Here is a 55362-nt window from a genome sequence, read left to right on the forward strand (position 1 = left end):
CACCGGACCCGCGCCCGGTCGCTGTGTGCTCAACAACCCGGCCGATATTACCCGGCGCCGGCGGGTGCCCTGGTCAGACGGCGGCCGCCATCGCGAGCGCGGTCAGTTCTACCGAGCGCACCCGGTCGGCGACGTCCTGGGCGTGGTGGGCGAGGATCAGTTCGTCGGCCTGGGCTTCGGCGGCGAAGTCCGCCAGGTAGGCGCGCACCTCGTCCGGGGTGCCGACCGCGGTGTAGCGGGTCATCGCCGCGAGGCCCCGGCCGCCGGGCGAGGCCAGGAACGCGTCGATCTCCGCGTCGGTGAAGTTGGCGCCCGCGCGGCCCTGCGCCAGCATGGCGCGGGCACGGGCGCGGTAGGCCACGGTCCGCTGGGCCTCGGCCTCGTCGTGGTCTTCGGCCGCGAACGCGTTCGCCCCGGCGATCACGTACGGCTCGGCCAGCTGCGCGGAGGGCTGGAACCGCTCCCGGTACAGCGCGACGGCCTGGTGCAGGGCGTCCGGGGCGAAGTGCGACGCGAACGCGTACGGCAGCCCGAGCTGCGCGGCCAGCTGCGCCCCGAACAGCGACGACCCGAGGATGTAGAGCGGCACCACGCCCTCGGCCCGCGGCACCGAGCGCACACCGTGCACGGCCTTGCCGCTGAGGTACGCCTGCAGCTCCAGCACGTCCTGCGGGAAGGAGTCGGCGGAGGACGGGTCGCGCCGCAGCGCCACGGTGGTCTGCTGGTCGCTGCCCGGCGCGCGCCCGAGCCCGAGGTCGATCCGCCCGGGGAACAGCGTCTCCAGGGTGCCGAACTGCTCGGCGATCACCAGCGGCGAGTGGTTGGGCAGCATGATCCCGCCCGCACCGAGGCGGATCGACGAGGTGTGCTCGGCGACGTGCCCGATCAGCACGCTGGTCGCGCTGGAGGCGATGGAGGCCATGTTGTGGTGCTCGGCGTACCAGACCCGCCGGTAGCCGCTGCGCTCGGCGGCCTGCGCGAGCGTCACGCTGGCCGCGAAGCTCTCCCGCGCCGTCTGGCCGGGCGCGATCGGTGCGAGGTCCAGGACGGACAGGACTGGGGACATGACGGCTCACCTTTTCTGCGTCACGGGTGGCGCGGCGCCGGAATCCTTCGACATATCGCTATTTTCCGAAATTACGCTCGCCGCCGGAACGTCCGCACCATGACACCGCTCACGGGCCCGCGGCCCGTGAGCAGTGCGCACCTCAGGCCAGCGCGCGCAGCCGGGGCAGCACGTCCTCGGCGAACTGGGTGAGGAAACGTTCCTGGTCGTGGCCGGGACCGTGGAAGACGAGGTGGTTCAGGCCCGCGTCCAGGTACGGCTTGATCTGCGCGACCGCCTCGTCCGGGTCGGACGCCACGATCCAGCGCTTGGCGACCTGCTCGATCGGCAGCTCGTCGGCCAGCCGTTCCATCTCCTCGGCCGAGGAGACCGAGTGCTTCTGCTCCGGGGTCAGCGACAACGGCGCCCAGAACCGGGTGTTCTCCAGCGCGGTGGCGTGGTCGCGGTCGTAGGACATCTTGATCTCGATCATCTTGTCGATGCCCGCCACGTCCCGCTCCGCCGCGGCCGCCCCCTCCGCCACCGCCGGCATCAGCTTGTCGGTGTAGAGCTCCATGCCCTTGCCGGAGGTGCAGATAAACCCGTCCCCCGCGCGGCCGGCGTACTTCGCGACGACCGGGCCGCCCGCGGCCACGTACACCGGGACCGGCTGCTCGGGCCGGTCGTAGATCTTGGCGTTGACCAGCTGGTAGTACTCGCCGTCGAAGGAGACGTCGTCGGTGGTCCACAGCTCGCGCATGAGCGAGATCGCCTCCCGCAGCCGGGCGAACCGCTCCTTGAACTCCGGCCACTCCCGCCCGGACACCGCGATCTCGTTGAGCGCCTCACCGGTGCCCACCCCGAGGATGACCCGGCCACCGGACAACAGCGACATCGTCGCGAACGCCTGCGCGATCACCGCCGGGTTGTACCGGAACGTCGGGGTCAGCACGCTCGTGCCGATCTGCACCCGGCTGGTCCGCTCCGCGACCGCCGACATCCACGACAGGGCGAACGGCGCATGCCCGCCCTCGTGCCGCCACGGCAGGAAGTGATCCGACACCATCACCGAGTCCAGGCCCAGCTCCTCGGCCCGCACGGCGTACTCGACCAGATCACGCGGACCGAACTGCTCCGCCGACGCCTTGTAGCCGACCTTCAGACCCACGTCTCGTCCTCCCTCACTGGTTGCTCCCCCACTCAACCTACTGCGCCCGGGAGGAATTCCTCAGCCGCGCGGGTCCGGGAACTGGTCGTGGCACCGCTCGGAGGTGATCTTGGGCGCGCGGCGAACTCGCGGTGGACCGCGACGGCCTAGCGCGGCTCGCTCACGGCAGGACCATCAGGCGGCGTGCCTGGACCACGGCCTCGTGGCGGGTGTGGGCGTCCAGTTTGCGCATGGCGGAGCCGAGATACGCCTTGACCGTCTCCCTGGACAGCGACAGGCGTTCCGCCACCTCGGCGTTCGTCCGGCCGAGGGCCACCTGGGCGAGCACGTCCATTTCCCGTGTGGACAGTCGCACGCGCGGCTCCGGCACCGGCCTGCCCTCGCCGAGGTCGGCGAGCCGTTGCGCGGCGGCGTAGAGGCGGCGGCGCGCTTCCGGGTCCGGCAGGGCACCGGCGATGGCCCGCAGCTCGGAGTGCACCGCCCGCAGCTCCTCGCGGCTGGCGCCCGGGGACAGCGAAGCCGCCCGGTTGGTCAGCTCGTCGCGGGCGGCCAGCTCGCGGGCCAGCCGCTTGCCGGACTCCATCAGCGCGTCGCGGACCCGGTCACCGAAGGTCACCGGCCGCCGGACGGCCCCGTAGAGCACGCCGCGGCACCGGCCTGCCGTCTGCACCGGCACGGCGATGACCGACGCCAGCCCTTCGGCCAGCACCGGGCGGTCGTAGTCGTGGGTGATCGTGCGCGCGGAACCGTAGTCGTTGACCGTGATCGGCCTGTTCTGCATCAGCACCCGGCCGCCCATACCGACGCCGGGCAGGACGTCCAGGTTGTGCAGTGCCGTGGTGCGGGTACCGACGAACCCGGACAACCGCAGGCGGCCACCGGACACCTCACCGCCGAACACGACCGGCAGGCCCGCGGCGCGGGCGGCCCCGGCCAGCTCGACCTGCAGGACCGAGCGGGCGTCAGACATCGGCGTCCGTCCTCCTCGAACCACACCATCGTCGGTTGCCCCACGGTACCGGCGTACCCAGGGCACGTCGATACCGGCGCGGCGGAGCTACCCCCGGACGGGGGTAGCCGCCCGGCCCGGCCGTCACCCTCCCGCCGGGGCCGTCACCCGCTCCGCACGCCCGCGCAGGTGCTCGGGTTCGGCGATGAACCGGGCGCCCACCACGGACAGCAGGCACAGCACCCCGCACACCACGGCGATCGGCCAGGTCTGCCCGCCCGAGGCGGTGGTCAGCGCGGCCGCGACGAACGGGATGCACCCGCCGACGATCGCGCCCGCGATCTCCCGGGTGAAGGTGACCCCGGTGTAGCGGTAGCCGACGGGGAACAGTTCGGACATCATCGTCGCCTGCGACGCCAGCGTCAGGTCGTTGCAGAGCGTGTAGAGCAGCACCAGCGCCGCCCAGATCACCACCGGCGTGCCGGTGTCGAGCAGGAAGAAGAACGGGTAGAACAGCAGCGCCGCCGCCGTCGCGCCGGTGATCATCACCGGACGGCGGCCGAACCGGTCGCACAGCCAGCCCGCGGTCGGCACGGTGATCACCTTGAGGGCGTTGGCGATGACGATGCCGAGCAGGCCGACCCAGGCCGCCGTGCCCACCCGCTTGGACAAGTAGCTCAGCGCGTAGACCGAGGGCAGGTAGCTGATCACGTTCGGTGCGACGGAGATCAGCATGCCGGGAAGGATTTTGCGCCCGGAAGTGGCGAACAACGCCCGCAACGGCGCCCTGGTGTCGTGCCCGGCCGCCTTCGCGCGGGTGAACTCGGGACTGTCCGGCACCCGCAGCCGCACGATGATCCCGGCGACGCCGACCAGGCAGCTCAGCAGGAACGGGATCCGCCAGCCGTAGCGGGCGAAGTCAGCATCGGACATCAGCGCCGAGGTCAGGAAGAACACCCCGGTCGCCACCAGCGAGCCAACCGCGTTGCCCAGCGTCGGCGCGGCGGCGTTGATGCCGCGCGCCCGGGTCGCGGCGTGCTCGGCGGACAGCAACATCGCGCCCGCGTACTCGCCGCCCGCGCCCAGCCCCTGCACGACCCGCAGCAGCACCAGCGCCACCGGCGCGAACACCCCGGCGGTGGCGTAGCTGGGCAGCACCCCGATCAGCGTCGAGGCGACGGCCATCACCATCAGCGTCACGAACAGCATCGTCCGGCGCCCGACCCGGTCACCGAGGATGCCGATGATCACGCCGCCGACCGGCCGCGCGAAGAACCCCACGGCGAACGTGGCCAGCGACGACAGGGTCGCGACGGCCGGATCGCCGGAGGGGAAGAACACCTGCGGCAGCACGAGAGCGGCGGCCGTGCCGTAGAGGGAGAAGTCGTACCACTCCAGCGCCGTGCCCACGGTCGAGCCGACCGTGGCCCGGCTGATTCCCAGTCTCATCGCAGACCCTTCGTTGCGTCTGGGGAACGTCTACATTAACGTTCATGTTGGCGACAGGCTACGAGTTCGCTTTCGCCTAGGTCAAGGGATGGAGACCCAGTTTTGACCCCCATGAACGTTAATGAGACGGCGTTGTCGAAGTACAACCCGCTGCCGCGGGTGCTGTGCTTCGACACCTTCGACACCACCACCCACGGCTGGACCGAGCTGCTCGGCAACTACGACGGCCGCGGCGACCTGGACACCGTTGACGACCACATGCGCGACTTCCGCCCGCCGCAGCTGTCCTCGTGCTCGTTCTTCGACGTCGGCACGCACGGGACGCTCAGCGGAAACTACGCCCTCAAGCTCGCGACCCGCCCCTACCCCGGTCACACCGCCACCGGCATCCGGCGACTGACCATGGCCGGCCGCGGCCGGGTCCGGATCGAGACGCACTTCGCGTTCAAGGCCGAGGCGACGGTCGGGCACGAGGCGCCCGCGTCGGTGGCCTGGGACGGCAACCGGCACCCGTCGGAGGCGCAGTTCGGTGCGTTCACGGTGGCCACCGACATCTGCTCGGACGGCGGCGTGCGCTACCACAACGTCATCCGCTACCAGAACACCAACCTCGACGGCGAGATGACGAACCGGTGGATGTACCCGGTGGTGCCCGAGCCCACGCCGCGCGACCACCAGGAAGGCAAGTTCGCGCTGCCCTACGCCGCCGACTTCACCGCACCGGACCCCGACGACTGGCGGACCTTCGGCGAGCCGCTCGAGATGTGCGTCAACGAGGTGCCCACCAAGATCAACTGGCACTACCTGCGGTGGGACATCGACACCAGCACGAGGTCCAATGTGGAGTTGCAGCTCAACGACCGGGTGATGGACATGCGTGACGTGCCGGTGCCGCTCTACCCCGACCGCTACGGCACGCTGGACAACCTGCTCAACTTCTACTTCTCCGTCCGCACGCACTGCGGCATCCGCAATTTCCTGTTCCTGGACTCGATCCTGATCTCGGTGGACTGGTGAGGCACGACATGCGCTCGACGATGACGGCGGTCCTGGAACGCAACACGGTGGTCCGCGAGGACTTCGCGACCGAGCCCTACGAGCTGCCCTGGGCGCAGGAGGCCCGGTTCTTCGTGCAGGCGCTCGAGGTGGACGGTCCGCTGACCTTCCGCACCGAGATCTCCCCCGACGGGCTGCACTGGTGCCCGCTGGACGACGCCGAGCACGGCATCGACTCCCCCGGCCTGATCAGCTGGCCGGTCCACGCGTTCGGGCAGTGGCTGCGGGTGCGCTGCACGGTGGGTCCGGGCGCGGCTGGCAAGCTGCGCATCTATCTTGTTGGCAAGGGTTGAGCCGGAGGTCGGTCGGTGGTGCGCGCTCGGCGGGTCACGTTGCGTGACGTGGCGGACAGGGTCGGGCTGTCCGCGAACACGGTGTCACGCGCGCTGTCGGGCAAGGACCAGGTCAGCGAGGCCACCCGGGAGATGATCGTGGCCGAGGCGCGGCGGCTGGGCTACGTGCCCAACAGCCACGCCCGGTCACTGGTCTCCGGCACCACGATGGTGCTCGCGCTGGTCATCACCAACCCGTCGAACCCGTTCTACGCCGCGCTGATCTCGGCCGTGGAACGGCAGTGCCGGCTCGCCGGGTACTCGGTACTGCTGCTGGTCACCGAGGAGAACGAGGACAACGAGGAACGCGCCGTGCAGCAGCTGCTGCGCTTCGGCGTGGACGGCGTCCTGGCCGTGCCGATCCAGCAGCGGCCGGGCGCGTGGGCGGAGCTGACCGCCGCCGGGCTGCCGGTCGTGCTGCTCAGCCGGGATATCCCCGAGCTGGGGTTCGACTTCGTCGGCACGGACGTCGAACAGGCGGTGTCCGACGCGGTGGCGCGGGTGGCCGGGCCGGACCCGGGTCCGGCGTGGCTGTTCGAGGAGGACCTGGAGATCAGCACGGTGGCCGCGCGGATCGCCGGGTTCCGGCGCGCCCTCGGCGGCGATTCGCTGGTGCTGAAGGTGCCGGGCCACCGCACCCGGGACGCGGCGCTGCCGTGGCGCCCGGACGACGCCTACCGGCTGGCGGCCGGGCTGATCACCCGGGAGCACCACCCGGAGCTGGTCGTGACCGGCAACGACTACTTCGCGCTCGGCGTGTACAAGGCGATCCGGGAGTGCGGCCTGACGGTGGGCGGCGACGTGCGGGTGGTGGGCTACGGCGACCACCCGTTCGCCGCCTACCTGGAGCCGGGTCTGACCACGATCCGGCTGCCCGCGGACGACGTCGGCACCGCCGGGGTGGACCTGCTGCTGCGGCGCATCGCCGAGCCGGACCGCCCCCGGGAGACGGTGCTGCTGAGCGCGACGCTGGTGGCACGGGATTCGGCGCGGGTGCCGGCCTGATCTTGCCCGGGCCGGAGCTGCCGGCGAAGGCTGCTCCGGACCAGATCTTGGGCGGGTGCGGTCCGGGGCGTGGCCGGTTGGCGTGCGTGCCCGGGTCGGCAGGTCCGGTCCGTCGCGCCGAACGGCACGGGAGGCACGGCCGGGCGGTGCCGGGCCGGGGGTTGCGGGCAGGGCGGTTCGGGATGCCCGGTGCTCGGCGCCGCCTAGGCTGTGGCCATGGATCCACAGTCCGCCGGGTTGACCGCACTGAGCCGGGGGCTCGCCGGGTATCTCCGGGCCGTCGCCGCGGCCGTGGGTGTTCCGGCGGAGGCCACCTCGTTCGAGGTCAGCGACACCGTCACCGCCTACCTGGGGCTCAGCCGGCGGTGGCCGTCCCGGCCCGGCGAGGACCTCATGCTCGTGTGGAGCGAACGCAGCGGCTGGGCGGTCGCCGTGGAGACGGCGCCGGACGAGACGCCGGTGGTGCTCGCCTGGTTCGCGGGCGCCGAAGTGGTACCGGAGCCCGCCGCCGTCGCCCGGTTCGTCACCGGCGTGATCGAGGCCGAGCGCTCCACCGCACCGCAACCGGTGTTCGCCGTGGACGTGGGGCGCACCGAGCTCGCCGCGCGGCTGGCGCGCTACGCCTGAGCGGGCGGCACCACGACGAGGGTGAAGCTGTCCCCCGCCGAGGTGGTCACGTCCACCGTGTCCTGATCCGGCAGGAGATAACCGGCCTGCGGCGCCAGGGAACCGTGTCCGCCGAGGCGGCGGGCGGACGGATCCCACGGCGTCCTCCGGTAGGCGATCCGGTCGATCGGCCCGAGACGGGCTGCCAGCACCGCGCGCAGTGCCGGCAGCTCCGCGGACAGGTCACGCGACCGGGGCCACCAAGCCCCGTCGACGTACCCCGGGGTGGGCACCGTCGGGTTCTGGCTCGCTCGGAGCTTCAGCCGCGGCGGCCCGGCGGCCGTGACGGCCTTCGGGGTGGTGGTGCGAACGTGCGGGCCCGACGACATGCCGGTACTCCTGCCCCCGGCCCGGAACGGGCCGGCGTCGATGCCGAGAACGACCCCGGCTGGCCGCCGGGTCCGGTTTCCTCTCGACACCGGGAACGCTACACCCTCCCCGGCTCGGCAGCGCCGCCCTGACCAGCATTTTTTCCGCGAGAAGCGGCGGGGTGCCGTCAGGCTTCGGCTGCTGCGGCCTGCTCCCGCTGCGCCCGGCGCCGCGCCTTCGCCGCGAGCACGGCCGGGCTGATCTTGCCCGTCTCGGCCGGTTTGCGCGGCTCGGCGACCACCGGCGCCTCCGGGTCGCCGTCCTGCTCCGCCACGGCCGCGGCGTCCGCGTCCTCGGCAGTTTCGGACTCGGCAGTTTCGGACTCGGCGGCTTCGGGTTCGGACTCGGCGGCTTCGGGTTCGGGCGCCGTCGCCGCGGCGGCGGGGGCGTCGTCGTCCGCTGTGGACTCCTCGGAATCCTGGGACTCCGCCGCCTCGTCGTCCACTTCGGACCCGATCGCGTCCTCGTCCACATCGGACTCCGCTGACACGCCGAGGATCTCCTCGATCCGCACCTCGACCGCCGGGATGGCGGTGGCCTCGTCCGTCGCGTTGCCGATGATCTCCCCGATGCGCCGCAACTGGTCGAGGACCTCCTGCCGGGTGCCGCGCAGCCGCTCGACCTCCTCCTCGGCCGCCCGGATCATCGCGCGGACCTGCTCCTCCGCGCGCCGGGCCACCTCCTCGCGCCGGCGCCGGGCCTGCTCGGCCTGGTCCTCGTAGGCCTTGCGGGTCTCCGCGGCGTCCCGTTCGGCCTGATCGCGGATCTCCCGCGCCTCCAGCTCGGCCTGTGCGATGATGCGCTCGACGCGTGCGCCGATGTTGCCGGAGCCGATGACCTGCAGGGGCACCGACAGGTCACCGCCCATTTCGGACAGCCGCCGCTCCTTCTCCTCCAGCTCGCTCGCCAGGTGACCGGCCCGGGCACGCAGCCGGCGGATGTAGGCGTCGACCTCCCGGCGGTCGTAACCCCGCAGAGCCCCGGAGAACCGGACCTCACGCTCGGCCAGGATGTCATTGCCACCGCTGTTGACCATGCCCCGAGTCTCAGCCGCGCTGCCGGCGCCCGCAAACGGCAATTCCCCGTTCGGCTGAAGATCGGCGGTGGACGAGCACCTGCGAGGCCCCGCGGCGGGCCGGCGCACGGTAGCCCTCCGGCACCTCGTCCCGTCCGATCACCCGGCCGGGCACCATCGCCGCACGGACGGCTGACGCACGGCGACTCCGGCAGGTGAGCGCAGGCCCACGGCACGTCACTGGTATGGGTGATATCGCGGACGATCGCCGATCGCCCGGACGAGCCGGTGGTCACCGAGGTCGTCCGCCCCTGTCGCGCGGGGGCGGATCGGAGGACAGTGGACACCAGGTCTCGTCATTGCCCGGGCAGCGACGCCGGCCAGGCCCCCGGTGGTTCAATCCGCGTGCCCCGGGGGCCGCCCCGGGCCGGGCGTAGCGGGCAGGCGGACGCATAGCTGTCACCCAGGTTGTTTGAAGCCGGGTCTCAGCCTCCGCGGTCACCATCGTGGTGCCCGGACAGGAGGCTCCCGTGCCAGACAACGAAGATCGACACAGCGGCTCGCGGTGGGAACCGGCCACGCCGCCGCTCCCGGCCGAACCGGTCAGCAGCGCCACCGCACCGCCGCCGGCCGCACCCCGGCGGACCATCGGGCTCGTCCGGGGCGGGACCCGAGCGGCGTGGTGAAGGGCTGGGCGGCCGAGCGCGCCGCGGAGCACCTGCGTGCGCTGCCGGCGACCGACTTCTGCCTGTCCGCCGGGGGTGACATCGTGTGCCGCACCCTCGACCCGGGCGGCCCGTCGTGGCGGATCGGCATCCAGAACCCGGCCGATCCGAACCGCGTGCTCGCGGTGGTGCCGGTGTTCACCGGCGGGGTCGCCACCTCCGGCACCGTCCACCGCGGCGCGCACCTGGTGGACGGCCGCACCGGGCGGCCGCCGGTGGGCGTGGCCTCGGTGGCCGTGGTGGCCGAATCGCTGACCTGGGCCGACATCGACGCCACCGCGGCGTTCGCGCTCGGCTCCGCGGCGGCCGGCTGGCTCGCCACCCGCCCCGGGCGGCGGGGCCTGGTGGTGTGGGCGACGGGAGCGACCACCGTCATCGACGGACGACCCACCCCGCTGCCCCGCTGACCGGCGGGCCGGGCGGCCCGGCCTGCCGCACACCTCGTCCCTGGATCGGGGTCCCTGGATCGGGTGAATCAGCGCCGAAACCGCTCCCTGGCGGTTGAACCCTGTTCAGACTGTCGCGGGAGGTGGGCCGCATGACGGAGCGGGCGGAGGTCGACATCCGGACGGCGGTACTCGAGGACGAGGTGGTGCAGCTGCAGGTGGCCGGCGACGTGGATCTGCTCACCGTGCCGTGCCTGGCGCGGGCGCTCGCGGCAGCCGCGCGGCTGTCTCCGCGCCGGGTGGAGGTGGACCTGTCCGCAGTGGACTTCCTGTCCGTGTCCGGCGCGGCCGAGCTGGCCCTGGCGGCGGTGCGGATGCCGGTCCAGGTGCGGCCGGCCAGCCGCGCCTCCCGCGCCACCCTCACCGCGACGGGATTGGACCACCTGCTCGGCTGACCGGTGCGCACACGGAAGTGCCGGCTCCCGCGCGGGAGCCGGCACCTCGTGTCGCGCCGGATCAGTACCAGTGCGCCCTGCCGCCGACCTTGCGGCCGGTGGAGCCGAGAATCGCCAGCACCGCACCCACGACCAGAAGCACGATTCCGATCGTCCAGATGATGTTGATACTGGTCAGCAGACCGACGATGAGCAAGATGACGCCGAGAACGATCATGGCAACTCTTTCTGTCGGCAGGACGGGCCGCGCCGCCGGTCCTGTTCCGATGGGGACCGCCCAGCGATACCCGGTTGGGTGATCGCGCAAACCCCGGACTCCGCCGGCCGGGCAGAAGTTGCTGCGTCGCGACCATCACGTTGCGCCACGTAGACCATTGGGGGTCTGAACCGGTCAGTAACCCTCCGCGGCCCCGTTGCGGCGCGGGTCCGCACAGGACCGCAGCACGTCACCGGTCAGCGTCACGCCCTCGAAGTTGCCGGTGAGCGAGTGCCACGGGCCGAGATCACGCAGCCACAGCCCGCGCTCGGCGCAGCGGCGGCGGAACTCCCGGTCGACCTCCGGCGCGAACCCGTGTTCCAGGGTCACTCCCGGCAACCACCCGGACGCCGGTTCGTGCGGCCGCACCCCGAAGCGCGGGGCGGCCACCGACTCCTCGATGGACAGACCGAAATCGACCAGGTTCACCAGGTTCTGCAGCACGCACGCGACCAGCGACACCGACGGCGACCCGGACGCGATCACCGGCACCCCGTCGCGCAGCACCAGGTTGGGTGCCAGGTAGACGGTGGCCCGCTCCCCCGGCCACGGCATCCCGCGCTGGAAGAACGATCCGCCGCCGGACAGCTGGAAGCCCTCGGCGAACAGGCCGTTCACCCACGGCGAGGCCATGTGCGAGTGGGTGACCGAGGCGATGTTGCGGTGCTCGTCCACGACGGTGACGTGGATCGTGCCGGGGACCGGCACCGCGGCCGCCGCCGGGAGCGCCCGGTGTCGTGCCAGGCGCGCCAGCCGCCGTGCCGCGTACTCCTTCGACAGCAGGGTTTCCACGTCCGTGGCGGCCGTGCGCGGCGGGGCGTAGTACACCTCCTGGTGCACAGCGGTCAGCGCCTCCAGCGTCTCCACCGAGGACCACGCCGGGCCCCAGGACGGCAGATCGGTCAGCTCCAGCACGTTCAGCGCCTCGATGAGCTGGCAGCCACCGTCGTCCGGCGGTGCCGACGTGACGATCTCCACATCCCGGTAGGTGCCGCGCAACGGCGCGCACCACTGTGCGGTGTAGGCGGCGAAGTCGGCGGGCGTGATGACCCCGCCGCCGCGCCGGCACTCCGCGCTGAACGCCCGCGCGAAGTCCCCGAGGTAGTAGTCCAGATCCTCGTCCCGCAACCGCTCCAGCGTGCGCGCGACCCGCTCCTGCCGCAGCGTCTGCCCGGGCGCGACGAGGCTGCCGCCGGGCAGGAACGCCTCGCGGGCCTGCTCGTGGCTCCCGAGTTCGGCCCGGTGCGCGTACATTTCGCCGAACAGGTACGGGTTCACCGCGAACCCGTCGCGCGCCACGGCGATCCCGTCGCGCAGCAGCCGGGACCGGGACAGCCGCCCGAACCGCTCGTGCGCGGCCCGGAAGGCCGGCCACCACCCGGGGACCGGCACGCCCCGCCCGGTGGTCAGGTCGGCCCCGGTGAACCCGGGCAGCGGCGCGAGCGGCGCGGCGACGTTGCCGTTGAGGTAACTCGCCGCGCCGGTCCCGGCGTCCCAGTACAGCATCTCCAGCCCGCCGGTCAGCGCCGTCATGTGCGGCTCGACCACCAGCTGGGTCGCGGCCGCCGCGAGCGCGGCGTCCGCGGCGGTGCCGCCGTCGCGCAGCACGTCGAGCCCGGCCCGCACCGCCAGCGGGTGCGAGGTCACCACCATCCCGCGGCGGGACGTCACCGGCTCCTTGCGGCCGTAGGTGGCGCTGCGGGCGAGCTCGTCGGCCACGCCGGCGTCCATCACGCCTCCGCCAGCGACTGGCGCCGCTGCTCGTCGACCGCGGCCGGCATCGCGAACAGGGCCACCAGGATCGACACGGCGCAGATCGCGGTCATGTACCAGCCGAAGGCGGCGTTGGTGCCGGTGAGGTCGAACAGCCACACCGCGATCAGGCCGGCGGTCGAGCCCAGTGCCGTGGTGCCGATGTTGTAGTTCAGCGCGGACGCGCTGGCCCGCACCTCGGCCGGGAAGCTCATCACGTAGGCGGTGGTGAGCGGCGCGCCGACGAAGTTGTTGATGAAGGTGAACGCGACCACCGCGACCACCGCCAGCCACAGCGAGCCGGACCCGATCGCCAGGAACGTCGGCACCGTCAGCAGGACGAACAGGCCGTAGCCGACGACGAGCGGGATGCGGGCGCCGTAGCGGTCGGCGAGCTTGCCGCCCCAGATCGCCGGCACCGGGCCGATCGCGTAGGTCAGCAGCGACGCCAGCAGTGCGTTGTTCTCGGCGAACCCGGCCTTGACCATCGCGGTCACGAAGTACGCCTGGATCACGAACGAGCCCACCCGCTGGCCGGCGCCGAGACCGATCGCCCGCAGCATCGCGCCCCAGTGTTCGCGCACCGCGGTGCGGAACGGCTTCTGCTTGACCTTGCTCGCCTCGGCCAGCTCGGCCATCTCCTTGAACTGCGGGGTCTCCTCGACGTGCCGGCGGATGTAGATGCCGACCAGCGCCATCGGGATCGCCAGCAGGAACGGGATCCGCCAGCCCCAGTTGTTGAACGCGGCCGCCGGCATCGCGGAGATCACCAGGTAGGCCACCAGGGTGGCGAGCAGCGGACCGACCGAAGTGGACGCCACGGACAGCCCGGCGAGGTAGTTGCGCCGGTTGCCGCGCTCGTGCTCGAAGATGAAGTTCGCCGCCGTGGTGTACTCCACGCTCGCCCCGATGCCCTGCAGGACCCGGCAGAACAGCAGGATCACCGGCGCCGCGATGCCCACGGCCGCGTAGGTCGGCAGCACGCCGATGCCCGCGGTGCCCACGCTCATCACCGCGATCGTCAGCAGCAGCACGAACCGGCGGCCCTTCAGGTCGGCCAGCGGCCCGAGGAAGATCGCGGCCAGCGGCCGCAGCGCGTAGGACAGCACCACGCCGGCGTAGGTGGACAGCAGCGCGGCCGTCGCGTTGCCGGCCGGGAAGAACTGACGGGAGATGATCACGGCCAGCGTGCCGTACAGGCCGAAGTCGTAGTACTCGACGACGTTGCCGAGCATCGCGGACAGGATCACCTTGCGCCGCGAGCGCAGGTCCGCACCGGTCGCCACGCTGCGCCGGGTGTCTTGGTCGGTCACGGTTCTCCTCGGTGGGTCACGGTTCTCTCGGGGGTTCAGGGCCGGAAGCGGTCCGGCCGGAAGGGCGCCAGCATCGGGTGCGGTTCGCCGGTGCGGATCTCACCGGCCAGGAGCTCCCCGGCGATCAGGCCGAGTGTGGCGCCGGAGTGGGTGAAGGCGACGAAACAGCCCGGCACGGTGGGCAGCTCACCGAACACCGGCTCGCCGTCGCCGGGAACCGGCTTGCGCCCGAGCTTCCAGGAGGCCGCGGTCAGCGTGACCTCACCGTCGAGCAGGGCGGACGCCTCGGCCACGAGCTCCTTGACCACCGACTCGTCGATCGTGCACGTGCCGTCGGCGGCCTCGGTGATGCGGTCCTCGTACCAGTGGTGGTCCAGCGCGAACGTGCCGCCGGGATTCGGGCGCAACGCCACCCGCGGGGTGTTCAGCACCGCGCTCATCGCGGTCTCCGCCGGTTCGGTGAGCACGAGCATCGACAACGGCGAGGCGTCCGGAATGGACACTCCCAGCTCCGCGACCACCGCGGGGGTGGCAGCACCGCAGGCGACCACCACCGCCTCGGCGTCGTACCGCTGCCCGCCGGTGGTGGTCACGCCGGTGGCCACACCCGCGGCGGTGGTGACGCTCGCGCGCCCGGCGCCGGTGACGATCCGCCCGCCCAGCGCGGTGAACTCGGCCGCCAGGTGGTCGATCAGGTGCGGCAGCGAAACCCATCCCTCGCCCGGGTTGTGCACCGCCACCTCCGGCACGGCGTCCGGGTGCAGCCCCGGGACGGCCGCGGCGGCCGCGGCGGGAGCGAGCAGCCGGGAGTGGTAGGCGTGCGCGACCTCGGCTCGGTGCCGCTGCCCGGTCACCGCGCGGTCGGGGTGCCAGTAGAGGGCGCCGTCGAAACGGAGCCACTCCCGCGCGGGGTCGGCGGCGAACAGCGTGCGGTAGCGGTCGATACCCGCCACTCGCAGCGCGTGGTACGCCGCGGACCGGCTTCCGGCGGAGTTGAGCCACGACAGGGACCGGCCGGACGCGCCGTCGGCCAGTGCACCGGCGGTCACCAGGACCACCGTCGCGCCGTCGCGCTGCAGGTGCATGGCCGTGGAGACGCCGAGAACGCCCCCGCCCACCACCACGACGTGCTTGGTTGCGGTCATCGGGAAAGATCCCCCTTCCGGGCGTGTGCCCGCTCGATGATGCGCAGGACGTCGACCGCGTCCCGCGGGTCGACCGGGAGCTCGCCGCCGGCGTCGAGCGCGGCGGCGAGCAGCCGGTAGAACTGGCCGTAGTCCCCCGGCTCCGGCTCGACGCGCCGCGTGTGGCCGCGCACGCCGAGCGTGCCCCAGTTCTCGTGCGGCTCCCGGCCGAAGCCGTCGTCGCCGGGCCCGGCGCCGCCCTGGAGCGCGTCCTCCTGCGGGTCCAGGCCCCACTTCGTGTACCCGGCCGTGCTGCCGAGGACGTGGAACCGGGGCCCGGGCAGCGCGGCGACCCCGGACATGAACAGCCGGGAACGGGTCCCGCCGGTGTGGGTCAGCAGCAGGAACGAGTCGTCGTCGCTCGCACCGGCCCCGCGGCGGGCGAGGTCGGCGTGCACCGACTCGACCGGGCCGAACAGCAGGCGGGCCTGGTCGATCAGGTGCGTGCCGAGGTCGAACAGGATCCCGCCGCCGTCGGCGATCCCCGCCCGCGCCTTCCAGTCCCGCGGTCCCTGAGGTTTCCACCACTCGAACCGGGACTCGAAGGTGTGCACCGTGCCGAGCTCGCCGTCCTGGACCAGCCGCCGCAGCGTCCGGAAGTCGCCGTCCCAGCGCCGGTTCTGGAACACGGTCAGCACCCGTCCCACCCGGCGGGCGTGCTCGATCAGGGCCTCGCCCTGCGCGCTGGTGACGGTGAACGGCTTGTCCACCACCACGTGCAGGCCGTGGTCCAGCGCGGTGGCCGCCAGGCCGGCGTGTGTCGCCGGTGGCGTGCCGACGACCACCAGGTCGATTTCGGCCGCCCGGGCGAACAGCTCGTCCGGTCCGGACAGGACAGTCGCGTGTGGATACCGCGCGGTGGCCTGCGCCGCCCGGTCCGGGTTGCCCGTCACGACGAAATCGAGCGAGTAGGCGTCGGCGGCGGCGAGGAAGGGGGCGTGGAAGATCCGCCCGGACACGCCGAACCCGATGACCGCGGTGCGGATCACGGCTCAACCCCGTACACCGCGCGCGCCCGCTCGGCGGAGATCCGGCCCTCGGCCACGTCCCGGCGCACCCGCTCGGGATCGCGTTCGGACGCCGGACCGTAACCGCCGGCACCGGCGGTGTGGATGGACACCCGGTCCCCCGGCTGCAGCCGGGTGTAGCCGTGCTCGACCGGTTGCGCACCCTCGGACAGCTCGACCCCGGCACTCGCGCCCGGCCCGCCGCCGAACAGCCCCCACGGCCGCGACTTCTGCCGGGAGGTGTCCAGCCAGAAGTGCACGTCGTTCTCCTCGACCCGGACCGTGCGCCGGATGCCCATGCCGCCGCGCGTGCGGCCGTCCCCGCCGGAGCCGTCGATGAGCGCGTACTCCTCGACCACCAGCGGGTACTCGGTCTCCAGCGCCTCGACCGGCAGGTTGCTGGTGTTGGTCATGTGCACCTGCACGCCGTCCATCCCGTCCTGGCCCAGCCGGGCGCCGCAGCCGCCGCCGATGGTCTCCAGGTAGACGAAGTAGCGGCCGGTGCGGCTGTCCACACCGGAGAAGTGCACCCCGGTGTTGGCACCGTTGCTGGCCGCGGTGACCGTCTCCGGCACGGCTGCGGCGAGCGCGCCGTGGATCAGGTCGACCACGCGCTGGCAGGTTTCACTGCGGCCGTTGACCGCGGCCGGCTCGACGCAGTTGAGCACCGACCCGCGGGGCGCGGTGATGGTGACCGGCCGGTGCAACCCGGCATTGGGCACGATGTCGGGGTCCACCAGGGTCTTGAGCGAGTAGTAGACCGCCGCGTGCAGCGCGGTCCACACGACGTTGACGCTGGCGCGGACCTGCTCCGGCGCGGTGAAGTCGAAGGCGACCTCGTCGCCGCGCACGGTCACGGTGACGCCGAGGTCGAGCTCCTCGTCCAGCTCCGGGCAGTCGAACCGGTCGGTGAAGGTGTAGGTGCCGTCCGGCACCTTCGCGATCGCCGCCCGGGTGCGCCGCTCGGTGTAGTCCAGCAGCGCCCCGGCCGCCGCGACGAGCGTGTCCCGGCCGTACCGCTCGGCGAGCTCGGTGTACCGGGTGACCGCCAGCCGGTTCGCCGCGATCTGCGCCCGCAGGTCGGCGCGGCGCTCGTGCGGCACCTGGCAGTTGAGCAGGATGAGCTCGAACAGGTCGGTCTGCAGCTCGCCACGGCGCATCAGCCGCACCGGCGGGATGCGCAGCCCCTCCTGGAAGATGTGCGCGTGGCCGCGGTCGCCGAAGTCGGCGTGGTGGGCCAGGTTCGCCACCCACGCACTGATCTCGCCGTCGATGAACACCGGGGAGACCAGCACGATGTCCGGCAGGTGCGAGCCGCCGCCGGTGAACGGGTCGTTGCCGATGAACGCATCGCCGTCGTCGATGGTGCCGGCCGGGTAGCGGCGGGTGATCTCGTCGACGATGCCCATCAGCGAGCCCAGGTGCAGCGGCGAGCCGCCCTCGTCCTGGGCGAGCATCCGGCCGCGGGCGTCGAACAATGACGCGGTGCAGTCGCGGCGCTCCTTGATGTTGGTCGAGTAGGCGGCGCGCACCAGCGTCTCGCCCATCTCCTCCACGATGGACGACAGCGCGGAGCCGATCACCTCGACCAGCACGGGATCCTGCATGGTCTTCCTTTCCGGGGTTTTCCTCTCCGGGCGGGTCATCGGCCCACCGTCACGACGAGGTTGCGCAGCTCGTCGACGACGGCGACGTCGCCGGGGAGCAGCAGCGTGGTGGTGTCCATCTGCTCGACGATCGCCGGGCCGGTGATCCGGTGGCCCGGTTCCAGCAGCCTGCGGTCGTACACCGGGCAGTCGGTGAAGCCACCGTTTTCGGGCAGGTAGACCTCGCGCCGGGCACGCACGGCGCCGCTCGCGTCCGGGTCGCCGGGCGCGCCCCGGTGCAGCTCCGCGCGGGCGACCTCGCCGACGGCACGCAGCCGGAACGTGACGACCTGCACCTCGTCCTCGGCCGAGGAATAGCCGTAGATCCGCTCGTGCTCGGCGGCGAAGCGCTTGATCAGCTGGCCGATGGTGTCCGCGGTGATCCCGCCCTCGGGCACCGGCACCGGCAGCTCGTGGTTCTGACCGGCGTAGCGCATCTCCGCGAACCGCTCGGTGCGGCGCCGCTCGGCGGGGACGTTCTCCTCGGCCAGCCAGGCGCCGGCCGCCGCCGCCAATTCGCCGAACACCCCGGCCACCGCGTCCACGGTGTCCACTGCGTCCGGATCAAGACGGCAGATGCGGGTGCGCAGGAAGTCGGCCCGGATGTCGGTCATCAGCAGGCCGGCGGCGCACTGCGCACCCGGGGTCTCGGGTACCAGGACGGTGCGCATGCCGAGTTCGCGGGCCAGCCGCACCGCGTGCAGCGGACCGGCGCCGCCGAAGGGCACCAGCACGTAGTCGCGCGGGTCGTAGCCGCGTTGCACCGAGATCACCCGGATCGCCCTGGCCATGTTCGCGGTGACGACCCGGATGATCCCCTGCGCCGCGTCCAGCACGTCCATGCCCAGCGGATCGGCCACAGTGGACACCGCGGCGCGGGCCGCACCGGCGTCGATCTTCATCTGCCCGTCCAGCAGGTACTCCGGGTTGAGGATGCGCAGCACGACGTTGGCGTCGGTGACGGTCGGCTCGGTGCCCCGGCCGTAACACGCCGGGCCGGGGTCGGCGCCGGCGCTGCCCGGACCGACCTTGAGGGCACCACCCGCGTCGATCCACGCGATCGAGCCGCCGCCGGCGCCGACGGTGTGGATGTCGAGCATCGGCGCGCGCACCGGCCTGCCGTCGATCTCCGTCCCACTGGCCGCCTTCGGCACGCCGTCGCGCACCAGGGACACGTCCGAGGACGTCCCGCCCACGTCGAAGGTGATGATGTCCGGGTATCCGGCGGCGCGGGCGATCCCGGCCGCGCCGACCACCCCGGTGCTGGGCCCGGAGAGCACCATGCGGGACGGCATCCGCTCGGCGGTCTCGAACGGGATGATGCCGCCGTTGGACTGGGTGACGTGCGGGGTCGCCCGCAGCCCGAGCTCGCTCAGCCGGGTGCGCAGCCGGGCCAGGTAGCGGGCCACCACCGGGCCGAGGTAGGCGTTGACGACCACTGTGGACAGTCGCTCGTACTCGCGGAACTCGGGCAGCACGGCGGAGGACACGGACACGTGCACGCCCGGCAGCTCCTCGGCGAGGATGCGCTCGGCGGCCCGCTCGTGCCCGGGATCGGCGAAGCTGTACAGGAAGCAGACCGCGACCGCCTCCACCTGCTGCTCGCGCAGCCGCCGGGCGAGCGCGCGCACCTGGTCCTCGTCGAGCGGCCGCTCGATCCGGCCGTCGTGGCGGACCCGCTCGTCCACCTCGAGGCGCAGGTCGCGCGGCACCAGCGGAGCGGGCTTGCCCGCCTGCAGGTCGTACAGCGACGGCCGACGGCCGCGGCCGAGTTCCAGCAGATCGCGGAACCCGGCGGTGGTCAGCAGGCCGGTGCGCGCCCCGCGCCCGGTGAGCAGCGCGTTGGTGCCGACCGTGGTGCCGTGGGCGAAGTAGCCGACCTCGCCGAGGTCGCGCCCGCCGATCTCGTCGAGCAGCTGCGACACCCCCGTCACGATCGCCCGGCCCGGGTCGTCCGGTGTGCTGGACACCTTGCGCACGTACAGGCGCCCGGTCTGCTCGTCGAGGGCGCAGACGTCGGTGAACGTGCCACCGGTGTCGACGCCGATCCGAAGTGTCATGTGCGTGGGCCTCGCTTGGGTGAGAACCTTCTCAGTACCTGTTGGGTGAGAACCTTCTCAGGCGGTAGTAGCATCAGTCAAGACGTTCCGCGCAATCAATGCTGGGGAGGCGCGCAGGTGACCACGCACGGAGCCTCGCTGATCGACGTGGCCCGGCTGGCCGGGGTCTCGACGGCGACGGCCGGTCGCGCCCTCGGCGGGTACGGCCAGGTCAGCGAGCGCACCCGGGAACGGGTGCTGGCGGCGGCCGCCGAACTGGGCTACCGCCCCAACGGCCTGGCGCGCAGCATGGTGACCGGCAGTACGCACACGATCGGCGTGGTGGTGACCGACGTGGCGAACCCGTTCTTCGCCACCGCCCTGCGCGGGATCACCGACGTGACCTCCCCGGCCGGGTTCGAGGTGCTGCTGGCCAACACCGGCGGCGTGCTGGCGGCCGAGCAGCGGGCGGTCGCGGTCATGTCGGAGAAGCGGGTGGACGGCGTGATCGTCGCGGCCGCCCAGCCGGGCGAGGGCTCGCACCTGAAGCACGCGATGGACGCCGGGGTGCCGGTGGTGCTCATCGACCGGCAGGTCAGTGGCGTGCCCGGGGCGGACAGCATCACCGTGGACAACGACCACGCGGCCGCGGAGGCCGTGGCCCACCTGCTGGAACTGGGGCACCGGCGGATCGGCGTGATCACCGAGGCCGGTGACCAGCTGTCCCGCGTGAGCACGGGCAACCGCCGGCGCGGCCTGTTCCCGAGCGCGGTGCGGCTGCGCGGCTACGTGGGCGCGCTGGCCGCGGCCGGCCTGCCGGTGGACGAGTCCCTGGTGGCGCCGGCCCGCTACGACCGCGAATCGGCCTACGACGCGATGGTCCGCCTGCTGGACCTGGCGGACCCGCCGACGGCCGTGCTGTGCACCGACAACGTCCTCGCGTCGGGCGCCTACCGCGCGGCGCAGGACCGCGGCCTGCGGATGCCGGAGGAGCTGTCGCTGATCGGGTTCGACGACGAGCCGTGGACCACGCTGGTGCGGCCCGAGCTGACGATCGTCGAGCAGCCCACCTACGACCTGGGCGCCCGGGCCGGGCGGCAGCTGCTCGACCGGATCACCGCCGGGGACGCGCCCCGGCGGCCGCAGCACATCCAGCTCCGGGCCAAGCTGGTCGCCCGGGGCTCGACCGTGCCCAGGTAGGCGCTCAGGCCTCCTCGCCCGGCCCGCTCGGCGTGCGGTCCTCCGGCAGGGAGCTGTCCTCCTCACCGAGCCCCTCGTCCTGCTCGGTGGCGGGGCGGGCCTCCTCGTCGAGGTCCGGCCTGCGTGGATCGGTCATGGCACACACCTCCATCCCACGGGCGACATACCCGTTCGGCGCCCGGGTACCCGTACGGCCATGAACCGAGACCGGCGAAGCCACACCGAACAAGATCTCGACAGCAGCCGCACCTCGATCGCCGAGGACACCGGCGACCCCATCGACGACCCGCAACCCGGCCGCGCAGCGGTCTCCCGCAGCACGGACGAGGCCCCGCCCACCGGGACCACCGGCCAGGCCGACTACCCCCGCGACACCGAGAACGGGTAGCGCCTGCCGGACGTTCCGCCGAACCCGGGCGCTGTCGTCCACTGTGGACGTTTGGTGGTGCACCCCGGGTGATCACCCGCGCGGGCCGGGGCGGTGACCGGCTCAGCCCCGGTCGCCGCGCCCGTGGCCGTGACCGTGGCCCCGGCCGGTGCGGCCGTCCTTGTTGTCCTTGCTGTCCCCGTCACCGGTGCCGCCGTTGTCGTCACCGCCCGGCTTGGTCTCCGCGACCGTCGGGGCCGGCGACGTCGGCGGGGTGCTCGTCGTGCTGGACAGGGCGGTGTCGCTGTCGATGAGCGGCGCCGGGGATGCGGCGACGAGCCCCAGCCGGTGCGGCTCGGTCACCACGCGGCCGTCGGCGAGGGTGCGGGCGATGGTGACCGTCACGGTGTCGGCCGCGACGACCGCGGGCGCTACGGTGACGGTCACGCCGGTGACCCGCGCCCAGTACTCGCGGTAGGCGTCCAGCCCCTGCGCCTGCAGGTGCGGGCCGAGGTGCGTCCAGGCGGCCTCCGGCCGGTCCGGCAGCAGGGCGTAGTACTCGCTGACCACCCGGGTCAGCGACGCCGCGTCCAGCGCCGGGGCGGACGCGGGCGGCCGGGCCGGCGCCGGATCCCCGGGGGTTAGCTGCGTGACCAGCACCACCACCGCCGCCAGCGCGCTCACGACGGCCGCCAGCGGCAGCAGGAACCGGCGCGCCCGGCGAGGCGTCGCCACCACCGGCGCGGTGTCCAGCCGGGTCCCCGCCGGTACTTTGTCCCCCACCGGCTCGACCGCCTCGACCGGCTCGACCGGCACGGTGGGCGCGGACGGCGTGACGACCGGTTGCGTGCGCGCGCGAGCGGGGTTGAGCGCGCGCGGCGGCACCGGCTGCCCGTCGGCGACCGCCTGGAGCGCGGTCCCGACCTGGACCGTGCCGGGCCGCCGGGCGGGATCGGGCCGCAGCATGGCCATCAGCACCGGGGCCAGCGGGCCGGCCAGTTCCGGCGGCGCCACCTCGCCCGCCGCCACCCGGTGCAACAACGCGATGGAATTCTCGTCCTCGCCGAACGGGGGCACGCCCTCGACCGCCGCGTACAGGGTCGCGCCGAGGGAGAACACGTCGGAGTCCGGTGTCGGCTCCGCTCCCCGGGCGATCTCCGGCGCCAGGTAGGCGGGAGTTCCGGCGACCACACCGGCCTGGGTGAGCGCGACGTCGCCGGTCGCGCGGGAGATGCCGAAGTCGGCGATCTTGGTGGTGCCGTCCGCACCGACGAGCAGGTTGCCCGGCTTGACGTCGCGGTGGACGATGCCCGCGGCGTGCGCGGCCGCCAGTGCCGACGCGGCCTGCATCCCGATCCGCGCGACCGCCTCGGGGGCGAGCGGCCCCTGCTCGGCGAGGACGGCCGCGAGGCTGCGGGAGGGCAGGTACTCCATCACCAGCACCGGCAGGCCGTCGTGCTCGGCGACGTCGTGCACGGTCACCACGTGCGGGTGCCGGAGCCGCGCGGCGATCCGTCCCTCGCGCAGGATGCGGGCCCGGGCCTCGGCGCCCTGCGCCGGTCCGGGCCACAGCTGCTTGACCGCGACCGGGCGTTCCAGCCGTTCGTCCAGCGCGAGCCAGACCACGCCCATCGCGCCGGCCCCCAGGCGGCTGCGCAGCCGGTACCTCCCGGCGAGGAGCCGGCCGGCGCCGTCCACGGCCAGCCCATCCGTAGTCGTCACCGGAACAGGTTACGGATCCGGCTCCCCCGGAACGAGGGTGGGCAGGCGCCACACCATCAGCGCCGACCACACCAGGTGCGTCAGCAGCGGTGCCCGGACGCCGCCGCTCACGTGCCGCTGCCAGGCGAACAACGCGCCCATCACGGCCGACGCCGCCACCAGCGCGGGGTTGCGCGTGGCGGCGGTGACCAGCACGTAGAGCGCGGTCGACCCGGCGGGGCCGACGGCCTGCTGGACCGCGCCGCGGAAGAAGACCTCCTCGCCCACGCCGTTGGCGAGCGTGGTCAGCAGGACCGCGCCCCGGTTACCCGCGGTGGCGTAGCCGAGCACGCCCCGCAGGGCGCGGCGCAGCGGCGGGACGCGGCGGGCGAGTGCCACGCCCGCGCGGAACACCGCGAACGCCCCGAGGCCCGTCGCGACCGGAGCCAGCACCGGGCCTTTCGTCTCCGGGGGCCGCGTCAGCCCGCCGGCGATCCAGATGGCCGCGGTGGCACCGGTCGCGGCGAAGAACTGCGGCGACCCCGGCTCCCGCGAGAGCGACCAGCCCAGCACCACCGCGCCGGACGCGGCCGTCAGCCCCAGCGCCGGTTTCACCGCGCGACCCGTTCGGCCGCCCGCTCGCGCAACGCGGCGGCCACCGCGGCCTCGAACCCCATCGGCTCGAACGGCACGACCTCGCGCAGGGTGTGGTCGCGGACCACGACCTCGTTGATCATCGAGTCGACCAGCGACCGGCCGGTGGCGGCGTCGACGTCGGTCACCAGCGACAGCCACCACGACGACAACCGCGGTGACAGCAGTGGCACCGGCACGATCAGCCGGCGCCTGCTCTCGATGCGGGCGACGCGGCGCAGCATGTCGCCGTAGGCGAGGACGTCCGCGCCGCCCGCCTCGAACACCCGCCCCGGCGGCACGTCCAGCAGGGCGACCAGGTAACGGACCAGGTCGGGCAGCGCGATCGGCTGCGTGCGCGTGTGCACCCACCGCGGCGCGACCATCGCGGGCAGGTGCTCCACCAGCTGCCGCGTGATCTCCCAGGAGATCCCGCCGTGCCCGATCACGATTCCGGCGCGCAGCACGGTGACCGGCACACCGGCCTCGCGCAACAGGCCCTCGACCTGGCGGCGGCTGCGCAGGTGCGGCGAGAGGTCGTCGGCGTCGTCGCCGAGTCCGCCGAGGTAGACGATCCGCGTCAGGCCGGCGCGGGCCGCGGCGGCGCCGAACGCGCGCGCCGCCTCGGCGTCCCGGCGCTCGAAGTCCGGCTCGCCCAGGGAATGCACCAGGTAGTAGGCCGCGCCGGCGCCGTCGAGGGCCTGGTCGAGGGACGCGGCGTCGTGCACGTCGCCGTACACCGGCTCGCCCGCGCCGGAATAGTCGTCCGGGTGGCGGGTCATCGCGGCCACCTCGTGCCCGGCGCCGGTGAGCGCGGGGCACAGCCGCCGCCCGACGAACCCGGACGATCCCGCGACCAGAACCCGCATCGGGAAAACGGTAGCCGATGCGCAGGCGTGCCGCAGGCTGCCGCTCACCCCGCCCAGGGCAGCGGCGCGTCGTCCAGCCCCCAGTACACGCTCTTCTGCCGCAGGTACCCGAGGATCCCGTCCCGGCCCTTGTCCACCCCCAGTCCGCTCTCCTTCATCCCGGAGAACGGGGTCGAGATGCTGAACTGCTTGTAGGTGTTGATCCACACCGTGCCGGCCTGCACGCGCCGCGCCAGGCGCCAGGCCCGCCGGTAGTCGGCGGTCCAGATCCCGCAGGCCAGTCCGTACACGGTGTCGTTCGCTTGCCGGACCAGGTCCTCCTCGTCCTCGTAGGGCAGCAGCACGCCCACCGGCCCGAAGATCTCCTCCTGGCAGGTCTTCGACGAGTTGGGCAGGCCCTCCAGCAGCGTCGGCGGGTAGTAGGCACCGGCCGACGGAGGCACCACTCCCCCGCACAGCACCCGCGCCCCCTCCGCGCGCGCCCGGTCCACCAGGGACGCCACCCGGTCGCGATGGGCGACGGTCGCCAACGGGGCCACCTGGGTCTCCTCCGACGTGCCGGGGCCGACCCGCAACCGGGACGCGCCCGCCACGAGCAGGTCGCGGAACTCGGTGTAGCGGGACGCCGGCAGGAAGATGCGCGAGCCCGCGATGCAGCTCTGCCCGCTCGAGGAGAAGATCCCGAACAGGATTCCCGCCACGGCCTGGTCCACGGCGGCGTCCGGGCACACGATCGTCGGCGACTTGCCACCCAGCTCCATCGTCACCGGCATGATCTTCTCCGCGGCGATGCGCCCGATCGCCCGCCCGGTGGACGTGCCGCCGGTGAACGCGACCTTCCCGACCGCCGGGTGCCGCACGATGGCGTCGCCGACCACCGGGCCGGGACCGGGCAGCACGGACAGCAGCTCGGCCGGCACGCCCGCCTCCAGCACCAGCCGGGCCAGCGCCAGGGAGACCAGCGGCGTCGGCTCGGCCGGTTTGAGCAGCACGCCGTTCCCGGCGGCCAGCGCGGGCGCGATCTTCTGCGCATCGCTGGCGACCGGGGAGTTCCACGGCGTGATCGCGCCGACCACCCCGATCGGCTCGTACACCGACATGGTCAGCCACGGCCCGCGCTGCGGGGTCAGTGCGGTCTCCATCGTCTCCAGCGCCGCCGCGTAGAACCGGAACGTCCCGGCCGCGCTCGCCACCAGCGCCCTGGTCTCCCGCAGTGCTTTGCCGGTGTTGCGGGTCTGCAGCGCGGCGAGCGCCGCGGCGTCCCGCTCGATCAGCTCAGCCACCCGCACCAGCACCCGGGCACGTTCGTGCGGCAACAATGCCCGCCACGCGGCCGCGGACGGGGATTGGGCCGCAGCGCGGGCCGCCTCGTCCACGTCGGCGGCGGAGGCGGCGTGCACCACCGCGAACCGCTCGCCGGTTGCCGGGTCCACGCACGCCAGGGGCGCACCACCGCCACGCCGCCACCGTCCGGCCACCAGGATCTCGTCCGCCGGCACTGTCATCGGGCCACCTCCACACTGTCCAGCCATCGGCAGAATAACTTAGATCTAAGACGATCGCATCAATAAAACTTAGCCCTAAGGGTTGTCACCGTCCCGGAAGCGGTGCTACAAACAGATCCCAAGTTCCCTTAGAGCTAAGACATTGAGGAGATCCCGTGACGACCACGCAAGCCGGACTCGAGGAACTGATCGACTCCTGCATCGCGACCCGCGAGTCGCGGTTCGAGGACTGGGAGACGCTGGGTTTTCAGGCCAAGGCGGGGGAGGAGTTCCGCCGGGCGCAGGTGCGCTACATCGGGTCGGGTGCCACCGGTAACCACGAGACGGACAACCGGATCCTGCCCTCGGAGCACTTCACGTTCTCCAACATGCGGTTGCCGGTGGGGGCGGTGGGGCCGGAGCACACGCACCACGACGTGGAGGAGGTGTTCTTCGTCCTGGAGGGTGAGCTGGAGGTGACGGTGCACGACGTGGAGGACGGCACCAGGACCGCCAGCCGGGTGCTGGGCTACCGCGATCTGATCCGGGTGCCTGCCGGGGTGCCGCGCAGCTTGCGCAACATCGGGGCGACCGACGCGTTGTTCGCGGTGATCATCGGCGCGCAGAAGCCGCAGCTGCCCACCTACCCGCCGACCTCGCCGATGCACGGCCTCACCCGCGACTGAGCCATGTCCCGGACGGTACGGATTTCCCAGAGCACCTGGCTGGCCGAGGGGGTCGTGCGCCTCGAGCTGCGCGACCCGGCCGGGGCGGCCCTGCCGGCGTGGGAGCCGGGCGCACACCTGTCGCTGCACCTGCCCAACGGCCTGACCAGGGAGTACTCCCTGTGCGGCGACCCGGCGGACGAGCACACCTGGACCGTGGCCGTCCTGCGCGAGCCGTCGTCACGCGGCGGCAGTGCATGGGTGCACGAGCGGCTCACGCCCGGCACCCTGATCGAAGCCGACGGGCCGCGCAACAACTTCGCGCTCGAGGACGCCCCGCGGCACCTGCTGATCGCCGGCGGCATCGGCATCACTCCCCTGCTGGCCATGGCGACGTCCCTGCAACGCCGGGACGCGGACTGGTCCATGCTCTATTGTGGACGGTCCCGGTCGAGCATGGCCTTCCTCGGTGACCTGCCGGCGGACCGGGTGCGCGTGCACGCCGACGACGAGCGGGGCGGCCCGCCGGACCTGGCCGCGGAGCTGGCGCACCTGGAGCCGGGCACGCTCGTCTACTGCTGCGGACCGGAACCGCTCATCGCCGCGGTCGAGGCCGCACTGCCGGACACCGGGATGCTGCGGGTGGAGCGGTTCCGCGCCCCGGCCGTCGCTCCCGCCACGGCCGACGCAGGGTTCGACGTGGTGTGTGGCGGCTCCGGGCGGCGGGTGCCCGTCCCGGCCGGCGTGTCCATCCTGGACGCCCTCGCCGGCGCCGGGGTGGCCGTGCCCAGCTCGTGCCGCGAAGGAGTGTGCGGCACCTGCGAAACCAAGGTGCTCGCCGGCGAACCCGAGCACCGCGACTTCCTGCTGAGCGACGACGAGAAAACGGCCGGGGGCACGATGCTGATCTGCGTGTCGCGCAGCCGGTCGGCCGAGCTCGTCCTGGACGTGGAGGACTGACCGATGCCTGCCAGCTACGAGAACGCCTTCGGCGACGAGCTCGAGGCCGTCTACGGCCGCGGGGTGCACGACCTGCCCGGCATCGTGGCCGCCCTCAACGCCTCCGGCGTCCGCCCGGCGAACGGCGCGGACTGGACCGAGTCGTCGTTCACCGCGGAACTGGCCCGCCTGAGCGGAACGGAGAACTGAAGCCGTGAACCCCCTGCACACCACCGAGGGCCTGCTGCAGTTCGGGCTGCGGGACCGCTGGTACCCGCTGTGCCCGTCGGAGCACGTCCGCCCCGGCCAGCTGACGCGCCTGGATCGCGCGGGCGAGGAACTGCTGCTGTGGCGCGACGCCGCGGGCGTCGTGCACGTTCAGGAGGACCGCTGCCCGCACCGCGCGGCCCGCCTGTCGCACGGCGTGCACATGGGCGACCGCGTCGCCTGCAACTACCACGGGGTGCAGGTCGATGCCGAGGGCACCGTGGTGTCGGTGCCGGGCAGCCCGGGTTGCGCGCTGGAGGGGCGCCGCGTGCTGCGGACCTTCCCGGCGCGGGAACACGGCGGCGCCGTGTTCGCCTGGTTCGGCCTCGACGAGTCCGCCCCGCCGGCCCCGCTGGAGGTGCCCGAGCCGATCGCCGGGGAAGAGTGGGCGCACTTCCTGTGCTACGTCGAGTGGGACGCGCCCTACCGCTACTCGCTGGACAACCTGCTCGACCCGATGCACGGCGCGTTCCTGCACCGCAACAGCCACACCATGTTCGCCGGCAAGCGGGAGGCGGTGTTCCAGATCCGCGCCACCGACAAGGGTTTCGTGTTCGAGAAGACCGACCAGCGCGGTGTCAACTTCGACTGGGTCGAGCTGACCGAGGGCGGCGCCCAGTGGGTCACGCTGGACATCCCGTACCCGGACACCGCCGGGCCGGGCGGCCCGTTCACGATCGTCGCGGCGCTGTCGGCCATTTCGGAGCACCGGCACGCCGGGTTCTTCTGGCGGTGCCGCAAGGTCTCCGGCTGGCAGCGCGACAGCTGGCGCTTCCTCTACCGCAACCGGCTGGAGGCCCGGCACTTCGCCGTGCTGGAACAGGACCGGGAAATGGCCGAGGCGATGCCCGCCGACGCGTGGGACCGGGAGAACCTCTACCAGCACGACATCGCCCTGGTCCGGATGCGCCGCCTGCTGCGCGCCGAAGCCGCCAAACAGGCCGCCCGCCTGACCGAACCCGCCGCACCCGCGCCGGTCCCGGTCGCCTGAACACCCTTGGAGGACACCATGTCCGAACCCGTCGTCCGGCTGCGTGCGCTGCGGTCGGTCACCCTGCGCTCCACCCGGTGCGCCGAAGCGGGCGAGTTCTACCGCGAAGTGTGGGGGCTGCGCCAGGTCGAGCAGGACACCGGCGCGGTGTGGCTGCGCGGCACCAGCAGCGAGCACCACGTGCTGCAGCTGCAGCAGGCCGAGCAGAACGCGCTCGGCAAGGTCACCTTCGCCGTCGCGACACCGCGGGAGATCGACGAGGCCGCCACCCGCCTGGCGGCCCAGGGCATCCCGCTCGTCACCGAACCGGGCAAGCTCGACCAGGTCGGCGGCGGCTACGGGCTGCGGTTCGCCGACCCGGAAGGACGGCTGATCGAGCTGTCCGCGGACGTGTTCGCGGTGACCCCGGACGATCCGGACGGGCTGCCCGCGGTGCCGCGGAAGCTGGCGCACGTCGTGCTCAACACCGCCGACATCGACGCGGCCTGCGAGTTCTACACCCGGGTGCTGGGCATGCGGATCTCCGACTGGTCCGAGCACCAGATGGCGTTCCTGCGCTGCAACGCCGACCACCACGTGATCGCGTTCAACCAGGCGCCGTTCGCGTCGGTCAACCACGTCGCCTACGAGATGACCTCGATCGACCACTTCATGCGCGGGATCGGCCGGCTCCGGCACAACGGGATCACCCCGCTGTGGGGCCCGGGCCGGCACGGGCCGGGCAGCAACACCTTCGGCTACTTCGCCGACCCGGCCGGGCTGGTGTGCGAATACACCTCCGAGGTGGAGCAGGTCGTCGAGGACGCCTGGCTGTGCCGGGTGTGGCGGCGCACGCCGGAGCTGTCCGACCTGTGGGGCACCGCCGGGCCGCCGTCGAAGGACGTGCGCACGCACATGGCCGGCGTGCCCGACCCCGGCTACAGCGCGTGGTGGCAGGGATGAGGGCGGGCGTGATCGGCGCCGGCTCGATCGGTGGCGTGGTCGCCCGGGCGCTGCGTGACGGGTCAGTCCCGGACGCGGTGCTGTCCGGCGTCCTGGACCCGGCCGGCCCGCCGGACCTGCCGGTGCTGACGCTGGACGAGCTGCTGTCCACTTCGGACCTCGTCGTCGAAGCGGCCGGGCAGCGGGCGCTGGCCGAACTGGGGCCGCGGGTGCTGGCCGCGGGGCGCGACCTCCTGGTGGTGTCGGTCGGCGCACTGGCCGACGACGCCCTGCTGGAGGAGTTGCTGGCCGCCGGCCCCGGCGAGCTGCACCTGTCCACCGGGGCGATCGGCGGGCTCGACCTGTTGCGCGCCGCGGCCCGGATGGCGCCGCTGTCGCGGGTGACGATCGAGACCACCAAGCGCGCCGCCAACCTCGTGCAGCCCTGGATGTCCGCGGCGGAGGCCGAGCGGCTGCGGACGGCGAGCGCGCCGGTCGAGCTGATGCGCGGCCCGGCCCGGAAGGTGACGGCGGCATTCCCGAAGTCGGCGAACGTCGCGGCCTCGGTGGCGCTGGCGGTGGGCGACTGGGACGCCGTGGAGGCGGTGGTCGTGGCCGATCCCGGCGCCGAGCTGACCTCGCACGTCATCACCGCCCAAGGCACCGCCGGGTCGTACCGGTTCGAGATCCGCAACCAGCCCTCGCCCGTCACGCCGACCAGCAGCGCGGTCGTGCCGCACGCGGTGCTCGGCGCGATCGCGGCGCTGGCGCAGCCACGGGTGGTGTTCCGGTGAACGGCGTGCGGGCCGGTGCGAGCGGCAGCCCGGTGCTGTTGCTGCACGGGATCGGCGGATCGAGCGCCTCCTTCGAGTCGCAGGTGGACGTGCTGGCCCGGCGGCACCGGGTGTTCGCCTGGGACGCGCCCGGTTACGGCGGCTCGGCCGACCCGGCGCGGGCCGATCTCGGCTGGTTCGCCGAGGTCGCGGCGCGGGTCTTCGACGAACCCGCGCACGTCGTAGGGGTGTCCTGGGGCGGGGTCATCGCGACCCGGCTCGCGCTGGAGCACCCGGTGCTGTCGCTGACGCTCGCCGACTCCACCCGCGGATCGGGCACGTCGGCCGACTCGGCGCGGCGGATGCGGGCGCGGGTGGACGAGCTGGCCCAGGTGGGCGCCCAGGAGTTCGCCCGGCGCCGTGCACCCCGGCTCACCACCGACCCGGCGACGCTGGTGAAGGTCGAAGCGACCATGGCCCGGGTCCGGCTGCCCGGCTACCGCGCGGCCGCGGAGTCGATGGCGGCCACCGACCACGGTCCGGTGCTCGGCCGGATCGCGGTGCCGACCCTGGTGGTCGTGGGCGCCGACGACCGCGTGACCGGCGTCGAGGAGAGCCGCTTGCTGGCACGCGAGATCCCCGGTGCGCGGCTGCGGGTGATCGGCGGCGGGCACGCGGCCAACCAGGAACGCCCGGAGGAGTTCAACGACGTCCTGCTCGGCTTCCTGTCCGAAGTGGAGGCCGCGCGATGCGCCTGATCGTGGTGACCGGGGCTGGGCGCGGGCTCGGCTGGGCGATCGCCGACGCCCTGGGCGCATCCGGCGCGCAGGTGGTGGTGGCCGAGCGCGATCCGGAGCGGGCCGCCCGCGGTGTCGAGCTGCTGGAAGAACGTGGCCGGACCGTGCACCGCATCGACACCGACGTCGCCGATCCCGAGTCGGTGGCGCACCTCGCGAAGCGGGTCGCCGAGATCGGGCCGCTGCACGGGCTGGTCAACAACGCGGCGATGGCCGACGGGGTGGGCGGCAAGCACTTCGCCGACCTGGAGGTCGAGGCGTGGGACCGGCTGATGGCCGTCAACGCGCGCGGCCCGTGGCTGGTCGCCCGCGCCCTGTACCCGCAGCTCGCGGCGACCGGCGGGCGGATCGTGAACATCGCCTCCGACGTCGCGTTGTTCGGGCCGCCCCGGCTGGTGCACTACGTGTCGTCGAAGGGCGCGGTGATCGCGATGACCCGCGCGATGGCGCGCGACGCCGGGCCGGACGGGGTGACGGTGAACGCGGTCGCACCCGGCCTGACCGAGGTCGAGGCCACCGAAGGGGTCCCCCGCGAACGGCACCGCCTCTACGCGGACAACCGGGCGCTGACCCGGCCGCAGCAACCCGCGGACGTAACCGGCGCGGTGGAGTTCCTGCTTTCCGACGCGGCCGCCTACATCACCGGGCAAACACTGGTCGTCGACGGCGGATTCGTCTGCCACTAGGAGTTGTCATGGACCTCGGACTCACCGGGCGGGCCGTCGTCGTCACGGGCGCCAGTTCCGGCGTCGGGCTGGCGACCGCCGCGCTGCTCCTCGCGGAGGGCGCGCACGTCGCCGCCTGCGCCCGCGACGGCGTGCGGCTGGAGAAGGCGCTGGCCGACCTGCCCCGCGCGCACGGTGCCCGGCTCTGCACCGCGGCCTGCGACGTCCTGGACGCCGACGACGTGCGCCGGTTCGTCACCGGCGCCGGCGAGGAGTTCGGCGGGCTGGACGGCGTGGTCAACAACGCCGGTCGCTCGCTGATGGCGCGGCTCGCCGACACCGGCGACGACCAATGGCGTGACGAGCTGCACCTGAAGATCTTCTCGGTGCTGCACGTCGTCCGCGCCGCGCAGCCCTGGTTGCGGCCGGGCGCGGCCGTGGTCAACGTCAACGCGATCCTGTCCCGCCAGCCCGAGCCGCGACTCGCCGCGACCTCCGCGGCGCGCGCGGCCCTGCTCAACCTGTCCAAGACACTGGCCACCGAACTGGCACCGGACGTGCGGGTCAACTCCGTCTGCCTCGGCCTGGTCGACACCGGCCAGTGGCGGCGCCGGTACGAGCAGTCCGGCACCACCCAGTCCTGGGACGAGTGGACCGCCGCGCTCGCCGGCGACCGCGGCATCCCGCTCGGCCGCCTCGGCACCGCCGAGGAGGTCGCGTTCCCGATCGTGGCGCTGCTGTCCCCCCGCGCCTCCTACATCACCGGCTCCGCCCTCGACGTCGGCGGCGGCGTCGCCCGCTACGTCTAGCGAAGTTCACCCAGTGGTGCGGTAGCGGAACATCAGACCCCGCGGCGGCGCGAGCCGCCCCGGCGCAAGGAGAAAACTGTGGCACACGGCAACGGCGGCGACCTGCTCGCCCAGGTCCTGATCGACAACGGCGTGGACACCGCCTTCGGCATCGTCAGCGTCCACAACCTGCCGCTGGTGGAGGCGGTCGCGGCGCGGCTGCGGTTCGTCCCGGTGCGGCACGAGGCCGCCGCGGTCAACGCGGCCGACGGATACGCCCGCGCCCGCGGTGGCCTGGGCGTGGCGATCACCAGCACCGGCACCGGCGCGGGCAACGCCGCAGGCTCGCTGGTGGAGGCGCTCACCGCGGGCAGCCGCGTGCTGCACGTGACCGGGCAGATCGACTCGCCCTACCTCGGGCAGGGGCGGGGCGTCATCCACGAGACCCGCGACCAGCTGGGCATGCTCACCGCGGTGTCCAAGCACGCCGCGTCCATCTCCTCGGTGGCGGACGCCGAGCCGGTGCTGCGGCGCGCGGTCCGGTACGCCCTTTCCCTCCCGTGTGGACCGTCGAGTGTGGAGTGGCCGATCGACCTGCAGTACGCGCGGCACCAGGTCACCGCCAGCGGGCCGGAGGCGCCGGAACCGGTCCCGGAGCCGGACCCGGGTGCGCTGGCCCGGGCGGCGGAGCTGATCGCAACCGCGCGGCGCCCGGTGATCTGGGCCGGCGGCGGTGCGGTGGGCGCCCGCGCCGAGGTGCGGGCACTGGCCGAGCGGCTGCACGCACCGGTGTTCACCAGCAACTCCGGGCGGGGCACGCTGCCCGAGGACCACGAACTGGTGGTGGGCAACTTCGCCACCCACCCGGCCGCCGCGGACCTGCTCGCCGAGGCTGATCTGCTCATCTCGATCGGCACCCACTTCCGGTCCAACGAGACCAGGCACTACCACTTGGCGCTGCCCGCGGCGCACGTGCAGATCGACGTCGACCCCGCCGCGCTGGGCCGCGTCCACCCGGCGACGGCCGGCATCGCCGGGGACGCGGCCACCGTGCTGCGGCAGCTGCCCGTGCCGGCGGGCGATCCGGCGTGGCGGGCGCGGGCCGTCGCGACCCGGGCGGCCGTGCGTGAGCAGCTGCGCGAGGCGATCGGCCCGTACCGGAAAATCTGCGATGCGATGCGCGCGGGCCTGCCCCCGGACTCGGTGATCGCGCGGGACGTCACCATCCCGTCCAGTCAGTGGGGCAACCGGCTGCTGGACATCCACCACCCGCGCACCAACCTGTTCCCGGTCGGCGGCGGCATCGGGCAGGGCCTGGCGACCGGCATCGGCGCGGCGATCGCGAAGCCGGACGCACCGACGCTGGTCATGGCGGGCGACGGCGGGCTCGCGGTGCACCTGGGCGAGCTGGGCACGCTCGCCCAGGAGAAGCCCTGGCTGGTGCTGGTCGTGTTCAACGACGGCGGCTACGGCGTGCTCCGCAACATGCAGGACCACCACGGCGGCTCCCGCGCCGGGGTCGATCTCTACACCCCGGACTTCTCCCGGCTCGCCCAGGCGCTCGACCTGCCCTACCAGCTCGTCGGCAGGCCGGAGGCGTTCGCCGAGGCCCTGGGCAAGGCCGTCGCGCAGCACGGCCCCGCGGTGATCGAGGTGGACGTGACCGCGCTGGATCCCGCGCCGCGCCCGTTCGTGCCCCCGGTCCCGGTCCCGGCCCGGCAGGACCGCTGATGACCACGCCCACCACCAGCCACCACCACGGTCACGCCCCGGCGAACCGGCGGCGCCGCGTGCTCGAGACCGCCGCGCCACTGCTGGTGCGGTTCCCGGACGGCCCCGTCCGCTCGGCGGTGATCGTCCTGCACGACGAGCACGGGCTCACCGACGCCGCGGAAGCCGGGTGCCGGGCGCTGGCCCGGTGCGGCTACCTCGCCGTCGCGCCGTTGCTCTACTACGACACCGGTGGCCGGGTCTTCCCCGACGGGCGCTTCGACGCGCTGCGCACCGCGGACCTGGCCGCCGACATCGCCGGGGCGCTCGACCACCTGCACCGCCGCGTGGGCGTGCCGGCCGGTGCCACCGCCGTCGCCGGGCTCGGCCAGGGCGCGCACCTCGCCGCGTGGGCCGCGGCCGGACACGCACTGCCCGTCGCCGCCGGGATCGCACCGCGGTCAGGTCCGTGGCCCGATCTGCCCGCTCTGCCGGTGCTCACCGCGGGCCTGCACGAGTCGTGGCTGTCGCTGCCCGGCGGCGCCGGCAGCTGGGACGAGGTGGTGCGTTTCCTCGATTCCGCCGCGCTGTGACCGCGCGCAGCGGCTAGGTTCGGGGCCATGGCCAAGGACTCGGCGGTGGAGCTGGCGGTCGGGGACCACACGGTGCGGATCTCGCATCCGGACCGGGTCTACTTCCCGGCCCGCGGCGAGACGAAGCTCGACCTCGCGCGGTACTACCTGTCCGTGGGCGACGGGATCGTGCGCGCGCTGCGGGAGCGGCCGTGCATGCTGCACCGGTTCCCGTCCGGCGTGAGCGGCGACAAGGTGCACCAGAAGCGCGTGCCGGCCGGGGCGCCGCCGTGGCTGGAGACCGTGCGGGTGCACTTCCCGCGGTACGACCGGCACGCCGACGAGCTGTGCGTGACCGAGCTGGCGCACGTCATCTGGGCGGTGCAGATGTCCACTGTGGAGTTTCACCCGTGGAACTCGCGGCGGGCCGACACCGAGAAACCCGACGAGTGGCGCATCGACCTCGACCCCGGTCCGGCGGCGCCGTTCTCCCGGGTGCGGCGGGTGGCGCACGTCGCGCACGAGGTCCTGGACGAGCTGGGCGCGACCGGCTGGCCGAAGACGTCCGGCGGCAGCGGGCTGCACATCTACGTGCGGATCGAGCCGCGGTGGGGGTTCGCCGAGGTGCGCCGGGCGGCGCTGGCGTTCGCCCGCGAGGTGGAACGCCGCGCGCCGGACGACGCCACGACGACCTGGTGGCGCAAGGACCGCGACCCGGCGCTGGTGTTCGTCGACTACAACCAGAACGCCCGCGACCACACGATCGCCAGCGCCTACTCGGTGCGCGGTGTCCCCGACGCGACGGTGTCGGCGCCGATCAGGTGGGACGAGGTGGACGACGTGGAACCGGGCGACTGCACGATCGCGACGGTGCCCGCCCGGTTCGCCCGGCTCGGTGACCTGCACGCCGGTATCGACGACACCGCCTACTCGCTGGAGACGCTGCTGGCCTGGGCCGACCGCGACGGCCTGGAGTGAGCACCTGGCGGGAATAACGATCGCCTGACCGGGTACCCCGGGTGCTCACCGACCGGAAGGACCCGCAGATGAGCGGCGACGACAAGACCCAGAACAAGGCGGAAGAGCTCAAGGGCAAGGCCAAGGAAGGGCTCGGCAAGGCCACCGGCAACGAGCAGTGGGAAGCCGAAGGCAAGGGTGACCAGGGCAAGGCCAACGTCAAGCAGGCCGGCGAGAAGATCAAGGACGCGGCGAAGGACGTGTTCGACCGCTGACGGTGTTCGACCGCTGACCGTGCGCATACCCTGATCCGGCATAGGCCCGGGCTCGCAGCGGATCGAGATGATCCACACCGGCGGTTCGTGCGGGGCGGACTCCGCCCTGCACGAACGCCGGACATCGTGCTGCGCGGCTACCGCCCCTGCTTGGCACCCGCCACGCTTCCGGGATCCGCGCCGGCGTGCCCGGCGTGATCGAGGTCCGGATCGACGCGGCACAGAGGTGATCACCGCTTCGATCCGCTGGAAGCGTTGTTGCAGTTCGACCGGCCGATGGAAAGTACACCGGCTGCGCACCGATCGGCGGTTCGGGAAGAACGCCGGCACAGCGGCCAGGCGACCTCGACGGCGTAGCTGAAGGTCTCTTCTCGTCACGGCGGGGTGGGCAGTAGCGGTTCGAGGCGGCGGGCCACGCCCTGGGCGTTCTGACAGGCCTGGTCCTGGCCCGATTTGAAAGCCGAGGCGAGGACCAGTACCCGGGATTGTTCGGTGACTTCGAGGGCGAGGGCGCAGAATTGGAAGCGGGGGTCGTAGAAGTAGAGACCGCGGCGATCGTTGATGCTGATCTCGCTGGTGCCGGGGTACCTGGTGCGGAAGACCTCGAGACCTTGCACCGGATCGAGGACGAGTGCGTAGCTGCCGAATCCGTATTTGCTGGCGGTGCATCCGTTGGTGGAGCGTTCCTTCTCGCCGGGGCTGAACCCTTGTCCGGCGAGGAGCTGGTCGAGCACACGGCAGGCGTCCATCCCGACGAAGACGTCAGTACCGGGGCGCAGACCCGAGGCGGGCCGGGCCGCGCCGGTGACGGTGGTCGCGCATGCTGTGGCGGTGACCGCGGCGCAGACAGCGGCGGCGATCAGGGTCGCTGCGCGGCGAAGGTTCAACGGATCCTCCCGACGGGATGGGCGAGTGCGGCGAGTTGATCTCACATGAAATCCTGTGGGATCAACTCGATCAACGGAAGCAGCCGAACTGCTGGATATCGTCCGCTTCGTTCTTGACGAAGAGACCGGCCATTCGCGCTCAGCTGTCGCTGGATGCCTTGCCGAGGCACGGGGTGCTCATATCGATCGAGACGTTTGGGGCGGCGATCTGTACGCGCAGGGTGACCGTGATGCCCAGTCTTTTCCTGGTCATCAGGTACTCGATCGCCACCTCCTCGCTGCCCTGTTCAATGCGGGTTTCGGAATCGACGTCTTCGCGAGCGTCATAACCAATCTTATGGAATGTCCCGAACCAGGGTCCCGAGTCGTAGTAAACAGTCTTTGAGGTGATGGTTCTGGTGTCGTTCCAGGTGGCTCGGAAGACACGCTTGAACGTTTCGGGCTCCGCACCATCCGAACACGGGATGTCGATGTCGCCCTTCAGCTCGATCTGCAGGTCGGGAGTTTCTTCTTCCATTACCACCGCGTGAGCGTCGGTGACCAGCTCCCAACCGACTTCCTCGATGCTGTGTTTGACGCTCCCGGGCCCGCTGCAGGCTGTAGCCAGCACTGCGACCGCCAACATCGATCCGGGCCAGACCTTGTTCACATTCCCTACCTTCCGAGGCGTATCAGTGACGTGCCCGTGAGTCGGCCGTGTTCGTGGTGGGCAGGGCGACCTTGCTCCGACCCCGGTGGCGACAGGCTTCGTAGTGGTCACGTTGCGGGAGAGATCAGCTTCACCGGCAGGGTTCGTAGTTGGTGACCATCCAGCCGTTGTCGTACTGCTCCTCGAGCTCGAACATCCCGAGCTGCGGGCCGGCATTGTCGTACCGGTCGGTACCCGGGGTGGGGAGCTTCAGATGGCAGGCGTCAAGCCGCGCACGACCGAGGCGGTAGTCGGTCTGATGGTCCGGGATCTCCACGTTCCCAGCGGACCCGTTGAAGTTGGTGATCTGGGGCTGCAGGTTCGCCAGCGCGCCCTCGCAGTCGGCCGCGCCGTGCGCTCGCGCGAACTGCTGCTCAGCGGCCGGGCTGAACATGAAGCAGACCAGGTAGCGTTTCGCCGGGGTCCGCATGCCCTCGATCAGCTGCCACACGACCCTGTGTGGGAATTTTGGGTACAGCAGGGACAGTCGGTAGAGCCGATACTCGGCTGCGGCGGCCGCCTTCCGGTCGGACTCGTTACCCCACCAGACCAGTCCGCCGGCGATCAGGACACCCCCGACCACCAGGGCCATGATCGGCACCCACGCGCCCGAGCCGGACCGAGGCCGGCGGAAGGACACAACGCCGGTCGCGGCGATCGCCAGCCCCCAGGCCAGCTGGATCAGGGCGCCGGGCACCTCGGGCATGAGCACCAGCGCGGCCAGCAGGAACCCGGCGACCAGGCCCCACGTCTTGTCCACCCGGCGCCGGATGCCCGGCAGGATCACCACCACGACCAGCGGTGCCAGGAACCACCAGGTGGCCGGCCACCAGTGCCAGTCCGACCACCACAACGACAGCCACGCCAGCACGAACGCGCCCACCAGTGCCCGCCACCGCACCTTCCGCCCAGCTGGGCCCGGACTCAGTGCGTCCTGGACCTGCTGGCTCCACGGACGATCCCCCATGACATGCCTCCATACTGCCCGATCAGGCGATCATGGCAGAGGGCTTTGCCACCGGATCCAACGCGTGAAACTACTCACCTCGCCAGAGCTCCTGACCAGCGCAAACGGGCCAGACGACGGGGAAGTGCAGGCCGTGGCCGGTGATGACCCGGGCCACCAGCGGCCTGGTCCTTGTCGCGGTCCCCAGCGTCGCGGCGGCCCAGCAGCGGCTCGGTCTGCTCGTCAACGGGCCAGGTAATCAGCACGCCGTGGCGGGCCAGTAGCAGCCCGACGCGCCGGATCCGGTAAAGCTCCGTGGTCTCCAGCCAGGCGTGGAGCAGCACCTGCCAGAGCCAGCGGCCCACCTTCGCGGTGCCGCGGACGCTGACCACGGTCTCGACGTCGATCAGGGTGGCGTGCTCGTCCAGCTCGGGGGACCCGGGCTGCCGCGTCGTCCAGCGTCCCGACCGCCGCCGCACGCTCGATCGCCACCACGCACCCGCTCCCGGGCGCCCTCCAGTCAGCGCACCGCCAGGTGCTCGGCAGCCGCGAGCACCGCCCCGTACTGGGTGGCCACCAGGTCCCGGATCGGGACCGAGCGGTGGTCGCCGATCTCCGCATCGGCCGCGAGCCACTCGGCGTGCCGGGCCGCGACCCGCGCCCGGGCGGCCCGCACGGACGGCCGGGTGTTGCCCACCGCCAGTTCCCCGTCCAGTGCCCGCAGCAGGATTCCGCCGTACCGCAGGCGAAAACACTGGGTCGCCTCGGTCAGGGACGCCACCTCGGCGACCGTCGCGACCCGCTCGGCCTCCGGCGCGGTGCTGCGGGAGCAGGCGCTGCGCGCACCCGCCGCCATCATCACCGCGAACGACCGGCTCGCCCGCCAGAACGGCGAGTCCGGCACCATCAGATCGCCGGCAACGGCGGCGAGGGTGTCCGCCAGCACCGCGGACAGTTCCGTCAGCGCCCGGCCGTGCGCGGCGAGCGCCGCCCCGTAGCCGGTTCCGGACGGGCTCTCGTCGCCGGCTGCCGGGGAGGTCCAGTACGGCAGCTCGGTGACCAGTGTGAGCGCGCCGTACCGGCCGGCGTAGGAACTGGTGCTGTCCCCGCCGGCGTTCGTCCACGGCTCACCACGATCGGTCAGGTAGTCGTAGGCCCGGCAGATCGACGGGCCGTCGAAGATCGCGTCGTCGACCCGCACGAGGTAAGGCACCTCCGGCTCGCCGCGGTCCAGCGGCAGGCCGACATGGCCGGGCAGCGCCTGCAAGGTCGCGTGCAGCGCGGGCTCGGCGCGGCTGAGGTAGTAGTAGACGCCCCCGGACTCGCTGTTGTGCAGGGAACACACGAGGTCCGGGCGGTCGGCGTCGATCAGCCGCATCAGCGCCTGCGTCTCGGGCAGGACCGCGTCGAAGTAGGCGTCCTTGTAGTCGAGCGGAAAGGTCCACTCCACCTGGTCCGGACCGGCGGGACGGTAGAAGTGGCGCGCGTAGTGCTCGCGGGTGATCGGCCCGGCGAGCCAGCCCTCGTTGAGCCGCAACCCGTCCGGGTCGATGCAGGCGATGATCCGCCACCGGTGCCGCAGGCGGGCGCGCAACCCCGGGTCGGCGCACAGCCGGGCCGCCAGGTGCAGGGCGGTCAGCCCGCCGATCGGTTCGTTCGGGTGTGGCAGCCCGAAGACCAGCGCGGCCGGCTCGCCCGGTGCGCCGTCGATCGTGAGGCACAGCAGCGGCTCGCCGTGCCGGGACGTGCCGACGCGGGTCAGCGCGGTGATCTCCGCATACCGGTCGGCGAGCGCACGCAGGCCGCGGTGCAGTTCATCGACACCCGCGAACGCGGCGCGGTCCCCCACCCCGTCGACTTCCTCGAGCAGCCAGTCCGGCAGCGGCACGGGCCCCCTCCTCCACGTGTTTCCCTCCTCGGTCCAGTTCACCCGAATGTGTCGCACGCGGCGAGGGCCGAGCAGGCTAATCCGCACCCGCGCCGCACCCGCCCGGAGGAGCAACCCGGCCCACCCGCGCGTGTTCGCCGCCCCGGGCACCATGTTGGCCACTCCGGTCCGCGTGTTGGCCGCTCCGGGCACCGTGTTCGCCGCCCCGGTCCGCGTGTTGGCCACTCCGGGCACCGTGTTGGCCACTCCAGGCACCGTGTTGGCCACTCCCGACCGCGTGTTCGCCACTCCGGGCACCGTGTTCGCCACTCCCGTCCGCGTGTTGGCCGCTCCCGTCCGCGTGTCCGCCACTCCGGGCAGCGTGTTGGCGGGTCAGGGGCCGGCGAGGGCGGGGAGGGCGGGCCGGCGGGAGTCAGTCCGCGGCCAGTGCCTCCTCCCGGGTGGTGCACAGGTGGACGATCTCCCCGGCTCCGGTGAGTTCCAGCGGACGCCGGGTGAAGCCGGAGCCGACCACCACACGCACCCGCCCCGGCGCCGCGGCTCCCGCCGCCAGCACGACCGCGATCCCGGCCGACGCCAGGAAACTCACGGCGCTGAGGTCGATCACCAGCCGGCCGGCGCACTGACGTGCGGCGGGCAGGGCGGCGGCCTCGAACGCCGGCGCGGTCAGATGGTCCAGCTCGCCGGCGACCCGCACCACCGTCGCCGCCGGAAGGTGCTCCACCGCCACGTCCACCTGGGCGACCGGCTCGTTCGGCTCGAAGGACGGCACCACCAGATCTAACCGTGGCCGGGCTACGGGCGGAAAGCCCACCGGCCGGGGATCCGCTCTTGCGCCCCGCGACGCACTGTGGCCTAATATGGCATCAAGTGCCAAAATGGCGTGCCTCGCCGGCGAGGCGGAGCGACCCAGGAGAGACGACGATGTCCAACGGTTGGTTCGAGACGGTGGCCGAGGCGCAGCGGCGGGCCAGGAAACGCCTGCCGAAGTCGGTCTACGGCGCGCTGATCGCCGGGTCCGAGCGCGGGATCACGCTCGACGACAACGTCGCGGCCTTCGCCGAACTCGGCTTCGCCCCGCACGTCGCGGGCCTGTCCGACAAGCGCGAGCTGAGCACCACCGTGCTGGGCCAGCCGATCGCGCTGCCGGTGATCATCTCCCCCACCGGGGTGCAGGCCGTGCACCCCGAGGGCGAGGTGGCGGTGGCCAGGGCGGCCGCCGCACGCGGCACCGCGATGAGCCTGAGCTCGTTCGCCAGCAAGCCGATCGAGGAGGTGGCGGCGGCCAACCCGCAGACCTTCTTCCAGATGTACTGGGTGGGCAGCCGCGACGTGCTGGTGCAGCGCATGGAGCGCGCCCGCGCCGCCGGGGCGGTCGGGCTGATCATGACGCTGGACTGGTCGTTCTCCCACGGCCGCGACTGGGGCAGCCCGGTCATCCCGGAGAAACTGGACCTCAAGGCGATGGTGCGGTTCGCCCCGGAGGGCATCACCCGGCCGAAGTGGTTGTGGGAGTTCGCCAGGACGCGCCGGCTGCCCGACCTGACCACCCCGAACCTCGCGCCGCCCGGCGGCACCGCCCCCACGTTCTTCGGCGCCTACGGCGAGTGGATGCAGACCGCCCTGCCCACCTGGGAGGACGTCGCGTGGCTGCGCGAGCAGTGGGACGGGCCGTTCCTGCTCAAGGGCGTCATGCGGGTGGACGACGCCAAACGCGCCGCCGACGCCGGGGTCACGGCGATCTCGGTCTCCAACCACGGCGGCAACAACCTCGACGGCACACCGGCCCCGATCCGCGCACTGCCGGCGATCGCCGAGGCGGTCGGCAGCGACATCGAGGTGCTGCTCGACGGTGGCATCCGCCGCGGCAGTGACGTCGTGAAGGCGCTCGCCCTGGGCGCGAAGGCCGTGCTGATCGGGCGCGCGTACCTGTGGGGGCTGGCCGCGAACGGTCAGGCCGGGGTGGAGAACGTGCTGGACATCCTGCGCGGCGGCATCGACTCGGCCCTGCTGGGGCTGGGCAAGGCGTCGATCCACGACCTCACCCGCGACGACGTCGTGATCCCCCCGGGCTTCGAACGCGCCCTCGGCGTGCCGGGGAGCTGAGCCACTCCGGCGGCGGGCCGCGCAGGGCCGTGCCCGCCGCCGGGGTTTCCAGCCTGCATGGCCGGGCGGTCGCTGCGTCCCGGGCCGGGTACGCCCGGCGGAGACGCTCCTGCTCGGTGTGGTGCGCTCCGCACGGGGCGGGCCGGACGGCGCGGTGTGGAGCTGACCGGCAGGACCGGGGCCGCGGCTACCGTGCCGCCGTCCCGGTCACTGTCGGCGAGGGGTTCACGACCCGGCCGGGAAGCCGTGCCGCCGCGCGCCGGCCACGATGACCAGCACCGGCACGAGGAGCACCAGGACGCTCCACGGGAACACGCCCGGCCCGAACGCGTCGAGCAGGACGCCGCCCACCACACCACCGCCGGCCATCGCGGCGTTCCACAACGTCACCAGCGCGGCCTGGGCGGTGTCGGCCGCCTCGCCGCCCGCGTTGCCGGCGGCGGTCTGCAGCAGCGTCGGCACCCCGCCCCAGCCCAGCCCCCACAACGCCACCGCGACGTAGACCAGCAGCGCGTTGCCGGCCTGCACCGCGAGGATCGCCGCGGCCACGCCGACCAGCACCGTCGCGCCGAGGGTCAGCGCCCGCAGCTCCCGGTCGATCCGGGCCCCGATGAACACGATGCTCAGCACGGACGCGATCCCGAACACGAGCAGCACCGCGTCGACCCGGGCACCCAGCCCGGCGCGCTGCAGGAACGTGGCCAGGTAGGTGTAGAGGATGTTGTGAGCCAGCACGAACAGCAGCGTGACGGCCAGGACCGCGGCCACACCGGGAACGGTCACCGCGCGGCGCACCGGGATCCGGCCGCCGTCACGCTGCCCCGGGTGGTCGGGCACGGTCGCGACGATCCAGGCGATGAGCACGACGGCGATCGCGGACATCACGCCGAAGGTCACCCGCCACCCGGCCAGCTCGCCGAGGAAGGTGCCCGCCGGCACGCCCAGCGACAGCGCGAGCGGGATGCCGGCCATGACGACCGCGATCGCCTTGCCCTGCAGCGTCTCGGGCGCCATCCGGCGCGCGTATCCGGCCAGCAGCGCCCACACGACGCCCGCGGCCACGCCGGCGGCGAACCGGCCGACCATGGTCAGCGCGTACACGCCGGAGACGGCGGTGATGGTGTTGGCGACGGCGAACCCGGCGACGCCGGCGAGCAGCAGGCGTTTGCGGCGCCAGCCCGCGGTCGCCGCCGAGAGCGGGATCGCCGCGAGCGCGGTGCCGATCGCGTAGATGGTGACCGCCTGTCCCATCGCCGATTCGCCGACACCCAGGTCGGCGCTCATCGCGGGCAGCACACCCGCGGGCAGGGCCTCGGTGAGGACGGTGATGAAGGCGGCCGTGGTCAGGGCCAGCAACGGGAGCAGCGGAAGAGAGTTCCGCGTCGGTACTTCGATCACGCCAGCTATGCTCAAACCGTCACATCGATGTGAAGGTCAACCGGCAGTGAGGAGGAGCACATGCGCATCGGTGAGTTGTCGGAGCGCACCGAGACGCCCCGGCGCCTGCTGCGCTACTACGAGGAGCAGGGCCTGATCGTCTCCCGCCGGTTGCCGAACGGCTACCGCGACTACGAGGAGTACAACGTCGACCGGGTCCTGCAGATCCGCGGCCTCCTCGACGCGGGCCTGCCCACCCGCATCATCAAACAGATCCTGCCGTGCCTGAACAAGCCCCGCACGATCTACTTCCCGGACGCCACGCCGGAGATGCTGGCGACGCTGGAGTGCGAGCTCGACCGGATGACCCGGCGGATCGACTGCCTGACCCGCAACCGGGATGCGATCGCCGAATACCTCGACATCGTGCGCCAGGGCGCTCAGCCGGACGTGGCCTGAGCGGCGCGCAACAGGCGCAACTGCCCGATCTCGGCGGCGTTCTTCATCAGTTCCGCGTTGACCCAGGCGGCCTGGTGGGCCACCGTGAGCCCGGCGTCCGCGGGCCACGGGTACGCGGCTGGAGCGTCCGGATCGGACAGTGCGCCGAGGACGCCCGCCCACTCGGCGGCGAGCTCGCGCAACCAGGCCCCGGCGTGCTCGTCGCCGGGCCAGCCGACCGCCTCACGCTCGCGGGGTGGCCGGCCGTGCGCGTGGTCCAGGACGGCGGTCCACCACCAGCCGACGTGCCAGGTGAGCCACGCCATGGTCGGCACCGGCACCGGGTCGGGTTCGGTGTCCGCCCAGTCGATGGTCCAGGTGTCCCCGGCCCGCCGCACGTGCCAGGTCAGCGGGCCGGGCTCCCAGCGGAAGTCCTCGGGCGTGAGCAGGTTCAGGTGCAGGTCGGCGAGCGACCAGGTGAGGTCGAATTGCCAGCGCAGGAGGGACACCCGGCCGATCATGCCGGTGGACGCGCGGGCCGCCAACGGGATTTTCCGCACGTACACTCGCGGGGGTGCGGACACGACCGACCCTGAGCTGGACGCCGGCGGGCGAGCCACTGCCACGCACCACCAGCCTGGACGACGTGGTCCGCCTCACCGGGGCGGGCGGGGTCGTCGTGCTCAGCGGCGCCGGGTTGTCCACCGAATCGGGGATCCCGGATTACCGCGGCGCGACCGGCAGTCTGCGCCGGCACACGCCGATGACCTACCAGGAGTTCGTCGCCGCCGAGCACGCCCGGCGCCGGTACTGGGCGCGCAGCCACCTCGGCTGGCGCACCATCGCGCGGGCACGCCCCAACGAGGGGCACCGCGCGGTGGCGGCGCTGCAGGCCGCGGGGCTGGTCGCGGGCGTGATCACGCAGAACGTGGACGGCCTGCACCAGGCGGGCGGAACTCCGGACGTGGTCGAGCTGCACGGCAGCCTCGACCGCGTGGTGTGCCTGTCCTGCGGCGCGCGGTCGCCCCGGGAGGAGCTGGACCGCCGCCTGCACGAGGCGAACCCGGATTTCACCGCGACCGCCGGCCGGATCAACCCGGACGGGGACGTCGAGCTGCCGGAGACGGCCGTGCACGGTTTCCGGGTGGTGCCGTGCCTGCGGTGCGGGGGCGTGCTGAAGCCGGACGTGGTGTTCTTCGGGGAGAACGTCGAACCGTCCCGTGTGGACCGTTGCTACCGCCTGGTGGACACGGCGTCCGCGCTGCTGGTGCTCGGCTCGTCCCTGACCGTCATGTCGGGCCTGCGGTTCGTCCGCCGCGCCGCCGAAGCCGGCACACCCGTCGCGATCGTGAACCAGGGGCCGACCCGCGGCGACAAGTACGCCGCCGTCCGTGTCGACCTGCCGCTGGGGCGGGCGCTCACGGCACTGGTGGACCGGCTCGGCGCCCGCCCGTCGCGCTACAGGTAGGGCCGGGTGATGATCTCGATCGCGTGCCCGGCGGGGTCCTTGAAGTAGACGCCCCGCCCGCCGTGTTCGGTGTTGGTCTCACCGGGCCGCCGCATCTGCGGGTCGGCCCAGTGCTCGATGCCCTGCTCGACGAGGCGGCCGTAGGCGCGGTCGAACAGGTCGTCGTCGACCAGGAAGGCGTAGTGCTGCATCTGGATGTCCACCGGCGGTTCGGCGAACTGGAGGATCACGCCTTCGTCGAGCAGGACGTTGACGAACGGCCCCCACGACGGGGCCTCCGGGAGTTCGAACAGCTCCCGGAAGAAGCGCGCCGACGCGTGCCGGTCCTTGCTGGCGATGATGGTGTGGTTGAAGGTGACGGTCATGGATTTCCTCGCGGACGATGGTGTGGACGGGGGGCTGGGAGCACTCCGCTCCCGGCGGTCCACGCGTCGCGATCAGCCCGCCACCGGGTCGCCTTCCCGTGTGTGGCGCGCGGCCGTCCCGGTGATCACGGGCCCAGTCTAGGCATCGACGAGCGAGCGGCGCAACGAGGATGCGCTACCGCGGTCCGGGGGTGGCAAACACGACGCCCGGAGCGGCAAACACGACGCGCGGGGCGGCAAACACGACGCGCGGAGCGGCGAACACGCCATCCGGAGCGGCGAACACGACGCGCGGGGCGGCGAACACAGCGCGCGGAGCGGCGAACACGACGCCCGGAGCGGCGAACACGGGTCCGCTTAGGACTGTCGGGGCGCCGTTTCCAGCGGCACCGCGGCCGAGCGCACCAGGCCCAGCTGCACCGTCTGGCGACCGAGCGTCGCGTCCAGGGCCCAGTCCACCGCCGTGCGCACCCGGTTCCCCGGCATCGCCATCAGGTGGTACCCCCGGGTCACGGCCTTCGCCGGCAGGCCCGACATCGGGATGTGCAACGGATTGGCCGCGGCCTGCGCGCCGCCGAGGTCGACCACGAACCCCAGATCGTGGTGCCGGTACTCGCGCATCTCACCGTGCCCGAGCGTGGCCGCCAGGTTGTGCCCGGCCAGCGTGCCCTGGCGCGTGGCGTGCTGGGCCGTCATCGCCGTCACCTCGCCGGGCCGGGTCAGGTCCGGCACGGCCGCGGCGTCCCCGCAGGCGAACACCTCGGAGTGGCCCGGCACGACCAGGGTGGGCTCGACGCACAGCCGCCCGCGCTGGGTGGCCACCCCCGCGGACTCCACCAGCGGGTCGGGACGCACGCCGACGCACCACACCAGGGTCCGGGACGGCACGAACTCACCGGTCGTCAGCAGCACACCCCCGGTCGCCGCCTCCTTGACCGACGTCCCGGTCATGATCTCGACACCGCGGCGCCGGAGCACGCGGTCAGCGGCGCGCGACAGCCGCCGGTCGAGTTCGGGCAGCACCTTCGGCGCCAGGTCGAGCAACAACCAGCGCATGCGCTGTCCCGCCAGCTCCCGGTGGTGCCGGGCGATCGCGGCGGTGAACAGCGGGCCCTGCGCAGCCACCTCGGTGCCGGTGTACCCGGCGCCGACCACGACGAAGGTGCAGCGCGCGTCCCGCTCGACCGGGTCGTCCGCGGCCGCCGCCAGCTCGACCTGGCGGATCACGTGATCGCGCAGGTACAGCGCCTCCGGCACGCTGCGGAACCCGTGCGCGTGCTCCGCGATGCCCGGGATGGGCAGCAGCTTGTTGACGCTGCCGACCGCGACGATCAGCCGGTCGTAGTCGAGCGCCCGGGAGGTGCCCTCGGGGTCCACGTACGTCAGCTTGCGTTCGTCCAGCATCAGCGCGGTCACCTCGCCGAGGGCGAGACGGACCCCGGGCAGCGCCGCGGGCAGCGATACCGTGACACGCCGCGGGTCGATCACCGCGGCAGACACCTCGGGCAGCAGCGGCAGGTACAGGAAGTAGTCGGTCCGGTTGACCAGCACGATCTCCGCGCCGGAGTCCGGCGGGAGCGTCTTGAGCAGCGCCCGGGCCGCGGAGAACCCGGCGAACCCGCCGCCGACGATCACGATGCGGGTGCGTTCGGACATGACGCCTCCCCGGGGTCAGGGCACGATCGAATCCACGTATCCGCCGTCCACCCGCACCGCGGCGCCCGTGGTCGCCGACGCCTGCGGCGAGCTGAGGTAGACGACCATGTTCGCGATCTCCTCCGGCTCGATCAGGCGCTGCAGCAGCGACTGCGGCCGGTGCGTGCGCATGAACTCCCGCTGCGCCTCGTCCCAGGGCAGGCCGCGGTCGACCAGTTCGTAGACGAAGTCCTCGACGCCGCCGGTGTGCGTGGGCCCGGCGATCACCGCGTTCACGGTCACGCCGGTGCCTGCCGCGGCCTTGGCGAACCCGCGGGAGACGCCCAGCAGAGCCGTTTTCGACATGCCGTAGTGGATCATCTCGGCGGGGATGACGATCGCCGAATCGCTCGCGATGTACTGGATGCGGCCCCAGCCCTGCTCGGTCATGCGCGGCAGGTAGGCGCGCGTCAGCCGGACCGCGGCGAGCACGTTCACTTCGAAGTACCGGCGCCACTCGTCGTCGCTGATCTCCAACGGGTCCGCGGCGCCGAACACCCCCAGGTTGTTGACCAGGATGTCGGTGCGCGGCAGCTGCTCCACCACTTCGCGCCCGCCCTGCTCGCTCACGATGTCCGCGACCACCGGCACCACCTGCGCATCCGGCACCTCGGCCGTGAGCTGCTCGACGGCCTTCGCCACCGTGTCGGCGCGGCGGCCGTTGACGGCGACCCGCGCCCCCGCCCGCGCCAGCCCGAGCGCGATCGCCGCACCGATCCCCTGCGTGGAACCGGTGACCAGGGCCGTTTTCCCGGTGAGGTCGAGCTGCATCGGTCACCCCCTACCTCCGCGATGGTAGGGGCGCTCGCGCAGCGTCGCAGGGTCACCGCCGCCCAGTCGGGCACGCATCCGGCCCGCCGAGCCGGCGGATCCGCTCACCCCGGTACGCCGTGTTCACCACTCCGGTCGCCGTGTTCACCGCTCGGGGCAGCGTGTTCGCCACTCCCGTCGCCGTGTTCACCACTCCCGTCGCCGTGTTCGCCGCTCCGGTCGTCGTGTTCGCCGCCCCCGGCCGTGTGTTCACCGCTGGGGGCAGCGTGTTCACCGTCGCGTGCAGTGGGTTGGCCGCCCGGGCGGCGTGTTCACCGCACCGGGTGACGTGTCCGACCCGGCGGGTCGAGCGCGGCGCCCGGGGTCGTCCGGCGCCGTTACGCCGGCGCGCAGTTCCAGCAGGCCGGGGTTCGCGGCACCGCGGCGGGCCGCCGCGCCGGCGTCAGGGCGACACCAGCAGCACGTGCAGCGTCCGCGGCCCGTGCACGCCCTCGACGCGGTCCAGCTCGATGTCGCTCGTCGCGCTGGGGCCGCTGATCCAGGTCTGCGGGCGGTCCGGCGACAACGCGGCCACGGCCTGCGGCACGCCGGGCACGATCTGGTCGGTGCGCAGCACGCACACGTGCAGGTCGGGCACCAGGCTCACCGCCCGCCGCCCCTGGCCGGGCCCGTGGTCCAGCACGATCGTGCCGGTGGTGGCGATCGCCAGTGCCGCCAGCGTCACCACGGCGTCCAGCCGGTCCAGCTCGACCGGTGTCTGCCCGGTGTCGGCCACCGCACCCGGCACCTGCCACGGGAACCCGTCCGGCACCAGCACCGCCGACGCCGGGCCCAGCGCGGCCGCCAGGGCCGCCGGCACCGAGTCCGGGGTGCAGCGGGTCAGCTCGGCCCGGTAGTCCACCAGCCGCTCGGCGAACAGCGCCACGATGTCCCCGGGCGGCACCGCGGTGCGGTAGTCCCGGGGAACCGGCGATTCGGTGCGGTCGGCCGAAGCCAGCGCGGACCGCACCCGGCCGAGGATCTCCTCGCGCGCGCTCATCGCCGGCCCTCCCGCCGCCACCGGGCGCGGAACGACTCCGCCGGTGGCGCCGGCACGTCCCGCGCGTTGCTCCACAGCGAACCCGGCCACGGCAGCCGGCCCAGGGCACGGCGCCCACCCGGCATCACCTTGCGGCCCAGGCGGTTCAGCACCCGCCCGGCCACGCCCATACCGCGCTCGGCCCAGCTCAGGCGACGCGCGCCGGACAGCACCCAGGCCGCCGACTTCATCGCGACCGCCTCACCCTTCGGCGGGCCCGCGCGGTGCGCATCGACCACTTGGGACCGCAGGTGCACGAGCACCTCCGGGATGTCGATGCGCACCGGGCACACTTCGAAACACGCGCCGCACAGGCTGGAGGCGTAGGGCAGCGAGTCGGTCTGCTCGTCCACGCCGACCCCGCGCAGCAGCGGGTTCAGGATCGCCCCGATCGGGCCCGGGTACACCGAGCCGTAGGCGTGCCCGCCGGTGCGCTCGTAGACCGGGCACACGTTCAGGCAGGCCGAGCACCGGATGCAGCGCAGCGCCTGCCGCCCCACCTCGTCGGCCAGGGCGCGGGTGCGGCCGTTGTCCAGCAGCACCACGTGCGCCTCCTGGCCTTCGGTGCCGCCCGACCACATCGAGGTGTAGGGGTTCATCCGCTCCCCGGTGCTCGACCGCGGCAGCAGTTGCAGGAACACGTCCAGATCGGACCAGGCAGGCAGGATCTTCTCGATCCCGACCACCGACACCAGCACCTCGGGCAGCGTCAGGCACATCCGCCCGTTGCCCTCGGACTCGACCACGACGAGCGTCCCGGTCTCGGCGATCGCGAAGTTCGCCCCGGACACCGCCACCTTCGCGCGGAGGAACTTCTCCCGCAGGTGCAGCCGCGCCGCCGCGGCCAGTTCCCGCGGCACGTCGGACAGGTTCTCCGGCGCCGGACGCCCGGCCGCGGCCATCCGCTCGCGGAAGATCTCCCGGATCTCCGCGCGGTTGCGGTGGATCGCCGGCACCAGGATGTGCGACGGCAGGTCGTCGCCGAGCTGCACGATCAGCTCGGCCAGGTCGGTCTCCCACGCGGTGATGCCGTGCGCGGCGAGTGCCTCGTTGAGCCCGATCTCCTGCGTCGCCATCGACTTGACCTTGACGACCTCGTCGGCGTCGTGCTGCCGGGCGATCGAGGCGACGATCTCGCACGCCTCGGCCGCGTCGCGCGCCCAGTGCACCGTGGCGCCCCGCTCGGTCAGCGACCTCTCCAGCCGCAGCAGGTGCTCGTCGAGGTGGTGCAGCACGTTGTCCTTGATCGCCGCGCCCGCCAGGCGCAGCTCCTCCCACTCGTCCACCTCGCCGACCACCGCGGCCCGCTTCGCGCGGATCGTGCTGGTGGCGTGCGCGAGGTTGCGGCGCAGCTGGGCGTCCGACAACGCCTCCCGCGCCGCGGCCGGGAAGGCCGGCATCCCCACGAAAGTCCCGCTCATGCGTCCTCCGTCCGGGCCAGAACCTCGGCCAGGTGCATCACGCGCACCCCGGTGCGCTGCCGCGACAGCAGCCCGCCGATGTGCAGCAGGCACGAGTTGTCCCCGGCGACCAGCACCTCGGCGCCGGTGCCGAGCACGTGCCGCGCCTTGTCCGCGCCCATCGCGGTCGAGGTTTCCGCGTTCTTCACCGCGAACGTGCCGCCGAACCCGCAGCACTCGTTCGCGGCGGGCAGCTCCACCAGGTCGATCCCGCGCACCGCGCGCAACAGCCGCAGCGGCCGGTCGCCGACCCCGAGCATCCGCAGCGAGTGGCAGGTCGGGTGGTAGGTGACGCGGTGCGGGAAGTAGGCGCCCACGTCGGTCACACCGAGCACGTCGACCAGGAACTCGGTCAGCTCGTACACCTTCGGCGACGTTTGCGCCACCGCCTCGGCCAGCCGGTCGTCCCCGCTGCGCCGCGCGACCATCGCGTGCTGGTGCCGCACCGACCCGGCGCACGAACCGGACGGGGTGACGATCGCGTCGTACCCGGCGAAGGCGTCGACGAAGTTGCGGACCACCGGCACGGCCTCGTCGAGGTAACCGGTGTTGACCATCGGCTGCGCGCAGCAGGTCTGCGCCGCCGGGAAGTCCGCCGCCACCCCGAGCCGCCGCAACAGCGTGAACACCGCTTCGCCGGTGTCCGGGAACATCGCGTCGTTGATGCAGGTGACCTGCACGGCGACCCTCATGCCACCACCCCCGGATCGATCCGTGCCGCCGCCCCGGCCCAGTCCGCCGCGTCGCCGGCCGGTTCGTAGCGGCGCAGTTCGTGCGTCGCCCGGATCAGGGCCCGCATCGCCGCCAGGTCCGGCAGGTCCGCGCCCAGTGCCCGGGCCTGGACGAGCACGTTGCCCAGCGCGGCGGCCTCGACCGGCCCGGCCAGCACCGGCACGCCACAGGCGTCGGCGGTCAGCTGGCACAGCAGCTCGTTACGTGCGCCGCCGCCGACGACGTGCACGACGTCGACCGGCCGCCCGGTCAGCTCGGACGCCTGGCGCACGGTCCGGCGATAGGCGAGCGCGAGGCTGTCGAGCACGCACCGGGCGATCTCCCCCGGCGTCTCCGGCACGCGCTGACCGGTGTCCGCGCACACCTGCCGGATCCGCGCGGGCATGTCCCCGGGCGGTAAGAACACCGGCGCGTCGATGTCCACGACCGCGGACAACGCCGGCACCCCGGCGGCCTGCGCCAGCACCTCCGACAGCGGCACCGGTGTGCCCCGCGCCTGCCACGTGCGCAACGACTCCGACAGCACCCACAGGCCCGTCACGTTGCGCAGGAACCGGATCGTGCCGTCGACTCCGGCCTCGTTGGTGAAGTTCGCGGCCCGCGCCGCATCGCCCAGCTCGGGGGCCTCCAGCTCCAGGCCGACCAGCGACCAGGTGCCGGAGGAGATGTAGGCGAAGTTCGTGCCCGGCTCGGCCGGCACCCCCACCACGGCCGACGCCGTGTCGTGCGAGCCGACCGCGACCACCGGCAGCTCCGGCAGCGCCAGTTCGGCGGCCAGGTCGGGCCGCAGCGTGCCGACCACGGTGCCGGGGTCGTGCAGCGGCGGCAGCAACCGGTGCGGGATGCCGAGCCGCTCGGCCAGCCCGGTCGCCCAGTCCCGCGACCGCACGTCGTAGAGCTGGGTGGTGGAGGCGTTGGTGCGCTCGGCCCCGCGCGCCCCGGTCAGCCAGTAGTTCAGCAGGTCCGGGATCAGCAGCATCGTCTCGGCGGATCGCAGGTCGTGCTCGGCCAGCAGCTGGTACAGCGTGTTGAACGGCAGCTGCTGCAAACCGGTGATGCCGAACAGCTCGCGTGCCGGGACGGTCTCCAGCACCCGCTCGGGAATGCCCGCGGTACGGGAGTCGCGGTAGTTCACGGGGTTGCCCAGCAGCGCGCCCGAGGCGTCGAGCAACCCGTAGTCCACAGCCCAGGAGTCTATGCCGATACCGGCCAGTTCACCGTCCCGATGCGCGGCCCGGATGCCGGTCAGCACCTCCCGGTACAGGCCGAGGACGTCCCAGTGCAGGGTCGAGCCCCCGGCGCGAGCGACCCGGACGCCGCCGTTGGGAAACCGGTGCACCTCCGCCACCGACAGCACCCCGGGGCCGACCGTGCCGGCCATGACCCGCCCGCTGGAGGCCCCCAGGTCGGCAGCCGCCAGCCGCATCACACCCGCACCACGCGCAGCTCGAGGCCGAGCAGGTCGGCCACCGCCGTCAGCTCCGGCACCCGGTGCCCGACGCCCAGCGCCCAGTGGTGGTCGACGCCGGTGCCCGACCAGGCGTCGGTCCACTCCCCCGGGTCGCACCCGAAGTCCACCCGGGAGGTGGTGTTGCCGATCTCCAGCAGCGGGCCGGGCACGACCGCACCCTCGGACGCGACCAGCGAGAACGTGCCGTCCCGGTCCTGCCCGAGGCCGAGCAGGGTGACCGGGCCGTGCCGGACGTCGAACTCGACCGACACGCCCCAGCCGCGCTTGCCGTGGTAGACGCCCAGGCCGCGCAGCAACGGCTTGCGGGCGCTGATCGCCAGGTGCGCCGGGCCGTCGTGACCCATTTCGACCACGTTGTCCCGGAAGTTGAGCGCCTGCAGCTCGGTGAACGAGCCACCCGCACCGAGCCGGTCCATGATCAGCATCGCCAGGGAGTTGCGCAGCTCGTACTCGCCCGCCGCCGGGATGCCGCGCGCGGTGAGCAGCGACGCGCCGAGGATGAACCCGGCGCCGACGCGCTCGTGGGTCTCGCCGTCCAGCCCGCGGTGGTAGTAGGCCAGGGAGTCCAGCGCGAAGTCCTCGACGAGCCGGTCCAGCGCCACCGACACCTTCGCGCCCCAGGCGAAGTCGTCCTCGACGACCGAGTCGTCCACGTCGAAGATCTCCCGCGCCAGGTCCATCCGCGCGCGGGTTTCGGCGTCGGTGACCTGCTCCACCCGCACCCGCAGGTCGTCGATCTCCAGGATCTCCACGTGCCCGCCGAGCTGCGCGGACACCAGGGTCGGGTCGGTGGCGACGTCCATCATGCCCGGGTAGAGGTGGCCGAGCAGGCCGTGCCGCCCGTGCCGCAGCGCCGCACGCACCCCGGCCGCGGCGATCCACCGCTCGATGCGGGTCCACGCCCGCTCGTCCTCCAGGTACCCGGACACCGACCGGAACTCGACGCCGGCGCGGCGGAAGGCGTTGGCCATCTCCGGCAGCGGGCAGGCGCCGCAGTAGGCCAGCCACGCGCCGGTGTCGAAGGTCGCGTGGTCCATCGCCTCGGTCGGCTGCAGGTTGAGCAGCAGCACGGGTGCGCCGCTGCGCTGCGCGACCGGCACCAGAATGCTGGACGTGAGGTACGTGGTGAGGAAGCCGATGATCACGTCGCAGTCGGCGACCCGCAGCTCCTCCGCCGCGGCCGCGCCCTCCCGAGCGTCCGACACGAATCCGGCGTCCACCACCTCGCAGTCCAAACCGGACAGACGCTCGGCCACGCGCCGTGCCGACGCCTGCAACTGCGGCAACAGCTGGGGGAACTGCGGCCAGTACGCGCCGAGGCCACCGGCGACGAGGCCGACGCGGGTGCGCCGCGGCGTGATCCGCTCCAGGGTCATGTGTCCCAGTCCTTTCCCGCGTCAGCGGAGGAACGCGGCCGCGACACCCGCGTCGACGGGCACGTGCAGGCCGGTGGTGTGGGTCAGGTCGCCGCCGGTGAGCGCGAACACCGCCGCAGCGACGTGCTCGGGCAGCACCTCGCGCTTGAGGATGGTGCGCTGGGCGTAGAACTTGCCCAGGTCCTCCTCCGGCACACCGTAGACGGCGGCCCGCTGCGCGCCCCA

The 55362-nt window shown here is 72.9% G+C and carries 59 protein-coding genes (1 of these 59 only partly in view); 24 read left to right on the plus strand and 35 right to left on the minus strand.

The window, feature by feature from the left end; all coding sequences use genetic code 11:
• Positions 1–73 precede the first annotated feature (73 nt).
• The 4 genes from FHX46_RS19480 to FHX46_RS19495 all read right to left on the minus strand — a co-directional run bounded on the left by FHX46_RS19480 (position 74) and on the right by FHX46_RS19495 (position 4611).
• On the minus strand, positions 74–1066 hold the full coding sequence (locus tag FHX46_RS19480) for an LLM class flavin-dependent oxidoreductase (RefSeq protein WP_167117028.1): 993 nt from the start codon (positions 1064–1066) through the stop codon (positions 74–76).
• A 142-nt stretch (positions 1067–1208) separates the two neighbouring features.
• Positions 1209–2213: a glucose-6-phosphate dehydrogenase (coenzyme-F420) gene (gene fgd / locus FHX46_RS19485; protein ID WP_167117031.1), complete on the minus strand. Its 1005-nt coding sequence runs from the start codon at positions 2211–2213 to the stop codon at positions 1209–1211.
• 160 nt (positions 2214–2373) lie between these two features.
• Positions 2374–3183 (minus strand): helix-turn-helix transcriptional regulator, encoded by an 810-nt coding sequence (locus tag FHX46_RS19490; protein ID WP_167117034.1) that lies wholly within the window; start codon positions 3181–3183, stop codon positions 2374–2376.
• Positions 3184–3306: 123 nt separating this feature from the next.
• On the minus strand, positions 3307–4611 hold the full coding sequence (locus FHX46_RS19495) for an MFS transporter (protein WP_167117037.1): 1305 nt from the start codon (positions 4609–4611) through the stop codon (positions 3307–3309).
• 111 nt (positions 4612–4722) lie between these two features.
• Here FHX46_RS19495 and FHX46_RS19500 point away from each other — a divergent pair, with 111 nt between their 5' ends.
• The 4 genes from FHX46_RS19500 (at position 4723) to FHX46_RS19515 (ending at position 7631) form a co-directional block, all read left to right on the plus strand.
• Positions 4723–5628, plus strand: a complete 906-nt coding sequence (locus FHX46_RS19500) for a DUF6772 family protein (RefSeq protein WP_167117040.1) — start codon at positions 4723–4725, stop codon at positions 5626–5628.
• Positions 5625–5960: a hypothetical protein gene (locus FHX46_RS19505; protein WP_313886192.1), complete on the plus strand. Its 336-nt coding sequence runs from the start codon at positions 5625–5627 to the stop codon at positions 5958–5960. The genes FHX46_RS19500 and FHX46_RS19505 overlap by 4 nt, the downstream gene beginning before the upstream one ends.
• Before the next feature lie 48 nt (positions 5961–6008).
• Entirely contained in the window at positions 6009–7004 is a 996-nt protein-coding gene (locus FHX46_RS19510; protein ID WP_313886193.1) for a LacI family DNA-binding transcriptional regulator, read from the plus strand.
• Positions 7005–7220: 216 nt separating this feature from the next.
• On the plus strand, positions 7221–7631 hold the full coding sequence (locus tag FHX46_RS19515) for a DUF6292 family protein (protein WP_167117046.1): 411 nt from the start codon (positions 7221–7223) through the stop codon (positions 7629–7631).
• Here FHX46_RS19515 and FHX46_RS19520 read toward each other — a convergent pair.
• A complete protein-coding gene (locus FHX46_RS19520; protein ID WP_167117049.1) occupies positions 7622–7999 on the minus strand; it encodes a DUF5994 family protein in 378 nt (125 codons plus the stop codon). The genes FHX46_RS19515 and FHX46_RS19520 overlap by 10 nt on opposite strands.
• Positions 8000–8166: 167 nt before the next feature.
• Positions 8167–9075 carry a DivIVA domain-containing protein gene (locus tag FHX46_RS19525; protein ID WP_167117052.1) on the minus strand — a complete coding sequence of 303 codons (909 nt, stop codon included), beginning with the start codon at positions 9073–9075 and terminating at the stop codon, positions 8167–8169.
• Positions 9076–9733: 658 nt separating this feature from the next.
• On the opposite strand from FHX46_RS19525, the gene FHX46_RS19530 reads away from it, so the two are divergent.
• Together FHX46_RS19530 and FHX46_RS19535 are read left to right on the plus strand one after the other, a co-directional pair.
• A complete protein-coding gene (locus tag FHX46_RS19530) occupies positions 9734–10186 on the plus strand; it encodes an FAD:protein FMN transferase (protein ID WP_313886194.1) in 453 nt (150 codons plus the stop codon).
• Positions 10187–10317: 131 nt separating this feature from the next.
• The gene (locus FHX46_RS19535; RefSeq protein ID WP_167117060.1) at positions 10318–10620 is read left to right on the plus strand and encodes an STAS domain-containing protein; all 303 of its coding nucleotides are present in this window, start codon (positions 10318–10320) and stop codon (positions 10618–10620) included.
• A 61-nt stretch (positions 10621–10681) separates the two neighbouring features.
• Here the strand turns inward: FHX46_RS19535 and FHX46_RS19540 are convergent, their stop codons facing one another.
• From FHX46_RS19540 to FHX46_RS19570, 7 genes are all read right to left on the minus strand, one after another.
• Positions 10682–10837 carry a DUF6131 family protein gene (locus FHX46_RS19540; RefSeq protein WP_167097581.1) on the minus strand — a complete coding sequence of 52 codons (156 nt, stop codon included), beginning with the start codon at positions 10835–10837 and terminating at the stop codon, positions 10682–10684.
• Between the two features lie 174 nt (positions 10838–11011).
• On the minus strand, positions 11012–12607 hold the full coding sequence (locus FHX46_RS19545; RefSeq protein ID WP_167117061.1) for a gamma-glutamyltransferase: 1596 nt from the start codon (positions 12605–12607) through the stop codon (positions 11012–11014).
• Positions 12607–13941 carry an MFS transporter gene (locus FHX46_RS19550; RefSeq protein WP_167117064.1) on the minus strand — a complete coding sequence of 445 codons (1335 nt, stop codon included), beginning with the start codon at positions 13939–13941 and terminating at the stop codon, positions 12607–12609. Before FHX46_RS19550 ends, FHX46_RS19545 begins: the two co-directional genes overlap by 1 nt.
• Positions 13942–13976: 35 nt before the next feature.
• Entirely contained in the window at positions 13977–15086 is a 1110-nt protein-coding gene (locus tag FHX46_RS19555) for an NAD(P)/FAD-dependent oxidoreductase (protein ID WP_167117067.1), read from the minus strand.
• Positions 15083–16114 (minus strand): Gfo/Idh/MocA family protein, encoded by a 1032-nt coding sequence (locus FHX46_RS19560; RefSeq protein WP_167117070.1) that lies wholly within the window; start codon positions 16112–16114, stop codon positions 15083–15085. The genes FHX46_RS19555 and FHX46_RS19560 overlap by 4 nt, the downstream gene beginning before the upstream one ends.
• A complete protein-coding gene (locus FHX46_RS19565; protein ID WP_243871312.1) occupies positions 16111–17739 on the minus strand; it encodes a hydantoinase B/oxoprolinase family protein in 1629 nt (542 codons plus the stop codon). Before FHX46_RS19565 ends, FHX46_RS19560 begins: the two co-directional genes overlap by 4 nt.
• Positions 17740–17774: 35 nt before the next feature.
• Positions 17775–19838, minus strand: coding sequence for a hydantoinase/oxoprolinase family protein (locus tag FHX46_RS19570; protein ID WP_167117076.1), 2064 nt, complete (start codon positions 19836–19838; stop codon positions 17775–17777).
• A gap of 117 nt (positions 19839–19955) precedes the next feature.
• On the opposite strand from FHX46_RS19570, the gene FHX46_RS19575 reads away from it, so the two are divergent.
• Positions 19956–21017 carry a LacI family DNA-binding transcriptional regulator gene (locus FHX46_RS19575; protein ID WP_167117079.1) on the plus strand — a complete coding sequence of 354 codons (1062 nt, stop codon included), beginning with the start codon at positions 19956–19958 and terminating at the stop codon, positions 21015–21017.
• Positions 21018–21021: 4 nt separating this feature from the next.
• Here the strand turns inward: FHX46_RS19575 and FHX46_RS28895 are convergent, their stop codons facing one another.
• Positions 21022–21153, minus strand: a complete 132-nt coding sequence (locus tag FHX46_RS28895; RefSeq protein WP_279589476.1) for a hypothetical protein — start codon at positions 21151–21153, stop codon at positions 21022–21024.
• Between the two features lie 60 nt (positions 21154–21213).
• Between FHX46_RS28895 and FHX46_RS19580 the strand changes: the two genes are divergently transcribed.
• Positions 21214–21405 (plus strand): hypothetical protein, encoded by a 192-nt coding sequence (locus FHX46_RS19580; protein WP_167117082.1) that lies wholly within the window; start codon positions 21214–21216, stop codon positions 21403–21405.
• 102 nt (positions 21406–21507) lie between these two features.
• Here the strand turns inward: FHX46_RS19580 and FHX46_RS19585 are convergent, their stop codons facing one another.
• The 4 genes from FHX46_RS19585 to FHX46_RS19600 are packed head-to-tail and all read right to left on the minus strand — an operon-like array spanning position 21508 to position 26092.
• The gene (locus tag FHX46_RS19585; protein ID WP_167117085.1) at positions 21508–23106 is read right to left on the minus strand and encodes a serine/threonine-protein kinase; all 1599 of its coding nucleotides are present in this window, start codon (positions 23104–23106) and stop codon (positions 21508–21510) included.
• A 9-nt stretch (positions 23107–23115) separates the two neighbouring features.
• Positions 23116–23700 (minus strand): CPBP family intramembrane glutamic endopeptidase, encoded by a 585-nt coding sequence (locus FHX46_RS19590; protein ID WP_167117088.1) that lies wholly within the window; start codon positions 23698–23700, stop codon positions 23116–23118.
• Complete coding sequence (locus FHX46_RS19595) at positions 23697–24587, minus strand: NAD(P)H-binding protein (protein ID WP_167117090.1); 891 nt, start codon at positions 24585–24587, stop codon at positions 23697–23699. The genes FHX46_RS19590 and FHX46_RS19595 overlap by 4 nt, the downstream gene beginning before the upstream one ends.
• Positions 24588–24631: 44 nt before the next feature.
• Positions 24632–26092, minus strand: a complete 1461-nt coding sequence (locus FHX46_RS19600; protein WP_167117092.1) for an aldehyde dehydrogenase family protein — start codon at positions 26090–26092, stop codon at positions 24632–24634.
• Between the two features lie 155 nt (positions 26093–26247).
• Between FHX46_RS19600 and FHX46_RS19605 the strand changes: the two genes are divergently transcribed.
• From FHX46_RS19605 to FHX46_RS19665, 13 genes are all read left to right on the plus strand, one after another.
• Positions 26248–26757: a cupin domain-containing protein gene (locus FHX46_RS19605; protein ID WP_167117095.1), complete on the plus strand. Its 510-nt coding sequence runs from the start codon at positions 26248–26250 to the stop codon at positions 26755–26757.
• A gap of 3 nt (positions 26758–26760) precedes the next feature.
• Entirely contained in the window at positions 26761–27696 is a 936-nt protein-coding gene (locus FHX46_RS19610) for a PDR/VanB family oxidoreductase (RefSeq protein ID WP_167117098.1), read from the plus strand.
• Between the two features lie 3 nt (positions 27697–27699).
• A complete protein-coding gene (locus FHX46_RS19615) occupies positions 27700–27885 on the plus strand; it encodes a recombinase-like helix-turn-helix domain-containing protein (protein ID WP_167097612.1) in 186 nt (61 codons plus the stop codon).
• Positions 27886–27889: 4 nt separating this feature from the next.
• Positions 27890–28933: a Rieske 2Fe-2S domain-containing protein gene (locus tag FHX46_RS19620; protein WP_313886195.1), complete on the plus strand. Its 1044-nt coding sequence runs from the start codon at positions 27890–27892 to the stop codon at positions 28931–28933.
• 18 nt (positions 28934–28951) lie between these two features.
• On the plus strand, positions 28952–29875 hold the full coding sequence (locus tag FHX46_RS19625; RefSeq protein ID WP_167117101.1) for a VOC family protein: 924 nt from the start codon (positions 28952–28954) through the stop codon (positions 29873–29875).
• The gene (locus FHX46_RS19630; RefSeq protein ID WP_167117104.1) at positions 29872–30648 is read left to right on the plus strand and encodes an aspartate dehydrogenase domain-containing protein; all 777 of its coding nucleotides are present in this window, start codon (positions 29872–29874) and stop codon (positions 30646–30648) included. Before FHX46_RS19625 ends, FHX46_RS19630 begins: the two co-directional genes overlap by 4 nt.
• Positions 30645–31385: an alpha/beta fold hydrolase gene (locus FHX46_RS19635; RefSeq protein ID WP_167117107.1), complete on the plus strand. Its 741-nt coding sequence runs from the start codon at positions 30645–30647 to the stop codon at positions 31383–31385. Before FHX46_RS19630 ends, FHX46_RS19635 begins: the two co-directional genes overlap by 4 nt.
• A complete protein-coding gene (locus tag FHX46_RS19640) occupies positions 31376–32110 on the plus strand; it encodes an SDR family oxidoreductase (RefSeq protein ID WP_167117112.1) in 735 nt (244 codons plus the stop codon). Before FHX46_RS19635 ends, FHX46_RS19640 begins: the two co-directional genes overlap by 10 nt.
• 8 nt (positions 32111–32118) lie before the next feature.
• Entirely contained in the window at positions 32119–32898 is a 780-nt protein-coding gene (locus FHX46_RS19645; protein WP_167117115.1) for an SDR family oxidoreductase, read from the plus strand.
• 78 nt (positions 32899–32976) lie between these two features.
• The gene (locus FHX46_RS19650) at positions 32977–34608 is read left to right on the plus strand and encodes a thiamine pyrophosphate-binding protein (RefSeq protein WP_167117118.1); all 1632 of its coding nucleotides are present in this window, start codon (positions 32977–32979) and stop codon (positions 34606–34608) included.
• Positions 34608–35180 (plus strand): dienelactone hydrolase family protein, encoded by a 573-nt coding sequence (locus tag FHX46_RS19655; protein ID WP_167117121.1) that lies wholly within the window; start codon positions 34608–34610, stop codon positions 35178–35180. The genes FHX46_RS19650 and FHX46_RS19655 overlap by 1 nt, the downstream gene beginning before the upstream one ends.
• A 27-nt stretch (positions 35181–35207) precedes the next feature.
• On the plus strand, positions 35208–36137 hold the full coding sequence (ligD, locus tag FHX46_RS19660) for a non-homologous end-joining DNA ligase (protein WP_167117125.1): 930 nt from the start codon (positions 35208–35210) through the stop codon (positions 36135–36137).
• Between the two features lie 68 nt (positions 36138–36205).
• Complete coding sequence (locus tag FHX46_RS19665; RefSeq protein ID WP_167117129.1) at positions 36206–36391, plus strand: CsbD family protein; 186 nt, start codon at positions 36206–36208, stop codon at positions 36389–36391.
• A 374-nt stretch (positions 36392–36765) separates the two neighbouring features.
• Here the strand turns inward: FHX46_RS19665 and FHX46_RS19670 are convergent, their stop codons facing one another.
• The 6 genes from FHX46_RS19670 to FHX46_RS19695 form a co-directional block, all read right to left on the minus strand.
• Positions 36766–37278, minus strand: a complete 513-nt coding sequence (locus tag FHX46_RS19670) for a DUF3558 domain-containing protein (RefSeq protein ID WP_243871313.1) — start codon at positions 37276–37278, stop codon at positions 36766–36768.
• Positions 37279–37417: 139 nt separating this feature from the next.
• Positions 37418–37927 carry a hypothetical protein gene (locus FHX46_RS19675; RefSeq protein WP_167117132.1) on the minus strand — a complete coding sequence of 170 codons (510 nt, stop codon included), beginning with the start codon at positions 37925–37927 and terminating at the stop codon, positions 37418–37420.
• Positions 37928–38057: 130 nt separating this feature from the next.
• The gene (locus FHX46_RS19680; RefSeq protein ID WP_167117136.1) at positions 38058–38933 is read right to left on the minus strand and encodes a hypothetical protein; all 876 of its coding nucleotides are present in this window, start codon (positions 38931–38933) and stop codon (positions 38058–38060) included.
• Positions 38934–39007: 74 nt separating this feature from the next.
• On the minus strand, positions 39008–39391 hold the full coding sequence (locus tag FHX46_RS19685; RefSeq protein WP_167117139.1) for a hypothetical protein: 384 nt from the start codon (positions 39389–39391) through the stop codon (positions 39008–39010).
• A gap of 41 nt (positions 39392–39432) precedes the next feature.
• Positions 39433–40800: a M14 family zinc carboxypeptidase gene (locus FHX46_RS19690; RefSeq protein WP_167117142.1), complete on the minus strand. Its 1368-nt coding sequence runs from the start codon at positions 40798–40800 to the stop codon at positions 39433–39435.
• A 412-nt stretch (positions 40801–41212) separates the two neighbouring features.
• A complete protein-coding gene (locus FHX46_RS19695) occupies positions 41213–41575 on the minus strand; it encodes an STAS domain-containing protein (RefSeq protein WP_313886196.1) in 363 nt (120 codons plus the stop codon).
• A 149-nt stretch (positions 41576–41724) separates the two neighbouring features.
• Between FHX46_RS19695 and mftD the strand changes: the two genes are divergently transcribed.
• The gene (gene mftD, locus FHX46_RS19700) at positions 41725–42906 is read left to right on the plus strand and encodes a pre-mycofactocin synthase MftD (protein ID WP_167117145.1); all 1182 of its coding nucleotides are present in this window, start codon (positions 41725–41727) and stop codon (positions 42904–42906) included.
• 225 nt (positions 42907–43131) lie between these two features.
• On the opposite strand, the gene FHX46_RS19705 is transcribed toward mftD, so the two are convergent.
• Positions 43132–44304, minus strand: a complete 1173-nt coding sequence (locus FHX46_RS19705; protein WP_167117148.1) for an MFS transporter — start codon at positions 44302–44304, stop codon at positions 43132–43134.
• A 60-nt stretch (positions 44305–44364) separates the two neighbouring features.
• Between FHX46_RS19705 and FHX46_RS19710 the strand changes: the two genes are divergently transcribed.
• Entirely contained in the window at positions 44365–44742 is a 378-nt protein-coding gene (locus FHX46_RS19710; RefSeq protein ID WP_167097644.1) for a MerR family transcriptional regulator, read from the plus strand.
• Here the strand turns inward: FHX46_RS19710 and FHX46_RS19715 are convergent.
• A complete protein-coding gene (locus FHX46_RS19715) occupies positions 44724–45230 on the minus strand; it encodes a DinB family protein (RefSeq protein WP_313886197.1) in 507 nt (168 codons plus the stop codon). The two genes, FHX46_RS19710 and FHX46_RS19715, sit on opposite strands and share 19 nt — an antisense overlap.
• Positions 45231–45295: 65 nt before the next feature.
• Between FHX46_RS19715 and FHX46_RS19720 the strand changes: the two genes are divergently transcribed.
• The gene (locus FHX46_RS19720; protein WP_167117151.1) at positions 45296–46189 is read left to right on the plus strand and encodes an NAD-dependent protein deacetylase; all 894 of its coding nucleotides are present in this window, start codon (positions 45296–45298) and stop codon (positions 46187–46189) included.
• On the opposite strand, the gene FHX46_RS19725 is transcribed toward FHX46_RS19720, so the two are convergent.
• The 9 genes from FHX46_RS19725 to FHX46_RS19765 form a co-directional block, all read right to left on the minus strand.
• Positions 46180–46554, minus strand: coding sequence for a VOC family protein (locus FHX46_RS19725; protein WP_167117153.1), 375 nt, complete (start codon positions 46552–46554; stop codon positions 46180–46182). The two genes, FHX46_RS19720 and FHX46_RS19725, sit on opposite strands and share 10 nt — an antisense overlap.
• Positions 46555–46911: 357 nt before the next feature.
• Entirely contained in the window at positions 46912–48210 is a 1299-nt protein-coding gene (locus FHX46_RS19730) for an NAD(P)/FAD-dependent oxidoreductase (RefSeq protein ID WP_167117156.1), read from the minus strand.
• Between the two features lie 15 nt (positions 48211–48225).
• Complete coding sequence (locus FHX46_RS19735) at positions 48226–49020, minus strand: SDR family NAD(P)-dependent oxidoreductase (RefSeq protein ID WP_167117159.1); 795 nt, start codon at positions 49018–49020, stop codon at positions 48226–48228.
• Between the two features lie 442 nt (positions 49021–49462).
• Complete coding sequence (locus FHX46_RS19740) at positions 49463–50059, minus strand: LutC/YkgG family protein (protein ID WP_167117162.1); 597 nt, start codon at positions 50057–50059, stop codon at positions 49463–49465.
• Positions 50056–51519 carry a lactate utilization protein B gene (locus FHX46_RS19745; protein WP_167117165.1) on the minus strand — a complete coding sequence of 488 codons (1464 nt, stop codon included), beginning with the start codon at positions 51517–51519 and terminating at the stop codon, positions 50056–50058. Before FHX46_RS19745 ends, FHX46_RS19740 begins: the two co-directional genes overlap by 4 nt.
• A complete protein-coding gene (locus tag FHX46_RS19750; protein WP_167117168.1) occupies positions 51516–52250 on the minus strand; it encodes a (Fe-S)-binding protein in 735 nt (244 codons plus the stop codon). The genes FHX46_RS19745 and FHX46_RS19750 overlap by 4 nt, the downstream gene beginning before the upstream one ends.
• Entirely contained in the window at positions 52247–53716 is a 1470-nt protein-coding gene (locus FHX46_RS19755) for a rhamnulokinase (RefSeq protein WP_208400210.1), read from the minus strand. Before FHX46_RS19755 ends, FHX46_RS19750 begins: the two co-directional genes overlap by 4 nt.
• Complete coding sequence (locus tag FHX46_RS19760; RefSeq protein WP_167117171.1) at positions 53716–55137, minus strand: L-fucose/L-arabinose isomerase family protein; 1422 nt, start codon at positions 55135–55137, stop codon at positions 53716–53718. Before FHX46_RS19760 ends, FHX46_RS19755 begins: the two co-directional genes overlap by 1 nt.
• Positions 55138–55158: 21 nt before the next feature.
• On the minus strand, positions 55159–55362 hold the end of the coding sequence (locus tag FHX46_RS19765; RefSeq protein ID WP_167117175.1) for a bifunctional aldolase/short-chain dehydrogenase. 1833 nt of this gene lie beyond the right edge of the window; 204 of the gene's 2037 nt are visible here — the last part of the coding sequence; the start codon falls outside the window, past its right edge; the stop codon is at positions 55159–55161.

The sequence above is a fragment of the Amycolatopsis viridis genome (assembly GCF_011758765.1).
In the GTDB taxonomy this organism is placed as follows: Bacteria; Actinomycetota; Actinomycetes; order Mycobacteriales; family Pseudonocardiaceae; genus Amycolatopsis_E; species Amycolatopsis_E viridis.

What these genes read in the sequence shown, in the direction of transcription:
- FHX46_RS19480 (WP_167117028.1), bottom strand. Translation starts at nt 1,066, where the DNA reads ATGTCCCCAGTCCTGTCCGTCCTGGACCTCGCACCGATCGCGCCCGGC.
- FHX46_RS19490 (WP_167117034.1), bottom strand. Translation starts at nt 3,183, where the DNA reads ATGTCTGACGCCCGCTCGGTCCTGCAGGTCGAGCTGGCCGGGGCCGCC.
- FHX46_RS19495 (WP_167117037.1), bottom strand. Translation starts at nt 4,611, where the DNA reads ATGAGACTGGGAATCAGCCGGGCCACGGTCGGCTCGACCGTGGGCACG.
- FHX46_RS19500 (WP_167117040.1), top strand. Translation starts at nt 4,723, where the DNA reads ATGAACGTTAATGAGACGGCGTTGTCGAAGTACAACCCGCTGCCGCGG.
- FHX46_RS19515 (WP_167117046.1), top strand. Translation starts at nt 7,221, where the DNA reads ATGGATCCACAGTCCGCCGGGTTGACCGCACTGAGCCGGGGGCTCGCC.
- FHX46_RS19520 (WP_167117049.1), bottom strand. Translation starts at nt 7,999, where the DNA reads ATGTCGTCGGGCCCGCACGTTCGCACCACCACCCCGAAGGCCGTCACG.
- FHX46_RS19525 (WP_167117052.1), bottom strand. Translation starts at nt 9,075, where the DNA reads ATGGTCAACAGCGGTGGCAATGACATCCTGGCCGAGCGTGAGGTCCGG.
- FHX46_RS19535 (WP_167117060.1), top strand. Translation starts at nt 10,318, where the DNA reads ATGACGGAGCGGGCGGAGGTCGACATCCGGACGGCGGTACTCGAGGAC.
- FHX46_RS19540 (WP_167097581.1), bottom strand. Translation starts at nt 10,837, where the DNA reads ATGATCGTTCTCGGCGTCATCTTGCTCATCGTCGGTCTGCTGACCAGT.
- FHX46_RS19545 (WP_167117061.1), bottom strand. Translation starts at nt 12,607, where the DNA reads ATGGACGCCGGCGTGGCCGACGAGCTCGCCCGCAGCGCCACCTACGGC.
- FHX46_RS19555 (WP_167117067.1), bottom strand. Translation starts at nt 15,086, where the DNA reads ATGACCGCAACCAAGCACGTCGTGGTGGTGGGCGGGGGCGTTCTCGGC.
- FHX46_RS19565 (WP_243871312.1), bottom strand. Translation starts at nt 17,739, where the DNA reads ATGCAGGATCCCGTGCTGGTCGAGGTGATCGGCTCCGCGCTGTCGTCC.
- FHX46_RS19570 (WP_167117076.1), bottom strand. Translation starts at nt 19,838, where the DNA reads ATGACACTTCGGATCGGCGTCGACACCGGTGGCACGTTCACCGACGTC.
- FHX46_RS28895 (WP_279589476.1), bottom strand. Translation starts at nt 21,153, where the DNA reads ATGACCGATCCACGCAGGCCGGACCTCGACGAGGAGGCCCGCCCCGCC.
- FHX46_RS19580 (WP_167117082.1), top strand. Translation starts at nt 21,214, where the DNA reads ATGAACCGAGACCGGCGAAGCCACACCGAACAAGATCTCGACAGCAGC.
- FHX46_RS19595 (WP_167117090.1), bottom strand. Translation starts at nt 24,587, where the DNA reads ATGCGGGTTCTGGTCGCGGGATCGTCCGGGTTCGTCGGGCGGCGGCTG.
- FHX46_RS19600 (WP_167117092.1), bottom strand. Translation starts at nt 26,092, where the DNA reads ATGACAGTGCCGGCGGACGAGATCCTGGTGGCCGGACGGTGGCGGCGT.
- FHX46_RS19610 (WP_167117098.1), top strand. Translation starts at nt 26,761, where the DNA reads ATGTCCCGGACGGTACGGATTTCCCAGAGCACCTGGCTGGCCGAGGGG.
- FHX46_RS19615 (WP_167097612.1), top strand. Translation starts at nt 27,700, where the DNA reads ATGCCTGCCAGCTACGAGAACGCCTTCGGCGACGAGCTCGAGGCCGTC.
- FHX46_RS19625 (WP_167117101.1), top strand. Translation starts at nt 28,952, where the DNA reads ATGTCCGAACCCGTCGTCCGGCTGCGTGCGCTGCGGTCGGTCACCCTG.
- FHX46_RS19630 (WP_167117104.1), top strand. Translation starts at nt 29,872, where the DNA reads ATGAGGGCGGGCGTGATCGGCGCCGGCTCGATCGGTGGCGTGGTCGCC.
- FHX46_RS19640 (WP_167117112.1), top strand. Translation starts at nt 31,376, where the DNA reads ATGCGCCTGATCGTGGTGACCGGGGCTGGGCGCGGGCTCGGCTGGGCG.
- FHX46_RS19645 (WP_167117115.1), top strand. Translation starts at nt 32,119, where the DNA reads ATGGACCTCGGACTCACCGGGCGGGCCGTCGTCGTCACGGGCGCCAGT.
- FHX46_RS19655 (WP_167117121.1), top strand. Translation starts at nt 34,608, where the DNA reads ATGACCACGCCCACCACCAGCCACCACCACGGTCACGCCCCGGCGAAC.
- ligD (WP_167117125.1), top strand. Translation starts at nt 35,208, where the DNA reads ATGGCCAAGGACTCGGCGGTGGAGCTGGCGGTCGGGGACCACACGGTG.
- FHX46_RS19665 (WP_167117129.1), top strand. Translation starts at nt 36,206, where the DNA reads ATGAGCGGCGACGACAAGACCCAGAACAAGGCGGAAGAGCTCAAGGGC.
- FHX46_RS19680 (WP_167117136.1), bottom strand. Translation starts at nt 38,933, where the DNA reads ATGGGGGATCGTCCGTGGAGCCAGCAGGTCCAGGACGCACTGAGTCCG.
- mftD (WP_167117145.1), top strand. Translation starts at nt 41,725, where the DNA reads ATGTCCAACGGTTGGTTCGAGACGGTGGCCGAGGCGCAGCGGCGGGCC.
- FHX46_RS19710 (WP_167097644.1), top strand. Translation starts at nt 44,365, where the DNA reads ATGCGCATCGGTGAGTTGTCGGAGCGCACCGAGACGCCCCGGCGCCTG.
- FHX46_RS19725 (WP_167117153.1), bottom strand. Translation starts at nt 46,554, where the DNA reads ATGACCGTCACCTTCAACCACACCATCATCGCCAGCAAGGACCGGCAC.
- FHX46_RS19730 (WP_167117156.1), bottom strand. Translation starts at nt 48,210, where the DNA reads ATGTCCGAACGCACCCGCATCGTGATCGTCGGCGGCGGGTTCGCCGGG.
- FHX46_RS19735 (WP_167117159.1), bottom strand. Translation starts at nt 49,020, where the DNA reads ATGCAGCTCGACCTCACCGGGAAAACGGCCCTGGTCACCGGTTCCACG.
- FHX46_RS19740 (WP_167117162.1), bottom strand. Translation starts at nt 50,059, where the DNA reads ATGAGCGCGCGCGAGGAGATCCTCGGCCGGGTGCGGTCCGCGCTGGCT.
- FHX46_RS19745 (WP_167117165.1), bottom strand. Translation starts at nt 51,519, where the DNA reads ATGAGCGGGACTTTCGTGGGGATGCCGGCCTTCCCGGCCGCGGCGCGG.
- FHX46_RS19750 (WP_167117168.1), bottom strand. Translation starts at nt 52,250, where the DNA reads ATGAGGGTCGCCGTGCAGGTCACCTGCATCAACGACGCGATGTTCCCG.
- FHX46_RS19755 (WP_208400210.1), bottom strand. Translation starts at nt 53,716, where the DNA reads ATGCGGCTGGCGGCTGCCGACCTGGGGGCCTCCAGCGGGCGGGTCATG.
- FHX46_RS19760 (WP_167117171.1), bottom strand. Translation starts at nt 55,137, where the DNA reads ATGACCCTGGAGCGGATCACGCCGCGGCGCACCCGCGTCGGCCTCGTC.